Origin of the sequence: Pseudomonas sp. FP1762, assembly GCF_030687105.1 — a bacterium.
Lineage (GTDB): Bacteria > Pseudomonadota > Gammaproteobacteria > Pseudomonadales > Pseudomonadaceae > Aquipseudomonas > Aquipseudomonas siliginis.
The window spans coordinates 3,544,598-3,601,376 of record NZ_CP117458.1 but is presented as its reverse complement, the minus strand read 5'-3'; the positions used below and the strand labels follow the sequence as shown (position 1 = coordinate 3,601,376).

Genomic DNA, 56,779 nt, shown 5'->3' with positions numbered 1-56,779 from the left:
GCCGTGGTCGCGGATGAAGTGCGCAGTCTGGCCGCACGCACCAGCGCCTCGACCCAGGAAATTGCCGCAATGGTCGCGCGCATCCAGAGCAGCACGCGCGAGGCGGTCAACAGCATGGAGGCCGGTGTGGCGCAGGTCGACAAAGGCATGGCGGTAACAGCGGAGGTTGAGCGGGCAATTCGGGAAATCCTCGACGCCACGCTGAACACCACGCAACTGGTCAATGACATCACCCGCACGATTGGCGAACAGAGTATGGCCAGCAACGAAATCGCCCATCAGGTGGAAATGATTGCGGGAATGAGCGAGGGCAATAGCCGGGTGATCGGGCAGACGGCGACGACTACGGATGAATTAGCGAATCTGGCGGGACAGTTGGCGCAGTCGGTGGATCGGTTTCGGTTGTGATGTTGGGGTAGACCCGCGGGTTTTCCATTGCCTGAGCCAGCGCTTTCGCGAGCGGGCTCGCTCCCACAAGGTTCGCCAGTGTCGAGTCCTTTGTGGGAGCGAGCCTGCTCGCGAATAGGCCAGCTCTGACAGGATTGAATCAGGCCAATGGTCCCTTAATCAAAATCTGAACGCCTGCCGCCCAACCAACAACCATTTCCCACCCTGTTTCTGCCAGATCTGGAAATTCTCGATCTCGGTCGGAATCACCTCGGTCCCCTTCAACGCCTGTGCGGAGAAGTGGTGACGTACCAGCGCGGTATCACCCGACATCGTGATGGTCTGCTTCTGCATCTCCAGGGTCTTGAATGCGCTGCGGCCGGTTTCGATGTCGGCGATGAATTCCTGCTTGTCCTGAATCTTGCCGCTGGAGTGGCCGTAGGTCAGGTTCGGCGCGGTCAGAGCGTTCAACTCGGCGATGTCTTTGTGCAGCATCGCCTGGGTCAGGTGATCCACCGCTTGGGCCACTTCCTTTTCCGCCGGGGCAGGGGCGGCCATGGCGCAGGCGCTGAAGGCGCAGAACAAACCGATGAGGAGGCGGGATTGGGTCATGTTGTTTCCTTGTTGTTATTGGGTCGGAATGACTGGCTTAGTTTGTCAGTCATCGTACAACGTAGCAGGTTATTTTCTGCTTGAACAACGAGCCGTTCGCAATGATTTATCAAGTTGCGATGCGTATCGCGCAAAAAACTTTGCAGGCCAATGCCTGATCACGGTCATGTTTGGTGGCCCATGGCCGATAAGCCCCAGAGCGGAAAAAGACTTTCAAGTCGGGAACAGACGCGCGGGTTCGCCCTGACGTGATATTCTCCGCGCCAAATTTGCTTTGACTTAATTCGGTTGGCTGGCCTTTTCGGCGGGCCGACGGGATCCCTGTCGCTCAAGCAGCTGAAGCCAATAACGATAAGAAGTCAGTTCAGAAGGGACATTAACTGAGGTCGATGCCACATGTCGGCCTTGTGTGCCCACCCGTCAATATTGAAGTGTGCCGGATTGCGCGACGCCAGCCTGAGCGTCAACAAAGCGCAACGCAGACTGATAACAACGACGGGCGGAAGGCGTTTTATCATAGGTGCAACAGATGTTTAAGAAAGTGAACACAGCCTTGCTCGGTCTGGCTTTGGCGATGGGGATGTCGTCTGCCAATGCTGCCGAAGCCAAGAAAGTTGATGTCCTGCTGATCGGCGGCGGCATCATGAGCACCACCCTGGGTGTGTGGATCAATGAGCTGGAACCGACCTGGTCGATGGAAATGGTCGAGCGCCTCGATGGCGTCGCCCTGGAAAGCTCCAACGGCTGGAACAACGCCGGTACCGGTCACTCCGCCCTCGCCGAGCTGAACTACACCCCGGAAGACGACAAGGGCAACGTGACGATCCCGAAAGCCGTCGAGATCAACGAAGCGTTCCAGGTTTCCCGTCAGTTCTGGGCGTGGCAGGTTCAGCAGGGCGTGCTGAAGAACCCTCGCTCGTTCATCAACACCACTCCGCACATGAGCTTCGTGTGGGGCGATGACAACATCAAGTTCCTGAAAAAGCGCTACGAAGCCCTGCAGGCGAGCCCGCTGTTCGCTGGCATGCAGTATTCCGAAGATCCGGCTGTGATCAAGAAGTGGGTACCGCTGATGATGGAAGGGCGTGACCCGAACCAGAAAATCGCGGCCACCTGGAGCCCGCTGGGTACGGACATGAACTTCGGCGAAGTCACCCGCCAGTTCGCCGCTCACCTGCAAACCAAACCCAACTTCGATCTGAAACTGTCGAGCGAAGTTGAAGACATCACCAAGAACGCCGATGGCACCTGGCGTGTGAGCTACAAAAACCTCAAGGACGGTACCAAGACCGAAACCGACGCCAAGTTCGTGTTCATTGGCGCTGGCGGCGGTGCTCTGCACCTGCTGCAGAAGTCGGGCATTCCTGAAGCCAAGGAATACGCAGGCTTCCCGGTTGGCGGCTCGTTCCTGGTGACCGAGAACCCGACGATTGCCGAGCAGCATCTGGCCAAGGCCTACGGCAAGGCTTCGGTTGGCGCGCCACCGATGTCGGTTCCGCACCTGGACACCCGTGTTCTGGATGGCAAGCGCGTCATTCTGTTTGGCCCGTTCGCGACCTTCAGCACCAAGTTCCTCAAGGAAGGTTCGTACTTCGACCTGCTGACCAGCACCACCACCCACAACATCTGGCCAATGACCAAGGTCGGCATCAAGGAATACCCGCTGGTCGAGTACCTTGCCGGGCAGTTGATGCTGTCGGATGAAGACCGCCTGAACGCGCTGAAGGAATACTTCCCGAACGCCAAGGCCGAAGACTGGCGTCTGTGGCAAGCCGGCCAGCGCGTGCAAATCATCAAGCGTGATGAAGCCGCTGGCGGTGTGCTGAAACTGGGCACCGAGATCGTTGCTTCGCAAGACGGCTCGATCGCCGGCCTGCTGGGCGCATCGCCAGGCGCGTCGACTGCTGCACCGATCATGCTGAGCGTGCTGCAGAAAGTCTTCAAAGACAAAGTCGCAACCCCTGAGTGGCAGACCAAGCTGCACCAGATCGTGCCGAGCTACGGCACCCAGCTGAACAGCGATCCGGCCAAAGTGGCTGCTGAGTGGGCTTACACCGCGAAAATCCTCGAACTGCCGACGCCTCCAGCGATCGGTCAGGTAGCTGCTCCGGCGGCACCTGCGGCTGACAAAGCCGTAGCGCCGAAGGAAAACGCTGCACGTGACATGGCTCTGTAACCAGAACCCTGACACACAAAACCCACTGAACCGGCGACGGTCAGTGGGTTTTTTTATACGCCGGACCTGTAGGAGCTGACGAGTGCATTCGGTAGGGTCAGGCTTTCGCGTTCGCCAGGTAGGCCCCCAGGCGCCGACCCATTTCTTCGCCCAGTGCTTGCAACCCGCTCAGCGGCCGCACCATCACTTCAAACTCGACAATCTTGCCGTGTTCATCGAAGCGAATCATGTCGATGCCCTTGAGTTCCTTGCTGCCGACCCTGGCGCTGAATTCGAGAATCACGTTCAGGCCATCCGCCGTCGCCAACTCGCGGTGATAGGCGAAATCTTCGAAGACTTCAAACACGGTGTTGAGGATCATCGCCACCACCGGCGCGCCGGGGTAGGGCGTGTGGGCCATGGGCGAGCGGAACACAGCTTGCGGATCGAGCAGTTCAGGCAGGGCTTTGAGATTGCCGCTGCGGATCATCTCGTGCCAGCGCGCGAGGGATGCGGCGACGTTGGGCTGCAAGGCAAGGTCGGGCATGGTCACTCCGGTTTTTATTGTTGTCGGTCGGCAATGACTGTAGATCAACCGGGCCGAAAGTGAATCCCCAAGTCTCAGGCTGAATACCTGTTCATGCCCGAAGCGGATCAGATGTGCATCTGATCCGTATTTTTCTGTTTCATCTGCCTCTGTATTCAGTACAGCCACAGGCTCAGAATGCCCCGGCAGTGCGGCCAATCACCCTCCGACCTCATTCCGAAGCGTCCGGTGCACCGCACACCCGCATCAAGGAGCGCGACATGTACAAGATGGCAATTTTTCTCGGCGGTTTTCTGACCTTGACCATTCTGATCGGCGTGCTGGCGACGATCTCTCCAGTCTGATCCACGCGCATTTTTTCGAACTCCGCCGTTCTCCTGCTTTCAGTTGCAGAACAGGGCCAGCATGCGCCCGTTACTGAAGTTCGAGGAGTGAAACATGCGTACGACAACCTCGCAGGGACGTTGGGTTCCCATTGGTTTGATGGTCGCCGCGCTGACTGGTTGCGCGATGAGCAACACCGAGTCACCGGTGCAGACACCGGGTCAGGCCAAGGCCTCCGATACTGAAATGCTCGAAGTCGGCGCGCAGTGGTTGCAGGACAAACCGCCGATCCGCGCGTTGAACATGTACCTTGATGGCTTTCATTTTTACAACGGTCATCCCGGCGCGCAGATGGAAGCGCACCATTACTGCTCGGCGCTCAATGAGGAAGTGTTCCAGTGCGTGATCTACGACGGCAACACGGCTGAAGCTAAGTTGATGGGCGTGGAATACATCATCAGTCAGCGCCTGTTTACGCAATTGCCGGCAAAAGAAAAAGCCTTGTGGCACAGCCATGCTCACGAGGTGACTTCCGGCCAGTTGGTCGCGCCGGGCATCCCGCAAGTGGCGGAAAAGCGACTGATGGAAAAACTCGCCAATACTTACGGCAAGACTTGGCACACCTGGCACACCGATCAGGACAAGCAACTGCCGCTGGGCGTGCCGCAGTTGATGATGGGCTTTACCGCTGACGGTCAGGCCGATGCACAAATGGTCCGCCAGCGCGATCAGCACCTGGGCATCGACAGTGCCGAAAAGAAAAAGGCTCGTGCCGGGATCAAACCGGCGCCTGTCGCAACGGGGGCTGATGCGTGGCAGAAGGGCAACGCCGTGCAGCTCAACGACCCGACCGGGCATCAGCACATCACGCCGCGCTCGGCCACCTCTGGCGATGAAAATGCCCGGAGCGGCAGTCAGCCTTAGCTTTGGACAGTAGCTGGAAATGGTGTTGTCTGTACCGGCGTCATCGCGAGCAGGCTCACTCCTACATTTGAAATGCGTTCCCCCTGTAGGAGTGAGCCTGCTCGCGATGGCGTCCGTCTGATCGCTACATCCTTCAGCGATTCAACACATCCACAATCCACTGCAAATATTGCTCGCGCTCGGAAATCGAGTTATGCCCCGAGTCCGGCACCACCTTCAGCGTCGCCACGCCCGCGGGAAAACTCTCGAACAAGCGCTGCGTACTGCTGCGCCCAATCACTTCGTCATCACTGGCCGCCAAGAGCAACGTCGGTGCGCGAATATGCGCCGCGTATTTGCCTGATTCGAAACGATCCTTGAGCAACCACTTCACCGGCACCCACGGGTATTGCCGTTCGGCGATTTCCTCAAGGCTGTTGAACGGCGTCACCAGGATCAGATTCTGCACCGGCCGCTGACTGGCCAGGCGCACCGCCACCCCCGAACCGAGGCTGCGTCCGATGACTGCAATCTGCGGGTGACTGGCATAGACCTGATCGAACAGCGCCAGCGCATCTTCGGCAATCGCGGCTTCCGATGGCGAGCCGGTGCTGCCACCAAAGCCCCGGTAGTGCAGGAAATATAGCGCGTAGTCGGGAAACGCCTCGGCGAATTCCGGCAGATTTCGCGAGACGTCCTCGGCATTGCCGCCGAAATAGATCAGCGCCCGCGTTCCGCTGCGCTCTCGGTCAGTCACCCAGACCTCGGCATCCGGCATCGACAGTTTCAATCGCGAATCCGCTGCAACCACGGCGGCAGGCTGGGGAAACCAGATCAGCGAGCGCTGAAACACGAACAGCGCGGCGCACAGCACCAGGTAAACGGCAACGATGAAAACGACGAGTGACATCAGGGTTCGGGACATTCGGCTACTTTTAACGGGAAGAGAGGTTGGCTGTGGCAGTGTAGTTCAGCGCCTGCGCCTGACAGCCTGCGCACACACCATGCAACAGATCCGCGCAGCAGGAGGACACGCATGCGCCACACTGAGGGTTATTCCCGCCGCCGCTTGCTCACCCTGGCTGCCCAGGCTGCGGCGCTGCTCACCATTGATCGGGCGTTGGCCGGCAGCGTAGCGCCGACCGCCACTGCGCCGCCCACGGCAGGAGACCAGACCATGCAGACCCGCGCCATCCCTTCCAGCTCCGAGGCACTGCCCATGGTCGGGTTGGGCACCTATCGCGGTTTCGACGTCGCGCCGGGCGATCCGGTTTACCGGCAGTTGCCCGCCGTCCTCGAAGCGCTGTTCAGAAAGGGCGGCACGCTGATCGACAGCTCGCCCATGTACGGCCGCGCCGAGCAGACCACCGGTGAACTGCTGTCGATCCACGAACCACGTTCGCCGGCTTTTCTCGCCACCAAGGTGTGGACGCGCGGGCGCAAGGAGGGTATCGCGCAGATGGAGCAGTCCTTCAGTCTGCTGCAAACCGAACGCATCGACCTGATGCAGATTCACAATCTGCTCGACTGGCAAACCCACTTGCCGACCCTGCGCGAATGGCAGGAGCAGGGGCGGATTCGCTACATCGGCATCACCCATTACACCTCGTCGGCCTACGACGAGGTCGAGGCCGTGCTGAAAGCCGAAAAGCTGAATTTTCTGCAGATCAACTACGCCCTCGATGATCGCGCGGTCGAGAAACGCATCCTGCCGCTGTGCCGCGAGCGTGGGGTGGCAGTGATTTGTAATCGGCCGTTTGGCGGCGGTGATCTGCTCGCCCGGCTCAAAGGCAAGCCGCTGCCGGCCTGGGTCTCGGATGTACAGGTAAACAGTTGGCCGCAACTGGCACTGAAGTTTCTCCTGGCGCACCCGGCGGTGACCTGTGTGATTCCCGGGACCAGCAATCCGCGCTACATGGCTGACAACGCCGGAGCCGGTTTTGGGCCGATGTTGACCGATGCGCAACGGCATCAGTTGATTGCGTTGCTGGGCTGATCAGTCCTTAAACTTCGCAAAGCCCTCCCGGTTAATTGCAAATTGTTCTGAAAAACTGTCAAACCTGACAGTTGGCTGAGCTGTGCCCGATGCCAATCATGCAGTTCCAGCCAAACGGCAGAACAGTCATGAACTTGAAACCCCAGAGATTTCTTGGTTTGGCAGGCGTCTGCCTGATATTGACGTCCCTCGAGGTAATCGGCGAAACCGCAGAGTACGTGTGCATGGGCAGCCAGCGAGGCCAAATCGCAATCGTGCGGGCAAATTCTTTATTGGAGGCGAACCAGATAGCCAAGGCAGCGTGGGGGGCTGCCGGCTGCTATAAAAAGTGACTCAACTGCGATAGCGCAACGCCTCCAGCAACAACGCAAACGCCGGCGCTGCCTGGCGTCGGCTGGGTTGTACAGGTGATAACCGGAAAATGCCGGGCACCAGTCTCCCAGCACCTGGACCAGGCGACCGTCCGCCAGAAACGGCGCAACGACGTTTTCCGGGATGTAGCTCAAACCGAAACCGTCCAGCGCGGCGTCGAGCAATGGGTACACGCCATTCAGGGTGACCTGGCCGGAGACGCGCACTTTGAGGCTTTCACCATCCTTTTCGAACTCCCACGAATACAGTCCGCCATTGGTTGGCAGGCGCAGGTTGTTACAGGCGTGGTCGGTCAGGTCGCGCGGGGTTTGCGGCGCAGGGCGCCGGGCGAAGTAGGCGGGTGAGCCGACCACCGCCATGCGCATGTCCGGACCGATACGGGTGGCGATCATGCCTTGGGCGACGTCTTCGCCCAGGCGCACACCGGCATCGAAGCCTTGGCCGGCGATGTCGACGAAGCCATAGTCACAGCAAACCTCGACGGACACATCCGGGTACTGCGGCAGGAAATCCTGCAACACCGGACGCAGGATCCAGTTCAGCGAATGGTCGGTGGCGCTGATGCGGATCTTTCCCGCCGGGGTTTCGCGCAGGTTGCTCAGGGCGGCCAGTTCCACTTCGATTTCGTCGAAGCGCGGGCCGATGGTTTGCAGCAAGTGTTCGCCGGCCTCGGTCGGCGACACGCTGCGTGTGGTGCGGGTCAGCAGGCGCAGGCCGAGTCGCGCCTCGAGACTGCGAATGGTGTGGCTGAGCGCCGATTGCGACACGCCGAGTTTGGCTGCGGCCTTGGTGAAACTGCGTTCACGGGCGACGGCGAGAAAGGCGAGCAGGTCGGTGGCGTTTTCCCGGAGCATTGATGATCGTCCTGCATAAGTTTTTTCGGATTCTAGTCGATTATCCAAAGAGTGCGGATCGCTACAGTGCTTGCATCATTTATTGGAGGAAAAGCCATGAACCCGATTGCTGCTTCTGCACTGACGCTCTCGCTGCTGGCTGGCGAGGTGTATGCCACTGAAAATCCGCGTGTCACGGTCACACCGAATGGCTCGCAACCGTCGGCCAAAGGCCCGGCTGACTGGTTTACCGGCACGGTGCGGGTGGATGCGCCGTTCAAAGGTACCGACGAGGCGCGGGTCAGTGGTGCGACCGTAACGTTTGAGCCTGGCGCGCGAACGGCGTGGCATACCCATCCGCTGGGGCAGACACTGATCGTCACCTCGGGGGCAGGGTTCGTGCAGGAGTGGGGGCAGCCAGTGCGGGAAATCCGGCCGGGCGATACCGTGTGGATTGCTCCGGGCGCCAAGCATTGGCACGGGGCAGCGCCGACGACGGCGATGAGTCATATCGCGATTGCCGAAGTGCTGGATGGCAAGGTGGTGGACTGGATGGAGCAGGTCGGTGATGAGCAATATCCGAAGACCGAGTGAAACCGCGCCCCTCACCCCAGCCCTCTCCCGAGGGAGAGGGAGCCGATTGGGGGATGCTCGAGACGTTCGGCATTCTGCAAGCGTGGTGGTGAATCCACTCGACCCCTAGCACCCCATGCAGGTGCGCTAACAGCATGCGACTCACCCCAGGCGTCTCCCGGGGGAGTGGGAGCCGACCGAGGTGTCTTGCGATGTGCATCGACCTGAACTTGCCGTTGCGATTATGGATACACAGAAAGACTTTCACGTCGCTGCACATCCTGAATATACCCGGATCGGTCCCCTCTCCCTTTGGGAGAGAGCTAGGGTGAGGGGCTTTTCGCTTCAGATCATCTCCGGCAACGAATCAAGAATCTTGTCCAGCGTAATCGGATACTCCCGCACCCTCGCGCCGGTGGCGTTGTAGATTGCATTCGCCACCGCCGCGCTCACGCCGCAAATCCCCAATTCACCTACGCCCTTGGCCTTCATCGGCGACGAAATCGGGTCGGTTTCTTCGAGGAAAATCACTTCCTGATGCGGTATGTCGGCGTGCACCGGCACCTCATACCCGGCGAGGTCATGGTTGACGAAAAAGCCCAGACGCTTGTCCACCGCCAGCTCTTCCATCAATGCCGCGCCGACGCCCATGGTCATCGCGCCGATGACCTGACTGCGCGCCGACGTCGGGTTGAGGATCCGCCCCGCAGCGCACACCGCCAACATGCGCCGTACGCGAACTTCGCCAGTGGCAGCATCGACGGCGACTTCGACGAAATGCGCGCCGAAGGTCGATTGCTGATATTTCTCGGCCAGATCACCGAACTCGATGCTGTCCTCGCCGACCAGTGCGCCGCCTTCAGCCGCGTTGCGCAGCGGCAGGCTCTTGCTGCCGACGCGCACCTGGCCGTCGACAAATTCAGCCTGATCCGCCGCCAGTCCCAGCTTCTGCGCCACCGCTTCGCGCAATTTCACGCACGCAGCGTAGACCCCGGCGGTCGAGCAGTTGCCGCCGAACTGGCCACCGGAACCGGCCGACACCGGGAAGTCCGAATCGCCCAGACGCACGACAACATCATCGAGACCAACGCCCATCATCTCGGCAGCAGTCTGCGCGATGATCGTGTAGCTGCCGGTGCCGATATCGGTCATGTCGGTTTCGACAACGACCTTGCCATCACGCTCCAGGCGCACACGGGCGCCGGACTTGACCAGCAGGTTGTTGCGAAACGCTGCCGCCACGCCCATACCGATTAGCCAACGGCCTTCACGACGGGTACCCGGTTGCGCCTTGCGCTGATCCCAGCCGAATTTCTCCGCGCCGATCTGCAGGCATTTGACCAGTTGGCGTTGGGAGAACGGTCGCTCGGTTTTCACCGGGTCGACTTGAGTGTCGTTAGCGATGCGGAACAGCACCGGGTCCATCTTCAGTTGTTCGGCCATTTCATCCATGGCGATTTCCAGCACCATCAGCCCCGGCGCTTCACCCGGCGCGCGCATGGCGTTGCCTTCGGGCAGGTCGAGCGGGGCGAGGCGCATGCTCACGCGGCGGTTTTCTGCGGCGTACAACAATTGACTCGGCTGCGCGGCGAGTTCGACCTTGCCGTCAGCAAGGTTGCCTGACCAGCCTTCATGGGCAATGGCGGTCAGCTTGCCGTCCGCCGTGGCGCCCATGCGGATGCGTTGGATGGTTGCCGGGCGATGGGTGGTGTTGTTGGCCATTTGCGGGCGGGCAAGGGCGACTTTCACCGGCCGCCCCGCCATGCGCGCGCCGAGAGCGGCGAGGATCACGTCGGCGCGAATAAACAGCTTGCCGCCGAAACCACCGCCGATGTACGGCGAGACCAAACGCACTTTTTCCTTCGGCAGGCCGAGGGTTTTCGCAATGTCGCCGACACTCCAGGCGACCATCTGGTTCGAGGTCCACACGGTCAGCTGATCGCCTTTCCACGCGGCCAGTGTGGCGTGCGGTTCCATCATCGCGTGGGACTGGTCTGGCGTGGTGTAGGTCTGATCGAACTGCACCGGTGCGGCGGTGAAGGCCTTGTCGAAGTCGCCGTGATTGACGTCGGGCAGCTCGTCTTTCGGCTCGACGCCGAGGTCTTTGACGCTGGCCAGATCGAACTTGCCCTCGGTGGTTTCGTAATCGACCTTGACCAATTGCGCGGCGGCGCGGGCCTGTTCGAAGGTCTCGGCAACCACCAATGCAACGGCTTGCTGGTAATGCTGCACTTCGGGACCAGCGAGCAGATGCGCAGCGTTGTAATCACCCTTGTCGAGCTTGCCGGCATTCTCGGCAGTAACGATCGCGAGCACGCCGGGCGCCGCTTTGGCCTCGCCCAGATGAATGGCTTTGATCCGCCCTTTGGCGATCGCCGAATCGACCATGAAGCCGTAGGCCTGATTGGCCGCCGCTTCATGTTGTTCGTAGGCGTAAGTGGCCTGGCCGCTGGTTTTCAGCGGGCCTTCGACGCGCTCAGTGGGCTGGCCGACGACTTTCAGGCGGTCGATGGGATTGGTGGTGGCGGGCGTGTCGAATTTCATGCGGTTTCCCTCGCTTGCGCCAACACCGAGGCCAGCGTGCGCTCGACCAGTGTCAGTTTGAATTGGTTGTCATCGGTGGGCGTCGCGCCTTCAAGCAGGCGTTCGCTGATCGCTTTGGCGCCCTTGGGCAACAGCGCTTCAGCGGCTTCGACCCGCCACGGTTTCGGCGCGATACCGCCGACGGCCACGCGGCCGGTACCGTCCTTTTGCAGGATCAGACCGACCGAGACCAGGGCAAACGCATAAGACGAGCGATCCCGCACCTTGTGATAAATGTGCGTGCCGCCAACCGGCGCCGGCAGGGTCACGGCGGTAATGAATTCGCCGCGCGTGAGGCTGGTTTCGATGTGCGGGGTATTGCCCGGCAACTGGTGGAAATCGGCCATGGGAATGCTGCGCGTGCTGCCGTCAGGCTTGACCGTTTCGATCTGCGCATCGAGTGCGCGCATGGCGATGGCCATGTCGCTCGGGTGGGTGGCGATGCAAGCGTCGCTGACGCCGATGATCCCCAACTGCCGGGTGACCCCGCCGATCGCCGCGCAACCGCTGCCTGGATTGCGTTTGTTGCACGCCTGGTGGGTGTCGTAGAAGTACGGGCAGCGGGTGCGTTGCAGCAGGTTGCCGGCGGTGGTCGCCATGTTGCGCAGCTGCCCGGAAGCCCCGGCGAGCAGGGCGCGGGAGAGCAGAGCGTAGTCCTTGCGCACGCGCGCGTCGGCGGCCAGATCGGTGTTGCGCACCAGCGCGCCGATGCGCAGTCCGCCTTCGGGTGTTGCTTCGATCTGGTCCAGGCCGAGGTGGTTGATGTCGATCAGGTGTACCGGGGTTTCGATGTCGAGTTTCATCAGGTCGAGCAGGTTGGTGCCGCCGGCGATGAACTTGGCGCCTTCGACGTGCGCAGCCTGGGAAGCGGCTGCGGCAGGTGAGTCGGCGCGGCTGTAATTGAAGGCTCTCATGCCGGCACCTCCGCGACTTCAGTGATGGCTTCGATGATGTTCGAGTAAGCGCCACAGCGGCAGATATTGCCGCTCATGCGCTCCTGCAGTTCGGCGGCGATCAGCTTCGGCGGCTCGGTCAGGCTCGGGCTGACGTGGCTGGGAATGCCGTCGCGGATCTCTTTGAGCACCGCGACCGCCGAGCAGATCTGCCCCGGCGTGCAATAGCCACACTGGTAACCGTCGTGCTTGATGAACGCGGCCTGCATCGGGTGCAGCTTGTCCGGCATGCCGAGGCCTTCGATGGTGGTCACCTCACTGCCGTCGTGCATCACCGCCAGGGTCAGACAGGAGTTGATCCGCCGACCGTCGGCGATCACCGTGCAGGCGCCGCACTGGCCGTGGTCGCAGCCTTTCTTGGTGCCGGTCAGGTGCAGGTGTTCGCGCAGGGCGTCGAGCAGGGTGGTGCGGGTGTCGACTTCGAGGGTTTGCGGTTTACCGTTGACTCGCAGGGTAACTTGACTCATGGCCGGTTGCTCCAGACTGGCCGCGTAGGCCTTGAGGCTGATAAAGGGGGGCATAGCGAACGCCGTCGCGGTTACGGCGCCGAGGATCATGAAGTTGCGTCGGGAAATCGGCATGGTTCGATTCCTTGTCTCTCATCGGGCGGCAGGATTGCAAAAGGCCCAAACGGGCGCGCCGGCATGCATGCCAGTCTCGTAAAAGGAGTGACCGCAGCGGGAGGGAAAAGGTTTTGTCGGATTTGCGCTAAAGAGTTATGTGCTGAACTCATCAATTGGCCTGTGGGAGCGAGCCTGCTCGCGAAAGCGTCGGGTCAGACCCAGCCGCTGCTGGATGTGCCGACCTCTTCGCGAGCAGGCTCGCTCCCACAGTGGAGTTGTGTTTTGCAGTTATGGCCCACCCACCACCATCGAGGTAAACGGTGCGACATACGCCTGCAACGTCACCAGCCCGCCGACCAGAATCGCCAGCACGATCGAGTGGAAGAACACGTAACGCAGGATCTCGCCCTCATGCCCGTACCAACGGGTCGCGGTGGAGGCGACGACGATCGACTGCGCGTCGACCATTTTGCCCATCACCCCACCGGAACTGTTCGCTGCCGCCATCAGCACCGGACTGATACCCAGCTGTTCCGACGTTACCCGCTGCAATCCGCCAAACAGCACGTTTGACGCGGTATCGGAACCAGTCAGCGCCACCCCCAGCCAGCCGAGCAGCGTGCCGAACATCGGGTAGAAAATCCCCGTCGCCGCAAACGCCAGGCCCATGGTCGCATCCAGTCCCGAATAGCGGGTGAGGAAGCCCAGCGCGAGCATCGCCGCAATCGTGATCAGCGAAAACCGCACCACCCACAATGTGCGCAGGTACTGCTTGATCAATTGCGGGATCGAATAACCCATCAGCAAGCCGCCAACGATCGCCGCCAGCAAGATCCCGCTGCCGGTCGCGGTCAGCCAGGTGAACTTGTAAATCGCTTCCTCGGCTTTCGGCGCTGCGACAACCGGCGGTACTTTTTCTATTTGCAGATGCAGACCGGTGAAGGTCACCGCCGGGGCGAAGATCGGATTGGCCTCGCGTACCGGTTTGCCTTGCGGGTCGAGCTTGACCGACTGCGTGACCGGGTCGATCACCGGGCGCGTATCGAACATGTTCTTGAAACCCTGCGTGCCCCAGGCAAACACGAACACCGTGAGGATGATCCACGGCATCCACGCACGCATCACTGCCGGACGCGCCTGATCGCTGAACGCGGCGCTGGCGGTGACTGTTTCTTCGTCGACCTTGGAGTTGTCGACGCGACCGGACAACGCTGCCGAGGTGTGGATGGTCGCCGGTTTCCACACCTTGAGGAACAGCGTCAGACAGGCCATGGAAATCAGCGCAGCGATGACGTCCACCAGCATCGGCCCGTGGTAGTTCGACACGAGAAATTGCGGGATGGCGAAACTCACCCCGGCCACCAGAATCGCCGGCCACACCTCGAGCATCTTGCGCCACCCGGCAAACGCCCAGATCAACCAGAACGGCACCAGCACCGAGAAGAACGGCAACTGCCGCCCGACCATCATCGACAGCTCCATCTCGTCCAGCCCGGTGACTTTGGCCAAGGTGATGATCGGTGTGCCCAGCGCACCGAAAGCGACGGGTGCGGTATTGGCGATGAGCGCCAGACCCGATGCGGCCAATGGCGAAAAACCCAGGCCGATCAGAATCGCACCGGTCACCGCCACCGGTGTGCCAAAGCCTGCCGCGCCTTCGAAGAACGCACCGAAACAGAAGGCGATCAGCAGCAATTGCAGACGTCGATCATCGGTGATGCGCGCGAGGGAATCCTGCAACACTTTGAACGAACCGTTTTCGGTGGTCAGGCGATGCAGAAAGATGATGTTGAGGACGATCCAGCCGATCGGCAGCAAGCCATTCGCCGCGCCGAACAGCGCCGCCGAACCGGCCATGCCCGCTGGCATGTCGAAGGCGAAAATCGAGATCAGCAGGGCCGACGCCAGCGCCAACAGCGCCGCCAGATGCGCCTTGACGTGAAAGAACGCCAGCGCCGCGAGCATCACCACCACCGGCACTGCGGCCATCAGCGTGGAGAGCACCGGGTTGCCGAACGGGTCGTAGATTTGCTGCCAGACCATGGTCCACCTCTGCTTATTGTTATTGAGGGCGCAGATCCATTGCATGGGGGTTGGTTGCAAGCAGTATAGGTGGCATTCCGCCGCCGTTCGGGCATGGCGAACGGGCCGACCAACGGTCGATAGTGGCCACTGAATCAACGTGCTTTTGCCCGGTCGTATCTGCGGCTGCGCGCACTGCGTCCCGAAGACGCGGGCAGCGTGGCGATTTCCGTCGTCAAGACCTTGGGTTTTAGGGAAGTGTTGAATGAAGCAAGCGACAACGATGCTGCTCACTGTGACCGCCGCCGTATTGCTGAGCGGCTGTATTGCGGATTTTGATGATGACCACCGGCATGGCCGGCACTACGACCGCGACCACGGCCGCTATTACGACCATGATCGGCGTTGGGACGACCGCGATGACGACCGCCGCGATGGCCATCGTTATCACCGTGATCGCGATGATGACTGATTGAATGAAGAGGGCGTTCCCGTTAAAGGAACGCCCTCTGTGCATCAGCCTTCAGTTGAAAAAACGAGCGTTCGCCTGGACGCGGGATCGCGCAGGCACCGAGGCCTCGTGATCGAGCAGATGGGTGGCGAGTATGTCGCTCAGAAAACGGAACTGATCGTTGAGGCCGACCACTTCATTGCTGAAATGATTGCTGGCGGCGGGCATCAGCAGATCGTCGAAATCCTTGTTGAACACCAGCGTCTGCGCCTTGCGCGGCACGACGTGCTGTTGGTAGTAGTTGCTGCCGAACACCGGGAAACTCACGGAGAGGGTGACTTGGGTGTGGATCATGATGTGAACGCCTCGTTGTGTTTCGGATGAGTCAATCGTGCCTTTCATCATGGGAGGGCGGAAGGCAATCGTGGCGATGGTGGATATCGATGGTGGTGATGGTTGAGGTTTGCGGTGCTGCTGATGGCGCCTTCGCGAGCAGGCTCGCTCCCACAGGTGCAACACATTTCAAATGTGGGAGCGAGCCTGCTCGCGAAGAGGCCGGAACCTTCAGCATCGAAATCGACTGACCTGCCTATACTCAAACCTGCACCTCCCCAAGCCAAAGGACACCGCCACCGTGAACCCGCGCGCGCTGGTCGTTGCCGCACTGTTTCTGCTGGCCGGCTGCGCCACTTCGGCCCGGGCGCCGGTGAGCGCGCCGCAGGCGGTGGTGGTGTCGGCGCAAACCTGGCAGCAGATCGACCGCGAGATCCTCAGCGCATCGCAACAGGCCACCGAGCAGGTCAAGCTGTTCGCCCGTGGCTCGATGGAACATTGGCGCACTCGGGTCTATCAGCAAACTGAAGAAAATTTCATCCCTTGGTTCAGCAGCTACTGGACCCAGGAATGGCTGTCGATGAAGGTCAGTTGGTACACGATCAGCGCCGGCGGTGAGCAGGACGCTTCGGCGAAACGGCTGGCGGCGTATCTGCTTGAGCAATATCAGGAAAAAGTCCTCGCGCCGGTAGCAGTGGAGATCGATCCGGATGCGATTCTGGCGCAGGCCACGGCGTTCTATGCGCAGTTGATGGCGCAGCAGATGCCGCTCATCGCCCAGCGTCACGGTGTGCCGATTGCGCAGCTCAACGGACGCTTGCAGAAGATCCCGGCCATCGCCCTCGGCCCGCCGCCGGCGCGGGATGCTTCGCTGTTCAAAGTCATCAGCACCGAGCCGCTGAACACCCTCCCGGCGTACGCCGCACTGATCGACAAGATCCACACCGACGGCGGCGCCAAGGGCATTTCCTCCACCGACGCGGCGATGGCCCCGGTGGCCAAGCGCGCCAGCCAGCGCATCGAAGCAGAAATGGCCCCGCGCGGCGCCGCCAGTGCGGTGGCGGCAGCGGCGGGTAAACTCGCCGGGGCGATGATTTCGGTCGGCGTGGCCGGCATACGCGCAATCATCCAGGCCAACGACCGCCCCGACAGTGAAGCGCTGATTCGCAGCAGCCTGGGCAACACCTTCGACAAGGCCTGGCAGAAGCTGCTGCAAAATCCGACCACGGGCGTGATGGCCGGCACGTTGCACATGGCCGGGCAGGTCGAAGGCAATTTGGGCGTGAGTGAACCAACGCCTATCGGTGTGAGCGCTGTGCCATAGCGCCTGCACCTGGGAAGTTTTGTTGGCGGCGGTCGCGCCCGGATCAGAGCGGATGCTAGTCTTGCGCAACGCTGTTGTCAGGGAGCCCACATGGGCAATCACAAGATCGAGATTCGCCGCAGTAACGTCGAGAAAATCCTGCTGGCGGCGGAAAAGGTTTTCGCCGAAAAAGGCTTCGGCAGCACCGCCATGGCGGACATCGCTGCCGAAGTGCAGTTGCCGCGTTCCAATCTGCATTACTACTTCAGCACCAAGAGCGAGCTTTACAGCGCAGTGCTGTTCGATCTGCTGGAAGTGTGGAAGCAGGACGCGCTGTGCTTCGAGATGTTCGACGACCCGCGCGTGGTGCTGAGCAGTTACATCCGCGCCAAGATGAATCATTCGCGCAGCCGGCCCTATGGCTCGAAAGTCTGGGCCAACGAGATCATCCACGGCGCGCCGACCCTGGGCGAAGCGCTGGATGCGAGCCTGTATGACTGGGCGAAGATGAAGGAAGCGAAGATTCGCCAGTGGGTCGAGGACAAGCGGATCCTGCCGGTGGAGCCGTCGGGTTTGCTGTACATGATCTGGGCGTCGACCCAGCACTACGCCGACTTTGATCATCAGGTGAATATTCTCAATGATCACCAGCCGTTGTCGGATATGCAGTTCGAGCGTGCGGTGCAGACCGTGACAGGTGTGATTTTGCGCGGGATCGGGCTGGAGCCTTGAAGAGCACCATCAAGGGCTTACCCTCACCCCAGCCCTCTCCCAGAGGGAGAGGGGGCCGACCGAGGTGTATTGAGAGGTACATCGACCTGAAAGACCGTGTCGATTATGGATTCACAACAACTCTTTCAGGTCGGCGAAGTTTGTCAGCATCCCCCAATCAGTCCCCTCTCCCTTTGGGAGAGGGCTAGGGTGAGGGTTTTTTTCAGACTGCAACGTGATAGGGGTTGCGCGGATCATGATTCCAGTCCAGAAACGGCTTGCCCGTTTCCATCGGTACCATCTCGATGCAGTCGGCCACGGGGCAGGTGATCTGGCACAGATTGCAGCCCACACATTCCTCATCGATCACTTCATATTTATGCGTACCGTCGGCCTGTTTCAAACTGCCGATCGCCTGGTGTGACGTGTCTTCGCAAGCAATGTGGCAACGCCCGCAACCGATGCACGCCTCTTGGTCGATCTTCGCGATCACCTGGTAGTTGATATCGAGGTACTTCCAATCCGTGGTGTTGCCCACGGCGCGCCCGGAAAACTCGGCGATATTGGCGTAGCCCTGGCTGTCCATCCACCGCGACAAGCCGTCCTTCATCTCTTCGACAATGCGGAAACCATGCAGCATCGCCGCCGTGCACACCTGCACCGCGCCGCTGCCCAGCGCCATGAACTCCGCCGCGTCGCGCCAGCTGCCGATGCCGCCGATGCCGCAGATCGGCAAGCCCTGGGTCTGCGGATCACGGGCGATTTCCGCGACCATGTTCAGCGCAATCGGCTTGACCGCCGAACCGCAATAACCGCCGTGGGTGCTTTTGCTGCCGACGGTGGGCAGGGCGACCATATGGTCCAGGTCGACGCTGGTGATCGAGTTGATCGTGTTGATCAGCGACACCGCATCGGCGCCACCACGATGCGCCGCCCGGGCAGCGACGCGGATGTCGGTGATGTTCGGGGTGAGTTTGACGATCACCGGCAGCGAGCAGTACGTCTTGCACCAGCGTGTCACCTGCTCGACGTACTCCGGCACCTGGCCGACCGCCGCGCCCATGCCGCGTTCGGGCATGCCGTGGGGGCAGCCGAAATTCAGTTCGATGCCGTCGGCGCCGGTGGCTTCGACCAGCGGCAGGATGTGTTTCCACGACTCCTCGACACACGGCACCATCAGCGACACGATCAGCGCGCGATCCGGCCAATCCTTCTTCACCTGGGTGATTTCGCGCAGGTTGATTTCCAGTGAGCGGTCGGTGATCAGTTCAATGTTGTTGATGCCCAGCACTTCGCGATTGGCACCGTAATGCGCCGAATAACGCGAGGAAACGTTGACCGCCGCCGGATCCTCACCCAGGGTTTTCCAGACCACGCCACCCCAGCCCGCTTCGAAGGCGCGGACCACGTTGTAGGCCTTGTCGGTGGGCGGCGCGGAAGCCAGCCAGAACGGGTTGGGCGCTTTGATACCGGCGAAGACTATCGAGAGATCGGCCATTTACGCAGCCTCCACGTTGAGCATCAGTTGAGCGTTGATCGCCTCGGCGGCGCGTTTGCCGTGCTGCACTGCTTGCACGGTGAGGTCCTGATCGAGGCTGGTGCAGTCGCCGCCGGCATACACGCCGGGGATGCTGGTGCGCAGGTGTTCATCGACCGCGATGCGTTCGCCCTGACGCTTGAGTTCGCGCGCCAACGGATCGCTGAGAGCGCTGTCATCGAAGCTCTGGCCGATCGCTTTGAAGATCGCATCGGCAGCCAGCTCGAAGGTTTCTCCGGTGGTTTGCAGACGGCCTTCAACCAGATCGGTGCGGGCGAAACGCATGCCGCGCACGCGGCCCTGATCATCAAGCAACACTTGCTCCGGCTGCGCCCAGGTCAGCAATCGCACCTGATTGGCTTTGGCGATGTCCTGCTCATGGTGGGTGGCGCCCATGTCTGCCGCACCACGGCGATACACCAGATTGACGTCGCGCGCGCCGAGGCGGGCCATTTGCACGGCCATGTCGATCGCGGTGTTGCCAGCGCCGAGAACGATGCAGCGTTCAGCCAAGGGCAACTGCGTGAGGTCATCGGCCTGGCGCAGTTCGCGGATGTAATCGGTGGCGGCGAGCAGGCCCGGCGCGTCTTCGTGGGCCAGACCGAGTCGCTTGCTGGCATTCAGGCCGAGGCCGAGGAATACCGCGTCAAACTGCTGATGCAGTTCGCTCAGGGTCAGGTTTGCACCGAGTTTCTGGCCGTGGCGGATTTCTATCCCGCCAATCTGCAGGAGAAAGTCCAGCTCCTTCTGCGCGTAATCGTCGACCAGTTTGTACTTGGCGATGCCGTACTCGTTGAGCCCGCCGGCCTTTTCCCGTGCTTCGAAAATCACCACGTCATGCCCGTGCATTGCGCTGCGATGAGCGCAAGACAACCCGGCCGGCCCGGCGCCCACCACGGCGATCCGTTTGCCCGTGGCCGGGGCGCGCTGGAACGGGTGTTCGGCGAAATGCGCGTTGTCCACGGCATAGCGTTGCAGCAAACCAATCAGCACCGGCGCGCATTCCTGCGCGTTGTTGCGCACGCAGGCCTGCTGGCAGAGGATTTCCGTCGGACAGACCCGCGCGCAACTGCCGCCGAGGATGTTTGCCGACAGGATTTTCTGCGCCGCGCCTTGGACGTTGTCTTGATGGATGTTGCGGATGAACGACGGGATATCGATTTCGCTGGGGCATGCATTGACGCAAGGCGCGTCGTAGCAATACAGGCAGCGCGAGGCTTCCAGATGCGCCTGCCGGGCATTGAGCGGCGGCGCCAGATCAGTGAAATGGCCGGCGAGGGCGGCCGCGCTTTCGTGCGGGTGGGGAAGGTGGTTCAGGGTCTCGATCACGGTTCATGGCCTCATGGCTAATTGAGGTGCTGCCTCTGGTGGGCAGTGGTTGATCGTTCCCACGCTCTGCGTGGGAATGCCTCAAGGGACGCTCTGCGTTCCAATGGGACGCAGAGCGTCCCGGGCTGCATTCCCACGCAGAGCATGGCAACGATCACTAGGGGTCAGCGTTTAACGGCAGTCGGTTTATGCAACTCCGCCCGCTTGCTCAACAAATCAAACACCGCCGGATAGGCCGGCCGTTCGATGTAGCGTCCGGCGCCGCGTTCGGCGCGCAGGTCGCCGTCGGCCCAGACCACGCGGCCCTGGCTGACGGTGTGGCTCGGCACGCCGCGCACGGTCTTGCCTTCGAAGATGTTGAAGTCCACCTGCTGATGGTGGGTCTTGGCGGAAATGGTCCGTGTGCCTTGCGGATCCCACAGCACCAGATCGGCATCGGCGCCCACGCGGATCGCACCTTTGCGTGGATAGAGATTGAAAATCTTCGCGGTGTTGGTGGAGGTCAGCGCGACGAAATCCTGCATCGACAATCGTCCGGAGTTGACGCCTTCATCCCACAACACTGCCATGCGGTCTTCGATGCCGGCGGTGCCGTTGGGAATCTTGCTGAAGTCGTCGCGCCCGGCGGCTTTCTGCTCGGCGCAAAAGCAGCAGTGGTCGGTGGCGGTGGTGTGCAGATTGCCGTTCTGCAGCCCGTGCCACAGCGCCTCCTGATGGCCGCGCGGACGGAACGGCGGGCTCATCACGTAGCCGGCGGCGGTCTGCCAGTCCGGGTGTTGATAGACGCTGTCGTCGAGCAGCAAGTGCCCGGCCAGCACCTCGCCGTACACCGGCTGGCCCTTGCTGCGGGCATAGGTGATTTCGTCCAGAGCTTCCTTGGTGGAAACGTGCACCAGGTACAACGGCGTGCCGATGGTTTCGGCGATACGGATCGCCCGGCTCGCGGCTTCACCTTCGACCTGCGAAGGTCGCGACAGCGGATGCGCTTCCGGCCCGGTAATGCCCTGAGCCATCAGCTTGCGTTGCAGGTGATAGACCAGCTCGCCATTTTCCGCGTGCACGGTCGGCACCGCACCGAGTTCCAGGCAGCGCTCGAAACTCGCCACCAGAGTGTCGTCGGCGGCCATGATCGCGTTCTTGTAGGCCATGAAATGCTTGAAGCTGTTGATGCCGTGGTGGCTGACCAACTCGGCCATTTCCTCGCGCACCAGCTCGCTCCACCAAGTGATCGCGACGTGGAAGCCATAGTCCGACGCAGACTTTTGCGCCCAGCCCCGCCACTGATGAAACGCTTCCATCAGCGATTGCTGCGGATTGGGAATGACGAAGTCAATGATCGAGGTAGTGCCGCCGGCCAGACCGGCAGCGGTGCCGCTGTAGAAATCTTCGCTGGCAACGGTGCCCATGAACGGCAACTGCATGTGCGTATGCGGATCGATGCCGCCGGGCATCAGGTATTGGCCACTGCCGTCGAGCACTTCGGCGCCGGCGGGAATGTCGAGGTTTTCACCAATGGCTTTGATCACGCCGTCAGCGCAATAGACGTCGGCGCGGTAACTTTCATCATGGGTAACAACGGTGGCGCCACGGATCAACAGAGACATTCCGGATTCCTCGCAGGCATGACCGACTTGTGCCGGCTCTAAATGTTTTATTGAAGTACAGCGACGCAGTTCGTATTCCTGTCATCGCTGTCAGGAATAGAAACTAGTCGCGATTTCAAGAATGATCAAGAATATTTTTTATAAGCTTATAGCCGTTTCAAGTTATTGATAAATAAAGATAAAAATGAGAAATCACCAAAATGGGTAGGGCGCTCACCATTTTGACGCACTTGACAGGATGGAAATATGAGCAAGATTTCCTATGTGAAATCAGCCGCTTGAAGTTGTGCTGCGGTTGCGGGTTCACCGACAAAAATAAATGCAGTGCACCAGTTTGAGTCCTGACACTTCGGACAACTTGCCCGACGTTTAGCCTGAGCGTTCAGACAAGTTTTCCCGGACTCAGCGAATATTCAATTAAAACTGATGAATATCAGAAAGTTGCAAAGCGTCCAGTGCACCGCCCAAGCGTTCAGCGCCAGACCCGGCACGTTTATTGATGCCGCCGCTGACACCATGGCCGGTGCGTGAAAGTTGTCAGTTCCTCCGGCCATCGTCCGGCTGGCGCCGTATGCGCTCGCCGCCTGATGAGCAAAAAATAATCAGAAGAACAGTGGAGCGGCCATGCAACAGACCAGATCACAAGTGACCGAGCGCGACGGCTTGTTCGAGCTCGAAGCCGGCAACGACGTCCTCGACAGCCCCCGTTACAACCACGACATGGCACCGACCAAGGTGCGCGAACGCACCTGGAACAAATGGCACATCACCGCGCTGTGGGTCGGGATGTCGATTTGTGTACCGACCTACACCCTCGGCGGCGTGCTCACCGCTTATTTCGGCTTGAGCGTCGGCGAAGCGCTGTTGGCGATTCTGTTTGCCAACGTCATTGTGTTGATTCCGCTGACCCTCAACGCCTTCCCGGGCACCAAGTACGGCATTCCGTTTCCGGTGCTGCTGCGCTCGTCGTTCGGCATTCTCGGTTCCAATGTGCCGTGCCTGATCCGCGCGTTGGTGGCGTGTGGCTGGTTCGGCATCCAGACCATGTTCGGCGGACTGGCGATTCACCTGTTCCTCGGCTCGGTGTTCGAGGGCTGGAAATCCCTCGGCGGAACCGGCGAGGTGATCGGTTTCATGGTGTTCTGGGCGCTGAATCTGTGGGTGGTGATTCGCGGCGCCGAGTCGATCAAATGGCTGGAAACCTTGTCGGCGCCGTTGTTGGTGGCGGTGGGCATCGGCCTGCTGGTGTGGGCGATGCCCAATGTGTCGATGACTGAATTGCTGGCGATCCCGCCCAAGCGTCCGGAAGGCGCCAGCGTGGTCAGTTATTTCGCGGCAGGGCTGACGGCAATGGTCGGCTTCTGGGCCACGCTGTCGCTGAACATTCCCGACTTCAGTCGCTACGCCAAGAGCCAGAAGGATCAGATCCTCGGGCAGATTTTCGGTCTGCCGCTGACCATGTTCCTCTTCGCTGCGCTGGGCGTGGTGATGACCGCCGCATCGGTGAAACTGGTCGGCGTCACCGTGTCCGACCCGGTCACGCTGATAGGCCATATCCAGAGCCCGGTGTGGGTCGCTGTGGCCATGGCGCTGATCATCGTTGCCACACTGTCGACCAACACCGCCGCCAATATCGTCTCGCCGACCAATGACTTTCAGAACATCGCGCCGAAGGTGATCAACCGCACCAAAGCGGTGTTGCTCACCGGTCTGGTCGGGCTGGTGCTGATGGGCCATGAACTGCTGAAAAAGCTTGGCCTGATCGTTTCCGACATCAGCCTGGAAACCGTGTACTCAAACTGGCTGCTGGGCTACTCGAGCCTGCTCGGGCCGATCGCCGGGATCATGGTGGTGGATTATTTCCTGATCAAGAAACAGCGACTGGACCTCGCCGGGCTGTACCGCGATGACGTGTATCCGGCGTGGAACTGGGCCGGTTTTCTCGCCTTTGGCGTGCCGGTGGCGCTGACCTTGCTGTCGCTGGGCAGCGACGCGTTCAGCTGGTTCTACAGCTATGGCTGGTTCACCGGCTCGGCGTTGGGCGGGGTGATTTATTACGGGCTGTGCGTGATGCGGGCGCAGCCTTCTGCCGTGAAAACAGCGGTGTGAGCAAGGCCTTTTCGCGAGCAGGCTCGCTCCCACATTGGAAATGCATTCTCACTGTGGGAGCGAGCCTGCTCGCGAAGGCGATGCTCCATACACCGCCGAAACTGATCGTTCCCACGCTCTGCGTGGGAATGCAGCCCGGGACGCTCCGCGTCCCAACAGCGGACGCAGAGCGTCCATGGATGAATGCCCACGCAGAGCATGGGCACTATCGGCATCAGCATTGAGGAGATCCCCATGAACGCAGCCGTAGACGTTCTGCAATCCACCCATCAGCACATCAACCGTGATCGCCTCTGGGCCTCGCTCATGGAACTGGCGAAACTCGGCGCCACGGTCAAGGGCGGCGTCTGTCGCCTGGCCCTGACCGACCTCGACCGCCAGGCGCGCGACCTGTTCGTGCAGTGGTGCAAGGACGCCGGTTGCAACGTCACGGTCGATGCCGTCGGCAACATTTTCGCCCGGCGTGCCGGGCGCAACCCGAACCTGCCGCCGGTCATGACCGGCAGCCACATCGACACCCAGCCCACCGGCGGCAAGTTCGACGGCTGCTTCGGCGTGCTCGCCGGCGTCGAAGTGCTGCGCACCCTCAACGACCTCGGCGTGGAAACCGAAGCGCCGCTGGAAGTGGTGGTCTGGACCAACGAAGAGGGCTCACGCTTTGCCCCGTGCATGATGGGCTCAGGGGTCTTCGCCGAGAAATTCACCCTCGAGGAAACCCTCGCCAAGGTCGATGCCGACGGCGTCACCGTCGGCGAAGCACTGAATGCGATCGGCTACGCCGGTCCGCGCAAGGTTAGCGGGCACGCGGTTGGCGCGTATTTCGAAGCGCACATCGAACAAGGCCCGATTCTCGAGGACGAAGAGAAAACCATCGGCGTGGTACTCGGCGCGCTCGGGCAGAAGTGGTTCGACCTGAAATTGCGCGGCGTCGAAGCCCACGCCGGCCCGACGCCGATGCACCTGCGCAAGGACGCCTTGGTCGGTGCCTCGGTGATCGTCGGCGCCGTCAACCGCGCCGCCCTCGGCCATCAGCCCCACGCCTGTGGCACGGTCGGCTGCCTGCAAGCCTATCCCGGCTCGCGCAACGTGATTCCCGGCGAAGTGCGCATGACTCTGGATTTTCGCCACCTGGAGCCGGCGCGGCTGGATTCGATGATTGCCGAAGTGAAACAAGTGATCGAGGCGACCTGCGAAGAGCACGGCCTTACCTACGAACTGACCCCGACCGCCGACTTCCCGCCGCTGTACTTCGAAAAAGGCTGCGTGGAAGCGGTGCGCGGTGCTGCGAAAGGGCTGGGTCTGTCGCACATGGACATCGTCAGTGGTGCCGGGCATGACGCGATTTTCCTCGCCGAGCTCGGCCCGGCGGGAATGATTTTTGTGCCATGCGAGGGCGGGATCAGCCACAACGAAATCGAGAATGCCGCGCCGGATGATCTGGCAGCGGGGTGCGCGGTGTTGTTGCGGGCGATGCTCGCGGCGTCGGCGATGGTGGCGGCCAGCGAGCGTGCCGCCTAAGGTAAACACACCCAGTAAATCTGTGGGAGCGAGCGTGCTCGCGAATGCGCCGGGTCAGTCACCGAATGGTCTGTCTGACCCAGCGCTTTCGCGAGCAGGCTCGCTCCCACAGGGGTTTTTTGGCGATTTTGGGGTTGTGGCACGATCCCGAGCCGCCGCGGTCGTACTCTTCACCTAGCCGCATCACAGTGTGGAGATCCAATGAGCCAGGAAGTCCTGACCACCGAAACCAACCGTCGCCAGTTGCAGCAGATCATTGCCGGGCTGTCGGACGGGGTGATTCTGCTGGAACTCGACAAAAGCATTCTCTGGGCCAACGAAGCGGCGCTGACCATGCACGGTGTCAGCACCATCGGTGATCTGGGCAGTAACGCCGACGAGTACGCCAGACGCTTCACGCTGCGCTATCGCAATAATCATGTCTTGCCGCCGGACAACTACCCGATCAGCCGCGTCGCCCGCTGCGAGGCGTTCAATGATGTGCTGATCGAAGTTTCGTCCGTGGACGACCCGGAGCGGGTCTGGGTGCACAGTGTGCGCAGCATGGTCCTGACCGACCGCGTCGGCCAGCCCGAGTCGCTGGTGCTGATCATGAGCGACGTCACCGATTGGGCCAATGCTGAGCTGCGTTTCGAAAAAACCTTCAATGCCAACCCTGCACCGGCAGTGATCTGCCGACTCAGCGATTTGCGCTACATCAAGGTCAACCCGGGCTTTCTGGAAATGACCGGCTATACCCGCGATCAGGTGATCGGCACTTCGGCTTACGAAATCGATATCTTCGAGCAGGCGGATCAGCGCGATCTGGCTGTCCAGCGCTTGCGCGATGTCGCGACCATTCCGCAAATGCAGGCGGAGTTGCGCCTTCCCGACGGTGGCAGTAAACAGGTGATCGTTGCCGGTCAGCCGCTGCTGCTCAATGACGAGAATTGCATGCTGTTCTCCTTCGTCGACATGGAGCCTCGGCGCCGGGTCGAAGTGGCCTTGCGTCAGAGCGAGGAGCGCTTTGCCAAGGCTTTTCGTCTGACGCCGGTACCGATTTTGATCTGCACCGCTGACAAGCAGGAGGTCATCGACGTCAATCAGGCGTTCCTCGATACCCTGGCCTATGACAGCGATGACGTACTCGGCAAAACCGTGACGCAGCTGAGCTTCATCCACGATGACAGCGCGCGCACGCGCCTGCTGTCGGCGCTGGCGAAGAACGGTCGTGTGGATCGGGTCGACGTGCCCGTGCGCAAGAAGGACGAGGAGTTGCTGGAGTGTGCGGTCTCGGCTGACACCGTGAACATTCACGACACGTCCTGCTATCTGCTGGTGTTGATGGACATGACCGAGCGCAAGCGCACTGAGCTGGAACTGGTCGCGGCGATCGAAGAGGTGATGAAGGATGCGTCGTGGTTCAGCCGAACGCTGATCGAGAAGCTGGCCAACGTGAAGAAAATCAACTCGCCGCAGCTGCCCAGCGCCTCGTTCACCGACCTGACGGCCCGTGAGCGTGATGTGCTGGGTTTGATCTGTGAAGGTCTGGCGGACAAGGAGATCGCCGCGCGGTTGAAACTGGCGCCCAATACCGTGCGCAATCATGTGGCCACCGTGTACTCGAAAATCGATGTGCATAGCCGCAGCGAGGCGATCGTCTGGGCTCGCGAGCGTGGTTTGTTTTCGGGAGAGTGGGGCACCAAGGGGCAGCGCTGAGGGTGCAAATGCACTAGTTACAAGGGTGCAAATTCATGTATTGGCCAAGACGTTGTGTTCTTAGGCTGGTGGGGTGCGGTGTGGGCCATTTCGGGCCTGCGATCGTGCCCCTTTTGAAACAGTCATAGGAACAACGTCAATGATGAATCTTGCGCAGTTGCGCGCTCGGCTCGAGCACAGTTTTGCGCCGCTGGCTTGTGAGTGTTCGGTGGATGGTGATCATTCGCTGACGGTCAAGTTGTATCACCGGGATTCGGGGCAGGTGGATCTGGTGATCAGTGGGCTGGATCTGGCTTCGCTGCGTACGCCCGGGGCGGTTGAGGCGTTGGTGGGGGAGTTGCGGTATGAGCTTGAGAGCAATTCCTTGCGTTCTTCGCGGGATCCGGATTTGGCTTAAGCGCGCTTTGGTCTTGGCGGCCTTTGGGCCGGCCATGCTCTGGGGGGGGGGGTGGGTGTATATCCGTTTCTGCGGGTGCTGCTGGTTACGGTTCCGCCCTTACGGCGGGTCACTTTTGGCAAACGCCCCAAAAGTAACCAAAAGGTCTTCGCCCTGACGTTCGGCCCGCTCGCTGAGGCTCGGGGTTCCTTCGCTCCGGGATCGATCCTGGCGCAGCGGCTCCGGTTTGCTTCGCTGCACCTACACTCGCTGTGTACGACTGCGTCGTACGGTCGCTGCGCTCCCACGCCCGGATCAATCCCTCCACTCAGCCTGCCGACGGGCTCCAAGATCAAGATCAAAAGCGGTACTCGAGCTAACGCTCATCGTGTGTAGGAGCTGCCGAAGGCTGCGATCTTTTGATTTTGATTTTGATTTTCTGTGGGAGCGAGCCTGCTCGCGAAGGCGGCCTGACAGCCGACCTGGTTGTTACTGAACTCACTCGATCAAACCTGTGGGAGTGAGCCTGCTCGCGATGAGGCCCTCGCCGACAACCATCATCCCAATCCAGCCCTCTGCCGGAAAATCCCCGCAAAAACCGACAGCCCAAACCAGCCAATCACCCCAATCCACTGGCGCTAACAAGGCGCTCAGCTATAAAGAATGAGTGGTCAGGTCTTCCGCGGCCGGTTGGGTTGCGGGAGTTTGTCTCTCTTTACCGCGGGTCGTCCTATGAATAATCCTGGGAAACGCGTATTGCCGTTGGCTTTTCTTGCTGTGCTGTTGGCCGGTTGTGCCAGTCCTCCACCCCCTGCGCCTGTCGCGCCGCCGCCACCGCCGGAACGTCGGTGTGAGGTGCTGGAAAATACTGAGGTTGCCGGGGATGTGTATGTGGATGGGCAGGTGACGCGCCACATCACCACTACGCGTTGCATAACCCAATAAGATTCGCGATTCCTCGATTGCACGAAGCCTGGAACCCAGCAGTGACCCTGTGGGAGCGAGCCTGCTCGCGAATGCGTGGTATCAGTCAAAACATAGCTGACTGACACAACGCTTTCGCGAGCAGGCTCGCTCCCACACGGGTTAGCAATTTGCCCTGGATATCAGGACAGGAACCCGCCATCCACATTCAGCGCCACGCCAGTGGTGTAGCTCGACGCATCGCTGGCCAGGTACAGCACCGCGCCGGCCATTTCGCTTGGATCGGCTACGCGTTTGAGCGGGATCTGGGTCAGTGCCTGTTTCAGAATCGCATCGTTCTTGACCAGCGCCGAGGCGAATTTGGTGTCGGTCAGGCCGGGGAGCAGGGCGTTGCAGCGGATGCCGAATTGCGCGCATTCCTTGGCGAAGACTTTGGTCATGTTGATGACCGCCGCTTTGGTTACCGAATAGATGCCCTGGAAGATGCCCGGCGAGATGCCGTTGATCGACGCGACGTTGATGATGCTGCCGCCACCGTTTTCGCGCATGAGCTTGCCGGCTTCGACCGACATGAAGAAGTAGCCGCGAATGTTCACATCGACGGTCTTCTGGAACGCCCCCAGATCGGTGTCCAGCACGTTGCAGAATTGCGGGTTGGTCGCGGCGTTGTTGACCAGGATGTCGAGGCGGCCGAATTGTTCCTTGATCCCGGCGAAGACCTGGCTGATCTGCTCCATCTCACCGATGTGGCAGGCCACGGCTGTCGCCTTGCCGCCGGCGGCGATGATGGCGTCGGCGACGTGTTGGCAGCCATCGAGCTTGCGGCTCGAGACGATCACGTGGGCGCCTTGCTGGGCCAGCAGTTTGGCGATGGCTTCACCGATGCCACGGCTGGCGCCGGAGACGAAAGCGATTTTGCCGTCGAGGTCGAACAACTGAGTCTTGGACATGGGTTTCCCTTGTTGAAAGTCTTGTTATTGGCCCGGATCAGAGGCTGGATTTCTGAATGACCTGCAGGCTCATCTGCTCCAGCAGTTTGTTCATGTGAATGAACTGCGCGAAGCGTTTGTCCTGCGTCTGGCCATGGTAGAAGCGGTAGTAGATCTGCTGCACGATGCCGGCCAGGCGGAACAGGCCGTAGGTGTAGTAGAAGTCGAAATTGTCGATGCGGATGCCCGAGCGCTCGGCGTAGTAGTCGACGAATTCGCGGCGGGTCAGCATGCCCGGCGCGTGGCTTGGCTGGCGGCGCATCAGTTGCACCGGTGCCGGGTCGCCGGCTTCGATCCAGTAGGCGAGGGTGTTGCCCAGATCCATCAGCGGGTCGCCGAGGGTGGTCAGTTCCCAGTCGAGCACGCCGATAATTTGCATCGGATTGGCCGGGTCGAGAATGACGTTGTCGAAGCGGTAGTCGTTGTGGACGATGCTCGACGTCGGGTGGTCGGCCGGCATCTTGTCGTTGAGCCAGGCTTTGACCGCTTTCCAGTGCGGCGCGTCCGGGGTCAGGGCTTTTTCGTAACGCTCGCTCCAGCCCTTGATCTGCCGGGCGACGTAGCCTTCAGGCTTGCCCAGATCGCCGAGGCCGCAGGCGTTGTAATCGACCCGATGCAGTTCGACGAAACGGTCGATGAAGCTTTTGCACAGCGCTTCGGTTTTCGCCGAATCGAGGCCCAGCTCCGGCGGCAGTTCAGCGCGCAGGATGATGCCCTTGACCCGTTCCATCACATAGAACTCGGCGCCGATAACGGCTTCGTCGATGCAATGCACGTAGGCCTTCGGGCAATACGGAAAGCCGTCGCGCAGTTGGTTGAGAATGCGGAATTCACGGCCCATGTCGTGGGCGGATTTGGCCTTGTGGCCGAACGGCGGGCGGCGCAGAACGAACTCTTGCTCGGGGTATTCCAGCAGGTAGGTCAGGTTCGACGCGCCGCCAGGAAACTGGCTGATCTGCGGCATGCCGGTCAGGCCGGGAATGTGCGCCTTGAGGTACGGATCGATCAGGCTGGCATCGAGTTCTTCGCCCGCGCGGATCCGGGTGGACTGGTCAGTAAGCGCCATGCTTATCCCTTCTGCTTATTTTGGAGGCCAGACATCATTGGCTAATCTAATGGCGCGCTCGGGTGCTCACAAGCGCGGGTCGGTCTTATAGGTTCGCGTGTTGCTGGATAATCAACTTTGAGAATGGGGCAAAGATCGGCGCGGTTCGACGATGCCACGCGCGTTAATGCACGCGCTGGTTGTTCAACTTGGGCGGCAGGGCGACGGGAGTCAGCACCGGTTGCCCGGAGAAAAACGCCATCAGGTTTTTCCCCACCAGTTCAACGGTGCCTTGGGTGGCTTCGGGGGAAAGCCCAGCGACGTGGGGAGTCAGCACAACGTTGCTGAGGTGTTTCAGGGCATCAGGCACTTCCGGTTCGTGATCGAACACGTCCAGTGCAGCGCCGGCGATACGACGTTGCTCAAGTGCGGTGATCAGGTCTGCCGTTGCGATAACGCTGGCGCGGGCGATGTTGACGATAAAACCCTTGGGGCCGAGCGCATCGAGCACTGCTCGCGTCACCAGATGTTGCGTACCAATGCCGCCGGGCGTGGCAACGACCAGGAAGTCCGAGGCTCGCGCCAGATCGGTCGGTGTCGAGCAGAACGCATAAGCGACTTCGCTGCGCACCTGGCGGCTGTGGTAGCTGACCTGCATGTCGAACCCGAGCTCCGCACGTTTGGCAATCGCCATGCCCACTGCGCCCAGCCCGAGGATGCCCAGACGCTTGCCGGCCAGCGACGGGCGCATGATTTTCGGCCATTCACCGCGACGCACGGCTGCATCGCAGCGCGGGATATCGCGGACCAATGCCAGCAGCAACGCCATCGCATGATCGGCCACTGACGAGGCGTTGACTCCGGCGCCATTGGTGACGGTGATCCCACGGTCACTGGCCGCTTGCAGATCGACCTGTTCATAACCGGCGCCGATCACCGTGATGATTTTCAGGGCGGGCAGGGCGCTGATCTCTTGCGCAGTCAGGCCCAGTGGGCCGCGAGTGAGCACGGCATCAATGCGACTGCCATGGGTGGCGATGGCTTGCGCACGTTCGGCTGGCGTTGGTGCGAGGATCAGGTGGAATCCCTGATGCTCAAGAATCGGCAGATAGTCATTGATCGTTTCAACCAGTACCAGAACGGTTGCGGGCATTGCGCGGCTCCTGTGATTGGCGGCGGGTGGGTCGCGAAAGTCGACTCAGAGTGCTGAATCCGCAGCGGCTTGGCAATCGTTGCATTCGCGCAGTGGTGCTTTGATTCTGGACGGGTTCGTGGAACAAGCAAGCACGCAGGCATGGACGCTGCGAATCAGCTGACGTATTGCGCAATGCCGTTGCCAAACGACCAGTTCTCTTTCTTTACCTCCAGCAGATTGATGAACACATCCTCCAGGCGAATACCCAGTTGCGCATGCAGGCTCTCGGCAATGGTCTTGAACAGCAATTGTTTCTTTTCCACGCTGCGCCCTTCGCTGATGGTGATCTGGATGAACACCACGCCGTCGCTGCGCTCGATGCCGAGGTATTGCGGGTCGTACACGAAGTGCTGGCCGTCGTGCTCGTTGAGAATCTGGAAGTTGTCGTGCTCGGGCACATCGATACAGGTGCGCAGGGCGGCGTAGATCTGTTCGCCGATGCGCCTGGCGAAAGTGGGGTCTGGGTTTTGCTGGATGTCGACGCGGACCAGTGGCATGGGAGGCTCCTCGGGTTATGGCTTCTCTCACGCTAGATCAATGGCGGAGTTCTGGCAGGTAGTTGGTCTGGAATATTGCGGATCACTCGTATGAGGAGGCTTACGTGAATCGCGGATTTTGCCTACGGGGATGGCAGATGCGTCTGCTGGTCAGCGTGAATGGAACAGTTTGATGATAAGGGCATGACGATAGCCGTCGATGTGCATGCAAATGCTGACACCGATCCGCCAGCAGCCAAGGAGGGCAAATGTTCCATAACGATCGCGAAAATCTGGAGCTAGACAGGCTGGAAAACGAATCAAGGAAACTCGTGGCTGAATGGAAAAAGCTTCAGGCTGAAGAGAAAAAGTTATCAAGGGAGACGAAGCTCTATCCAATTGCAGTGTTTGGTGGAGTCTTGACTGCAATCACCGCAGTGGCAGGGTTTTTCTTCAAGTTGTGAGTCTTCATGCTTCACGACCGTCAGGCGCATTATTCAAAGGTTAATCAGTATGAGCACATATGACCGTAAGGCACGACTGGAGCAAATTGAGCGAGAGTTCGCAGAATATGACGAAGCGGTGCGCAATAGAGACAAGCGCGAAAATGGCAAGCTCTGGTTGCTTTTCGGCTTCGGGCTGTACTGCGTTTTATTGGGTTTCATGCTCGGCATATCGCTCTAGGCGCATTCGATGACGCATGGGTGGGTGCAAAACGTATCCGATTGCGGCATCCGACGTATCCATAAACGACCTTGTTTTTTCTATAAACGACCATCCTTGGATCTGCTCCGCACAACCATTCCTCAGCTAAGTCTTTGCTTGCATTGATTTATCACGGAGAATCGCGCCCCTGTTTCGGCCGGAGCATGTCTGTCGGTTTTTTCCGACGCGTCCTGACCGAGTGGCAAGTGACCGGAATGCGGAGATCCGACCGGATGAATGATCAGGCCAATAGCCTCGAAAAGCGCTTCGACGCAGCAGCACCCGCTGAACTTTCGAGCTGGAATCGCCAGGACACCACCTGGATGCTGGGACTGTTTGGGACGGCCATTGGCGCCGGCACCCTGTTTTTGCCGATCAACGCAGGATTGGGTGGCTTCTGGCCGCTGGTGATCCTCGCGCTTTTGGCATTCCCGATGACGTTTTACGCTCACCGTGGCCTGACCCGTTTTGTCCTGTCCGGTCGCGAAGGTGCTGATATTACCGAAGTGGTCGAGCAGCATTTCGGTATCAAGGCCGGTGCCTTGATCACGCTGCTGTACTTCTTTGCCATCTTCCCGATCCTGCTGATCTACAGCGTCGGCCTGACCAACACGGTCGCCAGTTTCCTCGAACACCAACTGCACATCACGCCGCCACCGCGCGCATTGCTGTCGTTCGTGCTGATTCTCGGCCTGCTGGCCGTGGTTCGTTGCGGTGAGCAGGCGATCGTCAAGGCCATGAGCCTGATGGTCTATCCGTTCATCGTTGCGCTGCTGTTCCTCGCCGTGTACCTGATTCCGCACTGGAACGGCGGCATCCTCGCCACCGCCTCGCAAGTGCCGGCGCCGTCAGCGCTGCTGCACACGCTGTGGCTGGCGATTACGGTGATGGTGTTCTCGTTCAACCATTCGCCGATCATCTCGGCGTTCGCGATGGACCAGAAGCGTCGTTACGGTGTGCACGCCGACGAGCGCAGCTCACAGATCCTCGCGCGCGCTCATGCATTGATGGTCATTTTGGTGCTGTTCTTCGTATTCAGTTGCGTGCTGACCCTGTCGCCAGAGCAACTGGCTGAGGCAAAAGAGCAGAATCTTTCGATCCTGTCGTACCTGGCCAACCACTTCAGCAACCCGACCATCGAGTTTGCGGCGCCGTTGATTGCGTTTGTGGCGATCTCCAAGTCGTTCCTCGGTCATTACATCGGGGCCAGCGAAGGCCTCAAGGGCCTGATCGTCAAGAGCGGCAGACGTCCGGGTGCCAAAACGCTGGATCGCATCGTGGCGGCGTTCATGCTGGTGATCTGCTGGATCGTCGCGACGCTTGATCCGAGCATCCTGGGCATGATCGAAACCGTCGGTGGGCCGGTGATTGCGGCGATTCTGTTCCTGATGCCGATGTACGCGATTCGCAAGGTGCCAGCGATGGCGCGCTATCGCGGTCAGGCGTCGAACGTGTTTGTTACCGCGGTGGGACTGGTGGCGATTTCGGCGCTGGTTTACAAGCTGGCTGTCTGACCTGTCACTGATGACTGATCGTTCCCACGCTCTGCGTGGGAATGCCTCTTGTGACGCTCTGCGTCACGCTTGGGGACGCAGAGCGTCCGGGGCTGCGTTCCAACGCGGAGCGTGGGAACGATCAGAATGCTTGCCCGGCAGGCATAAAAAAAACGCCGCTCATCTCACGATGGGCGGCGTTTTTTATGGCCTTGCAGCGTTAGGCTTGAACGACCGGGATCTTGGCGTTCGCAGCAGCTTCACGGAACTCGGCGATCTGGTCGAAGGACAGGTAGCGGTAGACATCGGCCGCCATGCTGTCGATCTTGCCAGCGTATTCCATGTACTCCTCGACGGTCGGCAGGCGACCCAGGATCGAAGCAACGGACGCCAGCTCGGCCGAGGCCAGGTAGACGTTCGCGCCGTCGCCCAGACGGTTCGGGAAGTTACGGGTCGACGTCGACACCACGGTGCTGTTCGGCTCAACGCGTGCCTGGTTACCCATGCACAGCGAGCAGCCTGGCATTTCCATGCGTGCGCCGGCCTTACCGTAGATGCCGTAGTAGCCTTCTTCGGTCAGTTGGTGAGCGTCCATTTTGGTCGGCGGCGACAGCCACAGACGGGTTGGCAGCTGACCCTTGACCTGATCCAGCAGCTTACCGGCAGCGCGGAAGTGACCGATGTTGGTCATGCACGAACCGATGAACACTTCGTCGATCTTCTCGCCAGCAACGCTGGACAGCAGACGGGCGTCGTCCGGATCGTTCGGCGCACACAGCACAGGCTCGTTGATGTCGGCCAGATCGATTTCGATGATTTCGGCGTATTCGGCGTCGGCATCGGCTTCCATCAGTTCCGGGTTGGCGATCCAGGCTTCCATCGCTTGGGCGCGACGTTCCAGAGTACGCGCATCGCCGTAGCCTTCGCCGATCATCCAGCGCAGCAGGGTGATGTTGGACTGCAGGTACTCGGTGATCGACTCTTTCGACAGCTTGATGGTGCAGCCGGCAGCCGAACGTTCGGCCGAGGCGTCGGACAGTTCGAACGCCTGCTCGAGGGTCAGACCTTCCAGACCTTCGATTTCCAGGATGCGGCCGGAGAAGGCGTTTTTCTTGCCTTTCTTCTCGACGGTCAGCAGACCGTTCTGGATAGCGAAGTACGGAATGGCATGAACCAGGTCACGCAGGGTGATGCCAGGTTTCATCTTGCCTTTGAAGCGCACCAGGATCGATTCCGGCATGTCCAGCGGCATGACGCCAGTGGCAGCGGCGAACGCGACCAGACCGGAACCGGCCGGGAACGAGATGCCCATCGGGAAACGGGTGTGCGAGTCACCACCGGTACCGACGGTGTCCGGCAGCAGCATGCGGTTCAGCCACGAGTGGATGATGCCGTCGCCCGGACGCAGGGAAACGCCGCCGCGGGTCATGATGAAGTCAGGCAGGGTGTGGTGGGTGGTTACGTCGATCGGCTTTGGATAAGCCGCGGTGTGGCAGAACGACTGCATCACCAGATCAGCGGAGAAGCCCAGGCACGCCAGGTCTTTCAGTTCGTCACGGGTCATTGGACCGGTGGTGTCCTGAGAACCCACGGTGGTCATCTTCGGTTCGCAGTAGGTGCCAGGACGCACGCCTTGGCCTTCTGCCAGACCGCAAGCCTTGCCGACCATTTTCTGCGCCAGGGTGAAACCCTTGGTGCTTTCAGCCGGAGCTTCCGGCTTCTTGAACAGGTCGAACGGCGGCAGACCCAATTCGGCGCGAGCCTTCTCGGTCAGGCCACGGCCGATGATCAGCGGGATACGACCGCCGGCACGGACTTCGTCCAGCAGCACCGGGGTTTTCATTTCGAAAGTGGTGATGACTTCGTCGGTACCGTGCTTGCAGACTTTGCCAGCGTGCGGGTACAGGTCGATCACGTCGCCCATGTTCATGTTCGACACGTCGAACTCGATCGGCAGGGCGCCGGCATCTTCCATGGTGTTGTAGAAGATCGGAGCGATCTTGCTGCCGAAGCAGAAACCGCCAGCGCGCTTGTTCGGCACGTACGGGATGTCGTCGCCGAAGAACCACAGCACCGAGTTGGTGGCCGATTTACGCGAGGAACCGGTACCGACCACGTCACCAACGTAGGCGATCGGGAAGCCCTGGCCGCGCATTTCTTCGATCTGCTTCATCGGGCCGGTCTTGCCTTGCTCGTCCGGAACGATGCCGTCACGGGCCATTTTCAGCATGGCCAGGGCGTGCAGCGGGATATCAGGACGCGACCAGGCGTCTGGCGCAGGGGAGAGGTCGTCGGTGTTGGTTTCGCCGGTGACCTTGAATACGCGCAGGCTGATCTTGTCGGCCAGCACCGGGCGCTTCTTGAACCACTCGCCGTCAGCCCAGGATTGCAGCACGGCCTTGGCGTGAACGTTGCCGTTCTTGGCTTTTTCGGCGACGTCGTGGAAGGCGTCGAACATCAGCAGGGTGTGCTTGAGTTCTTCGGCGGCGACTGGCGCCAGCTCGGCGTCGTCCAGCAGTTCGACGAGGGTGACAATGTTGTAGCCGCCCTGCATGGTGCCGAGCAGTTCTACAGCGCGTTTCTTGTCCAGCAGAGGGGAGGTGGCTTCGCCCTTGGCCAGGGCAGACAGGAAACCGGCCTTGACGTAGGCGGCTTCGTCCACTCCAGGCGGTACGCGATTGGTGATCAGGTCAACGAGGAAAGCTTCTTCGCCAGCCGGAGGGTTCTTCAGCAGCTCGATCAGGCCTGCTGTTTGTTCGGCGTTAAGCGGCTGGGGAACGATACCCAGGGCTGCACGCTCTTCGATATGTTTGCGGTAGGCTTCAAGCACAGTTATTACCCTCATCAGTGGTCCCAAATGGGTGTCCGGGACGCTCATCCCGAAATTGCCGTACTCATGCGCCTCACGACGTTGTGGGTCGTTTGGCCAGAATTACCGGCAATTCCTTACAGAAGCTGCTTTCAAAGTTTTACGCCTGCAGAACGGGGAGCTGATGAGGGTTGGCGTTGGGCTTTTCCCCGCTGGAAAAACCCTTCGCCAACACCGCTCTGAAGGAACGACTGTGCTCGTGACGCTTTGAAAACAGCTTCTAACGGACATTGGCGCCTTAAAAGGCTGGCTGATTCTACGGCAAAAAAAATTTAAAGGTAAGTCGCGCTCTATTGGACTTTCGTGGCAATCAGCGCGGTCGGAGCAAACCTGCGACGCTGGCGAGACCTTGCTGTTTGAGGGGTGATCAATGCCCGACAAAGGGCTAACATGCCGGCCTGTTCCGCGTTTCAGTGTTCTGCCCATTTATGCCCAATCAGACCATCAAGACCCCCTGCGTCGGCCTCTGCTCCACCGTTTACGGTGACCTGGTGTGCCGTGGCTGCAAGCGTTTCCATCACGAAGTGATCCATTGGAACGGATACAACGAGGAGGAAAAACGTGCGGTGTGGCTGCGTCTGGAGCAATTGCTGTCACAAGTGATGGCGAGCAAAGTCGAGATCTTCGATCCGGCGCGCCTGCGCGAGCAGCTCGAACAGCGCAAGATCCGCTTCGTACCGCATCAGTCGGAATATTGCTGGGCCTATCAGCTGATCGCCCGGGGGGCGCGGGTGATCATTAATCTCGAGGCGTACGGGATGGTGTTGCTGCCGGAATTCCGCGACTGGAACCTGCCGGAACTGCGTGATGCCATTGATCGGGAATTCTTCCTGCTGTCGGAAGCGCATTATCAGCGCTACATCGCCCCCGGCTTTCTCAAAGACGCCTTTGGCGCCTGAACAGCAAAAGATCGCAGCCTTCGGCAGCTCCTACATGGGAATGCGTTCTACCTGTAGGAGCTGCCGAAGGCTGCGATCTTTTGCTCTTAATGTTTCACGGCCAGTTCCACCAGATGATCCTCAACCTCCTGCGGCTTGAGCACCAGCACATCGCTTTCCAGGGTATCCAGCACCGCTTCCGCCGTATTGCCGATCAACGCGCCTGACAAACCACTGCGCGCTACCGTGCCAATTACCGTTACCGCCGCCTGCAGCTTGTGCGCCATGAACGGGATCAGCACATCTGCCGGGCCTTCCTCGATGTGCAGGTGCTCGTCATCGACATCGAACTCCGCCTGAAACGCCCGGCACTGCTCGCGGTATTTGGCTTCTATGGTCGATTTGAGCTGAAACGTCGGGTCTGCCGCCGAGAGCATCGGCGACGGATGCGCGGTGATCACATGCAGATGCGCCTTGGCCAGACTGGCGATGTCGTAGCCGTGATCAATGATGGTGCTGTGCAGATGCCGATGCTCACCATCGGCATTGCCGACATCGACGGCGGCGAGAATCACTTTGTCTTTCCACGAACCGGCGGTTTTGACCAGAAGCACCGGGGTAGGGCAGTGGCGCAGCAGCTTCCAGTCGGCCGGGGTCAGCAGGGCCTTTTTCAGCGAGCTGTCGGGGAAGTGCTGTTTGATCACCAGGCCGCAACCCTCGGCCTGCTGCACATCGATGATGGTTTCGTGCAGGCTCTCGTTCCACGCTTGTTCGGTGGTCACGCTGTACCCTTCGGCGAGCAATGCAGCCTTGAGCACGCTGAGCAGGCCGGCGTGGTCATGCTTCTTGTCACACACCAGCAGATGCAGATGGGCCTGGGTGACACCGGCGATCAGCTTGGCGCGTTTGAGCGCCAGGCTTTCTGCATGTTCAGGTTCGATGACCACCAGAATGCTGCGAATGGCTTGCATGAGCGGAGTCTCCAGCAAAGAAAAGGCACGGCGTTGCACAACTATAGTTGCTACCCGAACGTCTGCGACTTGATGCATATCAACAGCCCCCGCTGGTGGTCTGCGGACAGGCCGGTATAATCGGCGCCCTTCGCTCGAACACCTTTTACCGTGAGCCCCATGATCCTTCCCGAAATCCACGAATTCCTTGGCTGCCGCACCCCCGACGCCTGGGTCCAGGCGGCATTGGCCGACCAGGAAACCCTGCTGATCGACCACAAGAACTGCGAGTTCAAGGCTGCCAGCACGGCGCTGAGCCTGATTGCCAAGTACCACGCCCACGTCGACCTGATCAACATGATGTCGCGCCTGGCCCGGGAAGAACTGGTGCACCACGAGCAAGTCATGCGCATCATGAAGCGGCGCAAGATTGAGCTGCGTCAGCTGCACGCCGGCCGCTACGCCTCGGGCCTGCGCAAAGTGGTGCGCAGCCACGAACCGGTGAAACTGGTGGATACGCTGGTGGTTGGTGCCTTCATCGAAGCGCGCAGCTGTGAACGCTTCGAAGCACTGGTGCCGCATCTGGACGAAGAACTGGGCAAGTTCTATTTCGGTTTGCTGAAAAGCGAGGCGCGGCATTTTCAGGGTTATCTGAAACTGGCCTATCAGTATGGTGATGCCAAGGATGTCGCGCAGGTGATCGAGCGCGTCCGTGCAGCCGAGCAGGAACTGATCGAATCGCCGGACGAGGAATTCCGCTTCCACAGCGGTGTGCCGGTCGCCGCATGATCGGGTAGGAGCTGCCGCAGGCTGCGATCTTTTGATCTTGTTTTTACAAATCGAAAATCAAAAGATCGCAGCCTTCGGCAGCTCCTACAGAGGTCCGCAATTCAATCGGACATCATTGTCGGATTGTAAAAAAATCTTAAAAGTATGAAACATCACCGAAAACCGGCCCAAGTGGCCGGTTTTTGCTGTCTGCCGTGATCGCCTGTGCGATGAATGCCAGCATAATATCGGCCCTTCCACGTTTGGCTTGGCAACGGTTGTTATGGATAACCTGGGTTTCGGCAAAGTCCTGCTGGTCGAAGACGATGAGCGTCTCGCCGCACTGATCGCACACTTTCTTGAACAACACGGCTACGAGGTGCGCACGGTGCTTCGCGGTGATCTTGCCGTGGCCGCGTTTCTTGAATTCAAGCCGAAAGTAGTGGTGCTCGACCTGATGTTGCCGGGGCAGAGCGGTTTGCAGGTCTGTCGGGAAATTCGCAGTGTCTCGGACACGCCGATCGTGATCCTCACCGCCAAGGAAGACGATCTCGATCACATCCTCGGTCTGGAGTCCGGCGCTGACGATTACGTGATCAAACCGATCAAACCGCCGGTACTGCTCGCGCGGCTGCGTGCGCTGCAACGGCGGCAGACGCCGGACAGCAGCGTGGTGAGTTTCCTCGAGTTCGGGCAATTGAGCATCGACCGCAGTTGCCGTGAAGTGCGCTTGGCCGGTGAGCTGATCGAGCTGACCACCATGGAGTTCGAATTGCTCTGGTTGCTCGCCAGCGCGGCAGGCAAGATTCTTTCCCGCGATGACATTCTCAATCGCATGCGCGGCATCGCTTTCGACGGCCTCAACCGCAGCGTCGACGTCTACATCAGCAAATTGCGCAACAAGCTCAAGGACAATCCCCGCGAGCCGGTGTGCATCAAGACCGTGTGGGGCAAGGGCTATTTGTTCAATCCGTTCGCGTGGGAGTTGTAGATGCTGCGTTTGTTCCTCGGGCTGTTTCTGGTGATGACGGTAGGGCTGGTGCTGGCGTTGCAGACGGTCGAACACACCTTCAACGCCTTGCTCGACAGCCAGACGCAGGATTACAACCGTGAAGCCGTACGCGGTCAGGCGTGGTCGCTGGTCGATCATCTGCAAGGCCGCCAGGGCGCCGAGCGTGAACAGAAACTCGATTCATTGCGCGCGCATTACGGTCTGTCGCTGAGTCTGGTCGAGGCCGATCAACTGGCCCTGACACCGCAGGAAAAAGCCGAGCTCGCGCGGAACCTGTTGGTGATCCGCGACGATTACACGCAGTTCATCAGCAACATCGATGGCGGCTCGCAATTGCTCAGCATCAAGCTGCCGCCGGAGCCGAGCCTGATGCCGTTCTACATCACCGCGGCGTACATGATGCTCGCAGTGCTGATCGGCATCGTCCTGTTTTTCTGGGTGCGCCCGCACTGGCGCGATCTGGAAAAGCTGCGGCTGGCGGCCGAGCGTTTCGGCGACAACGATCTGTCGGTGCGCATCCAGTTGTCGCGGCGCTCAAACATCCGCGATCTGGCCGAGCACTTCAATCTGATGGCGGCGCGCATCGAGGGCTTGATCGCCAATCAGCGCGAGCTGACCAATGCGGTGTCGCACGAATTGCGCACACCGATCGCGCGGCTGTCGTTCGAACTCGATCAGCTCAAACAGCAACCCGACGCGAGCCAGAATCGCGAGCTGATCGCCGACATGTACGCCGACCTCGGTGAGCTGGAGGAGATGGTCTCGGAATTGCTGACCTACGCCAGCCTCGAGCACGGCGCGACAGTGATCAAACGGGAGAATATTCATGCGGCCGACTGGCTCGACAGCGTCGTCGGCAGTGTGGCGCTTGAGGCCGAAGCAGTGGGCGTGCAGCTGTCGATCACCGATTGCCAGGTCGACACTGTAAGCATCGAACCGCGCTTCATGGCGCGGGCGGTGATCAACCTTTTACGCAATGCCATTCGCTACGCCGAGCAGCGCGTCGAGGTGTCGCTGCTGCGCAACGGCAATGACTATGAAGTGCGGGTCAGCGATGACGGGCCGGGTGTGCCGCTGGAGGGACGGGAAAAAATCTTCGAACCGTTTTCCCGACTGGATGCCAGCCGTGATCGGCGCACCGGTGGTTTCGGACTGGGCCTGGCGCTGGTGCGGCGGGTGTCGCAGTCCCATGGCGGGCAGGTTGAGGTTGGCGAATCGGTGTGGGGCGGGGCGTTGTTCAGGATGACCTGGGCGCATCTGGATTGATTGATATTGCCTGACCCGGCCCCTTCGCGAGCAGGCTCGCTCCCACAGGTGATCGCAATCCAAATGTGGGAGCGAGCCTGCTCGCGAAGGGCGCGGTTTTCAGCGGGTCACACCCAGTCGCTCATGCCACTGGGCGATCGATTCTTCAGGATATTCATCAAACTGCTGATCCTTCGGCTTGGCCTCCACCTCGACCCACGGCGCTTTCGAGCCAAGCATCAGGTGCGTGTGTTCCGGCGGCACCGGCAGTGGCGTGTCGATCGCCGAGGCGAATGGGTGAATCAGCTCTGGCCACTCCGGGCTGAACAGCCACAGGCCGCTGCCGCACAGCGAACAGAAGTGGCGCTCGGCGCTGCTGCGATGGGCGCGCTTGTCGCCGTCAGCTTTCATCTTCGCGTGATAAATGCTGATGTTTTTGCGCCCGCGAACCTTGAGAGTGGTCGCGTCGCCGCCAAGGTTGATCGCATAACCGCCGCCGCCCTGGGTCTTGCGGCAGATTGAGCAGTAGCAGCGTTGATAGGGATAAGGATGGGCGCTGTCGAGGCTGAACGTGACTTCGCCGCAATGGCAGGAGCCTTCGAGGTGCATGGTGCTCTCCTGTGTCTGAATGGTCCGCTTCAGCCTAGAACATTCTGCTGGATGCTTGCCGGTGTGATGCGACCGGCGGGCGCAGCGTCTAGCCCCAGTGTCCCCGCGATCCCATGGGGCGAGACTTTCGGAACCCGGCATGCAAGCGCTGTTGAACGAGATCCTTGACGCCGTCCGGCCCCTGATCGGGCAGGGCAAAGTTGCTGACTATATTCCCGCCCTCGGCACGGTACCGGCCAACCAGCTGGGCATCGCCGTGTACAGTAACGATGGCGAAATGTATTGCGCCGGCGGCGCTGAAACGCCGTTCTCGGTGCAGAGTATTTCCAAGGTATTCAGCCTGGTGCAGGCCATCGATCATTCCGGCGAAGCGATCTGGGAGCGGCTTGGCCACGAGCCGTCCGGCCAGCCGTTCAACTCGCTGGTGCAACTGGAATTCGAGCGCGGCCGCCCGCGCAATCCGTTCATCAATGCCGGTGCGCTGGTGATCTGCGACATCAACCAGTCGCGCTTCGCCGCGCCGACACTGTCGATGCGCGACTTCGTCCGGCGTCTGTCGGGCAACCCGCAAATCATGATCGACGGCAAGGTCGCCGACTCCGAATACCAGCATCGCGCGCGCAATGCGGCGATGGCCTATCTGATGCAGTCGTTCGGCAACTTTCACAACGATGTCGAGGCGGTGTTGCGCAGCTATTTCAGCCACTGCGCACTGCGCATGAACTGCATCGATCTGGCCCGGGCGTTCTGCTTTCTGGCCAATGACGGGTTCTGCAAGCACAGCGGCGAGCAGATCCTGACGCGCCGCCAGACCCAGCAGGTCAATTCGATCATGGCCACCAGCGGTTTGTACGACGAGGCGGGCAATTTCGCCTATCGCGTCGGCTTGCCAGGCAAGAGCGGGGTCGGCGGCGGCATCGTTGCGGTGGTGCCGGGGCAGTTCAGCGTGTGCGTGTGGTCGCCGGAGTTGAACGCCGCCGGCAACTCGCTGGCGGGGATGGCAGCGCTGGAACTGCTGAGCTCGCGGATTGGCTGGTCGGTGTTCTGACCCACCTGAACACCACATGACCCTGTGGGAGCTGGCTTGCCAGCGATGAGGCCCTGTCAGTCACTATAAATTTGCCTGAACCACCGCTATCGCTGGCAAGCCAGCTCCCACAGGTTTCTTTAGTGTTTGAGGAGGTGTATTTCAGCCAGTAATCCGCTACATTTTCCGACCGCCCTCTGCATGGTGAATCCGCTTCATGTCTCTTGCGCTCGAACGTCTAGTCGCTGGCACGCCGATCCCTTTCGCTGGTAACCGCGTCACCGTGGTCAGCCCCGAACTGGCCGCGCGGTTTCAGCCCGGTGACCATTTGCTGGTCGAGCAGGTCAGTGGCGAGTTGTTGCTGATCCCCGTGGCCGATCAACAGGCCGCCTCGGTGGCAATCGAGCGTGCGGCTGCAGCATTCACCGCGTTGTCGGCGGTGTCCGATGAAGCCATCAGCCAATTCTTCGACCTGTTTGCCCAGCGCTTGGAAAACCCTGAATGCTGGTCGCAGATCGAAACCGCCAACCGCACCGACATCGAACGGGCCAAGGCGCGCGGTCGCTCGACCACACGCTTGCTCGCCGATGAACGCATGCGCCGCGACATGATCGCCGGGCTGCGCGCCTGGCGTGATGCGCCGCCCACGCGTGGCAAAGTGATCAGCAGTGTCGAGCACGACGGCTGGAAGGTTGAGCAAGTCGTCTCGCCGCTGGGCATCGTCGCGTTTGTCTTCGAAGGCCGTCCCAACGTATTTGCCGACGCCGCCGGCGTGTTGCGCACCGGCAATACGGCTGTGCTGCGCATCGGCAGCGATGCGTTGGGCACTGCGCAAGCTATCGTCACTCACGCCTTGAACCCGGCGCTGGCCGAAGCCGGTTTGCCGGTGGGGGCGGTGTCGTTGGTCGAAAGTGTCAATCACGCCGCCGGTTGGGCGATGTTTGCCGATCGGCGTCTGTCGCTGGCGGTGGCGCGCGGCTCGGGCCGTGCGGTCAGTCAGTTGGGCAGCATCGCCCAGCAGGCCGGCACTGCCGTCAGCCTGCACGGCACCGGCGGCGCGTGGCTGATCGCCGACCGTGACGCCGACGCCACACGCTTCGCGGCGGTGGTGCGCAACTCGCTGGACCGCAAGGTCTGCAATACCCTCAACGTCTGCCTGATTCAGCGCGAACGCGCCGATGAGCTGGTGCCGCTGTTCCTCGAAGCTTTGAAAGACGCCGGTACTGCGCGCGGCCAAGGCTGCAAATTGCACATCGTCGCGGGCAGTGAAAGTTGCCTGCCAAGCGAATGGCAGAACGCAACAGTCGAGGTTTATCGCGCCGAGGGTTACCGGACCGAAGCGCTGGCCGAATCCTTGCCCGAGTCGGACCTGGGCCGCGAGTGGGAATGGGAAGAAACCCCGGAAGTCAGCCTGATGATTGTCGACGATCTGGATCAGGCGATTGCGCTGTTCAACCGTTACAGCCCGCAATTCACCGTGTCGTTGATCAGTGAGGCGGCGGCGGTTCAGGAACGCTTCTACAACGCGGTGAATGCGCCGTTCGTAGGCAACGGCATCACCCGTTGGGTCGATGGCCAGTACGCGTTGAACAAGCCGGAGCTGGGCCTTTCGAACTGGGAGAGCGGGCGCCTGTTTGCGCGCAGCGCGATTCTTTCCGGTGACGGCGTGTTCACCGTGCGCAGCCGAATGACTCAGGTAGATCTCACGGTGAAACGCTGATCTGTTGATCGTTCCCACGCTCCGCGTGGGAATGCAGCCCGTGACGCTCCGCGTCACTGGACGCAGAGCGTCCCTAGAGGCATTCCCACGCAGAGCGTGGGAACGATCACGGTGGGGAGTCAGGCAGCGTGGCTGGCTTTCGCGCTGATCGCGCAAGTCTCAGGCCGCTCGGCCAGCGGCACAAAGGTACGACGATCAGAAGAGAGTGCGTCGATCGAACCGGTCTCGATGTCGTAAACCCAGCCATGCAGATTCAACCGGCCTTGCTCCTGGGCCAGGCGCACACTCGGGTGGGTCTGGATATTCGCCAGTTGCGCAATCACGTTCTCGCGCACCATCGAGCTCAATTTCGCCGTGTCGCTGCCATGCACGCGCGCTTCGTTCACTACCTTCGCCGATTCGGCATGCTGCAGCCAGCCATTGACAGCGGGCAGGTGATCCATGCATTTGCACTGGGCAATCGCTGTCATCGCGCCGCAATCCGAGTGGCCGCAAATCACGATATCGGTCACCCCCAGCACTGCCACCGCATATTCCACCGTCGCCGAGACCCCGCCCGGATGCGGGCTGTAGGAGGGCACGATATTGCCAGCATTGCGGATCACGAACAGCTCGCCGGGCTCTTGCTGGGTCAGCAGCTCAGGCACCACACGGCTGTCGGAACAGGTGATGAACAGCGTGCCGGGTTGCTGAGTCGTGGCCAGATGTTTGAACAGTTCGCTGCGTTGCGGGAAGGCTTCGTTCTGGAATTTCAGGAAGCCGTCGATCAGGGCTTTCATGGCATGTCCTCGTGGCAGAAATGAGATGGCCCGCACGCAGGGTGCGGGCCGGGCGTATCAGAACGGACGCAGCGGCAGGAACTTGCCGTCGAGGGTCACCACGGCGCGGGAGCCGCCTTCCCGGTCTTCGACTTTCTTGATGTCCAGTTTGAAGTTGATCGCACTGATGATGCCGTCACCGAACTGTTCGTGAACCAGGGCTTTCAGCGTGGTGCCGTAGATCTGGATCATTTCGTAAAAACGGTAGATGGTCGGATCGGTCGGCACGCCGCTGAGGCTGCCGCGCAAAGGAATGATCTGCAGAGCGGCGACGTCATCTGCGCTGAGGTCAAGCTTGTCGCCGACCACTTGAGCAGCGTTTTCCGGCAAAGGATGCTGGCCGAGCAGGGCGGCGGTAACGTAGGCCAGGCTGAGGCCGGTGCCGTCGGCGAGATCCTGCCACGACAGAGCTTTTTTCGCCTTGGCGTCGAGAACGCGGGTGGTCAGGGCCAGGCTGTTGTCGCTGTAGGCGTGGGACTGTTGCATGGTGTCACTCCTTTCAGGGGTTGGCTTGCTGTGTGGAAGCAATGTTGCGCCGGTCGATTCATAGCGTCCAAGACCGATATACAATGCTGCGCATAAGCCCTGCCTATAGATGGTGTTTCCATGCTTTTGCGACATTTGCGTTATCTGCTCGCCGTTGCCGATCACGGCGGCTTCACCCGCGCCGCCGAAGCGCTGCATGTATCGCAGCCGACGTTGTCGCAGCAGATCCGGCAGCTGGAAGAAACCCTCGGCGTCAGTCTGTTCGATCGCACCTCGCGCACGGTGAAACCGACCGATGCCGGCGCGGCATACATTGAATGCGCACGCCGCGTGCTGGTGGAGCTGGAGGCCGGACAGCGCGCCTTGCACGATGTGAAGGATTTGTCGCGCGGCACCTTGCGCCTGGCGATGACGCCGACGTTCATGGCGTATCTGGTCGGGCCGTTGGTGCGTGATTACAGGGCGCGGTTTCCCGGGATTCATCTGGAAATCTTCGAACTGTCGATGGACGACATCGAGGCAGGGCTGGCGGATGATTCGCTGGATGTCGCGATCGCGTTTACGCCGGTGCGCAATGCCGATATCGAATGCTTACCGGCGTTTACCGAGACGCTGGGGATCATGGTCGGGCCTGGGCATCCGCTCTATGGCAGCCCTTCGGTGTTGACGCCGGCGGAATTGGCATCACTGGATTTCGCCTTGCTGGCGCCGGGCTTCATTACGCGGTTGTCGGTGGATGAGTATTTCCGTGAGCACGGGATTACGCCGCAGGTGCGGATTGAAGTGAATTCGGTGAGTACGTTGCTGGAAGTGGTGCGGCATGCGCCGCTGGCGACCATGCTGCCCGAGGCGATTGCCAGCGAAGACCGCGCGTTGCGCCGCTTGCGTGTTGAAGGGGAGGCGCCGCAGCGGGGAGCGGCGTTGTTGCGGCGCAGGAATAATTATCACAGCGCGGCGGCGTTGGCGTTTGTGGAACTGGTGCTCGGCATGAAAAGCCCCTCACCCTAACCCTCTCCCAGCGGGAGAGGGGACTGACCGAGGTGTTTGGTCAAGTCACGCCGACCTGAACGAGCTTCGTTGACTCATAATCGCCACGGTCATTCAGGTCTACGGTTGAGCTGAGGCAACTCGGTCGGCTCCCTCTCCCTCGGGAGAGGGCTGGGGTGAGGGGCGACGGGGGCACTCACGCCGCATAACTCAAAAGAACAACAAAGGGCCTGCTCCCAATCGGAAGCAGGCCCTTAGTCAAATAATCTACAACTCAATAAAACCGATCAATCACCCGAACTTCATTTTTGTTCTGCATCGAATCCCACGCCTGTTTCAGCGTCTGCAGCACGTTCTCAATGAAGTCCTTGTCGGCCGCAGCCTTCTTGCCGACATAACCGTGGCCGCGGCGGTACATCTTCAGGCGGGCCAGCAGGTTCTGGTGATTGCGGTCGAATTCTTCTTCGCCAGCGTGGGGCGACAGGCAGTCAATGTGTACCTGCCCCGACTTGCTGATCCAGAGAATATGGCTGTCGTGGCTGTCTTTCTGCGCCGCGAACATACGCGCCAGTTCTTCGATGGTGGGTTGATTGTTCAGATTCATTGTTATGCCCCTTGACCAGTCTGGTGATCTTTCAAAGTTGATTCGCTAATACAGGTAGCCCATCGGTTAGTTGATCCCTGGCACCGAAACCAGGACGTCAGCGTTCGCCCGTGTGAAGTACGGGGTCGTGCATCTGTTGCATGTAGTCGTGTTGAATAACTGCTACGCAATAGCGTCACAACGAGGAGAAGCAGCGAAAACCGGGAGGCTCCTTGACGACAATCCAGTGTCGGCCACAAGCGTCTTGAGAATTTTCGCCAGCGCTTCTCGTCCTTGTACTGGACGTTCAGGCCAGGTCAGCTTCTTCAATCTGCCTTGTGGGCAGCGTGTATCCGGAAAAAACAACTCGGCGGTCAGACGAGTTTGCTCAAGCGTGTTACCAGTGTTCCCGATCGGGGAACGTCTTCATCATGCAAAAGCAAAACGACGCCGTCAACGGTTTTGTAGTGATTATTTTCAAGCACTACATATTGTCGGACAAAGCTGTTTTGGAATGAGAAAAGATCCGTTTCAACAACGTCGAGAAGGGAACGGCGAGGGATTCAGCGAGTCGTCGGACGCGCCGTGCGTTTGCGCGTACCGGCGGTTTTGCTGGCAGTCGACTTGCGCTTTTTTTTCCACGGCGCTGCGGCTTTGCCGGCAGGCGGCGGGCCGCTGATGGTCAGGCTGAGGGCGGAGCAGCGGGTGACCTGCTTGCTCATCCACGCGGCCTGTTTGGTCACGAATTCTTCCAGACTCATCTCGCCGCTCTGCACCATGTCCAGGGCCTGTTCCCAGATCGCCGTGGTGCCAGGGTCGGCGATCGCGCGAGGCACTGCGTCGATCAGGCTGAACGCGGCAGGTGTCGCCGCCAGCGCCTTGCCGTTCTTGACCAGATAACCGCGATCCAGCAGCCCTTGGATGATCGATGCACGGGTAGCTTCGGTGCCGATGCCGGTGGTGTCCTTGAGTTTCTGTTTGAGCAGCGGATCCTCGACCAGTTTGGCGACGTTTTTCATCGCCTTGATCAGATCGCCTTCGGTGTAGGGTTTTGGTGGCTGCGTCCACAGATGCTTGAGATTCACTTTCGACACAGCGCATTCGACGCCCTGGCTGAGGGTCGGCAAGGTTTGCGGTGCTGGTGCTTCGCGGCCCCTGGCCGGTGCCAGTGCTTCGGGCAATGCGCGCTTCCAGCCCGCTTCGATGATCTGCTTGCCCACCGCGCGCAGGGCCTGCCCGTTGCAATCGAAATCGGCCTGGGTGCGATCGTATTCGTGATTGGGCAGGAACTGCGCCAGGTAGCGCGCGCGAATCAGTGTGTACACCGCACGATGCTTGCCGCTCAGGCGTTCAAGATTCTTCGCGGCGATGGTGGGAATGATGCCGTGGTGAGCGCTGACCTTGGCGTCATTCCACGCCCGCGAGCGCCTTTGCGGTTCGAGATAACCCTGCAAGGCTTCAAGGCTCGGATCGGCCTGGCGCAACGCTGTGAGGATCGATGGCGCCTCACTGTGTTGGCTCAACGGCAGAAAGCCGCAATCACTGCGCGGATAGGTGATGACTTTGTAGGTTTCGTAAAGGGCCTGGGCGATGTCGAGGGTTTCCTGCGCGCCAAGGCCAAGCTTTTTCGAGCAGACTTCCTGCAAGGTGCCAAGATCGAAGGGCAGCGGCGCCACTTCGCGCATGCGCTCGGTCTTCAGCTTGATCACCCGTGCGCTGTCAGCACTGCTGATCGCCGCCGCCGCTTGTTGCGCCAACGGCTGATTAAGGCAGCGATCCTGATCATCACAAATGTCCGACGGCGCGCGCCATTGCGCGGTAAACGCCGTTCCGTTGTGCAGCAAATCCACGTCGATTGCCCAGAACGGTACGGGGACGAAATCGGCGATGCTGCGGTCGCGGTCGACCACCAGTCGCAGGGTGGGCGTTTGTACTCGTCCTACCGGCAACACGCCCTGATAACCCGACTGCCGGCCCAGCAAGGTGAACAGTCGACTCATGTTCATGCCGATCAACCAGTCCGCCCGCGAACGGCCCAGCGCCGAGTGATACAGGCTGAACGTCTCTGCGCCCGGTTTCAGCGCTGCCAGCGCCTTGCGAATCGATGCCTCGTCCAGTGCCGACAGCCACAAACGGCGGATCGGCCCGCGATAGCGGCAGTGCTCGACCAGTTCCCGGGCGATCATCTCGCCCTCACGGTCGGCGTCGGTGGCGATGATCAGTTCGCTGGCCTCGCCAAGCAGACGCTTCACCGCTTTGTACTGGCTGGCAGTGCGCGGCTTGACGGTCATTTTCCACTTGTCCGGGATGATCGGCAGATCGGCCAGCACCCAGCGTTTGTAGCGCGCGTCGTAGGCGTCCGGCGGCGCGGTTTCGAGCAAATGGCCGATGCACCAGGTCACTGTGACGTCCGTCCCCAACCAGCAGCCGTCGCCGCGACGCTTGGCGCCGAGCACCGCCGCAATATCTTTGGCCTGAGAGGGTTTTTCACAGAGGTACAGCCGCATAGCTACCATCGCTGGTTGGTGTGTGGAGAGGGCACAGGATGGCGGGAGTTCGCGGCGGGAGCAACTTTTATCTGTATGGATATACAGATAAAAGCGTTGCAGGAGGTTTAGCCGTTCGGCCGTAATCCAGTCGAGCTGCGCAACCATCAGCTATACCTGAACCGGTCTCTTCGCTGTGCTCAGGAGAACCTCATGAAAAGCCCCAGTCCCGTGATCAGCCTGGAACAACTTGCCGGCTGCCTGCTGGTGAAGTTCCACGGCATCCAGGTCGCCGCGTCCTCTCACGCGATGATCCTCAACGAAGCCAACTATCCGCCGGTGTACTACATCCCGCGCGAAGACATCGACGAAAAATACTTCGCCCGCACCGACCACACCAGCTATTGCCCGTACAAGGGCGACGCCAATTACTTCAGCCTGCAAGTGCCGGGGCATGAGGGCGCCAATGCGGTGTGGACTTACGAAAAACCCAAGATCTCGGTTGAACCGATCCGCAACTATGTGGCGTTTTATCCGGACCAGGTGAAATTCGAAGTGATCAAAGCGGACGCCTGAAGCAAAAAATGGCGAGAGAATCGCTTCCCTCGCCATTGTTGTCAGCGGGTTTTTCAGTTTTTATCGAGATCGATATTCTTCGTCTCACGCAGACAGATCATCCCCACCACCAGGCTCACCCCGGTGATCAGCACCGGATACCACAGCCCGTAGAAAATATCCCCGGTGTACACCACCAGCGCAAACGACACGGTGGGCAGGAAGCCGCCGAACCAGCCGTTGCCGATGTGATAGGGCAGCGACATCGAGGTGTAGCGAATGCGGGTCGGGAACAGTTCGACCATCAACGCGGCCAGCGGGCCGTAGCACATGGCCGAGATGATGATCAGCGCGACGATCAGGGCAACGATCATCGGTTTGTTGATCTGCTGCATATCGGCTTGTTGCGGGTAGCCGGCGAGGGTGATCGCGCCGCGCAGTGCCGCCTCATCGAAACCATCCAGCTTCACGTCGCCGACACTCACTTGCACGGCGCTGCCCGCAGGTGCAGCGACGCTGGAGTAGGGCAGGCCTTGCTTGACCAGGAAGGTCTTGACCTTGTCGCACGGGCTGTCGAATTTGGCCTTGCCCACCGGATCGAACTGGAAGGTGCAAGTGGCGGGATCGGCGAGGACGGTGATCGGTGCCTGACGGCTGGCCTGATCGATCGCCGGGTTGGCGTAGTGGGCCAGGGATTTGAAAATCGGGAAGTACAGCGCGGTCGCCAGCAACAGACCGAGCATCAGCACCGGTTTGCGCCCGACCTTGTCCGAGAGCCAGCCGAAAAAGATGAAGAATGGCGCGCCGATCACCACGCTGATGATCAACAGGCTGTTGGCCACCGCCGGGTCCATTTTCAGGAACTGGGTGAGGAAGAACAGCACATAGAACTGCGCGGCGTAGAAGGTCACTGCTTGCCCGGCATTGATGCTGAACAGGGCGATCAGCACGACTTTGAGGTTTTCCCATTTGCCGAAGGATTCGCGGATCGGCGCCTTCGAGGTTTTGCCTTCTTCCTTCATTTTCAGGTAGGCCGGCGACTCGTGCAGGCTCAGGCGAATCCAGGTGGAAATACCCAGCAGGACGATCGACAGCAGGAACGGAATGCGCCAGCCCCACACCTCAAACTGGTCGCCGGTGAAGTAGCGGCAACCGAGCACTACCAGCAGCGAGAGCAACAGGCCGAGGGTCGCGGTGGATTGAATCCAGCTGGTGTGAAAGCCGCGTTTGCCGATAGGCGCATGTTCGGCCACGTAGGTCGCCGCACCGCCGTATTCGCCACCGAGCGCCAGGCCCTGAAGCATGCGCAGCACCACCAGAATGATCGGCGCGGCGATGCCGATGCTGGCGTAGGTCGGCAGCAGGCCGACGCAGAACGTCGCCACGCCCATCAGAATGATCGTCGCCAGAAAGGTGTATTTGCGCCCGATCATGTCGCCCAGGCGGCCGAACACCAACGCGCCGAACGGCCGTACGATGAAGCCGGCGGCGAACGCCATGAGCGCGAAGATGAACGCCGTGGTGTCATTGACCCCGGCAAAAAACTGCTTGCTGATCACCGCCGCGAGGGCGCCGTAGAGGAAGAAGTCATACCACTCGAACACCGTCCCGAGTGATGAAGCGAAGATGACTTTCTGCGTGGCGTTGCTGGTCTCGGCGCTGCCCGCAGCGTCCAGCGGCTGAACGTGTTCTGACATATCGGTATCCCTCACAGTGATTGTTTTTGTTGTTCCACTGGTGTTGCGTGTCCGGTAATGCGCGATGCCTGAGTCTGGTGATGATTGCTGTGGGAGCGAGCCTGCTCGCGAAAGCTTTTTGTCAGTTAACTCCTAGGCTGAGTGAGCTACCGCATTCGCGAGCAGGCTCGCTCCCACAGGGGAGATATCTGCAGATCTGGACAAAATCAGTTGTGCCGCCTTCTCGGCAATCATCAGCGTAGGCGAACAGGTATTACCCGAGGTAATTCTCGGCATGATCGACGCATCGGCAACGCGCAGACCCGGCACACCATGCACGCGCAATTGCGCATCGACCACCGCGTCACCGTCATTGCCCATGCGGCAGGTGCCGACCGGATGGAAAATCGTCGTGCCGATCTTCGCCGCCGCTTCATGCAATTGTTCTTCGCTTTGCAAGCTGTCGCCGGGCAGGTATTCGACCGGTTTGAACGCTTGCAGGGCAGGGGCGCTGACGATGCGCCGGGTCAGGCGAATGGCATCGGCGGCGACGCGCAGATCTTCTGGATGGCTGAGGTAATTGGGCTGGATCAGCGGCGCTGCTTGCGGATCGGCCGAGCGAATCTCGATGCGTCCACGGCTCTGTGGGCGCAGGTCGCACACCGAGGCGGTGAACGCCGGGAAGCTGTGCAGCGGCTCGCCAAAGCGCTCCAGCGACAGCGGTTGCACGTGATATTGCAGGTTCGCCGAGGTTTGCTCGGGGCCAGAGCGGGCGAATGCGCCCAACTGACTCGGCGCCATCGACAACGGCCCGCTGCGGTCGTACAGATAACGCAGGCCCATGCCCATCTTGCCCCACACGCTGCCGGCGATCTGGTTCAGGGTGCGGGCGTTTTCCAGTTTGTAGATCAGGCGCAGTTGCAGGTGATCCTGCAGGTTGCCGCCGACGCCGGGCAGCTCATGAATCACGCCGATGCCCAAGCGTTCGAGCAGCGGCCGCGGACCGATCCCGGAGCGCTGCAGAATGCTCGGCGAGCCGACTGAACCGGCGCACAAAACAATCTCCTTGCGCGCCTTGAACTGTTTGATCTGACCTTCATGCTGCGCGCTGACTTTCGCCGCGCGGCCGTTCTCCAGCAACACACGATCAACCTCGACGCCGGTCAGCACGGTCAGGTTCGCCCGGCTGCGCAGCGGTTTCAAAAAGGCCTTGGCCGCGTTCCAGCGCACCCCGGCTTTCTGGTTGACCTGAAAGTAACCGCAGCCCTCGTTGTCGCCCTGGTTGAAGTCATTGATGCTGGCGATGCCGCTTTGCTCGGCGGCGCTGCGAAAGGCATCCAGAATCGGCCACGACAGGCGCTGCTGTTCGACCCGCCATTCACCCTGATCGCCATGAAATTCAGCGCCGCCGGCAAAGTGGTTTTCGCTCTGTTTGAACAGCGGCAGCACATCCTTCCAGGCCCAGCCCGGATTGCCTGCGGCCGCCCAGCCGTCATAGTCGCCGGCCTGGCCGCGCATGTAGATCATGCCGTTGATCGACGAACAGCCGCCCAGCACCTTGCCGCGCGGATAACTCAGCGCGCGGCCATTGAGGCCGGGTTGTTGTTCGGTTTTGAAGCACCAGTCGGTGCGCGGATTACCGATGCAGAACAGGTAACCCACAGGAATGTGAATCCAGGCGTAGTTGTCGCGTCCGCCGGCTTCGAGCAGCAACACCCGTTGCTGTGGATCCGCTGAGAGCCGGTTGGCCAGCAAGCAACCGGCGGGGCCGGCGCCGACCACGATGTAGTCGAATTCATCCAGGGACGTCTGCATGCCCTGACCTCGCTTTTTGTTTTTATTGTCGGACACTCTAGTTGTTAGCTTTCGTTAAAAGAATGTTAGTTTTTGCGCAGCCGCTGTGCGTTTTCAAACAGCGTGCAACGACGATAGCCGACAAGGACCCGCCATGTTCGACTGGAACGACCTGCGCTTTTTTCTCGAGCTGCAACGCAGCGGCCGCCTGCTCACTGCCGCGCGCCGGCTCAACACCACCCACGCGACAGTGGCGCGGCATATTGAATCGATCGAGAAAAGCCTCGGCACTGCGCTGTTCGTCCAGCACGCCCAGGGCTATGAAATGACCCCGGCGGGGGAGGCCTTGCTCAAGCACGCCGAGGCGATGGAAAACGTCGCGCTGCTGGCGCAGGAAGAAATCACCCAGTCCACCGCGCCGCTGGGCAAGATCCGCGTCGGCGTCACCGAAGGCCTCGGCATCAAGTTTCTCGCCAGTCGCATGATTGGCTTGTTCGAGCGTTATCCGGGATTGGAGGTGGAACTGGTCGCCGTGCCGCGCTTCGTCAGCATCCTCAACCGCGAAGCGGAGATCAGCATCCACCTCGAACGGCCATCCGCCGACATGCTGGTCACGCGCAAGCTCACTGACTATCGGCTCGCGCTTTACGCCAGCCAGGCTTACCTCGCCAAAGCACCGCCACTGCAAAGTCGCGAGGACCTGGGCCGACATGCGTGGATCGGTTACGTTGACGACCTGCTGTTCAGTCAGGAACTGATGTTCCTCAACAGCTTCTGCCGCAGCCCGCGCGTGGTCTTTCACAGCACCAGCGTCATCGCCCAGCAGGAAGCAGCGCGCTCGGGGTTGGGCATTGCCGTGCTGCCGTGTTACATGGCCGCGTCCGACCCGGATCTGGTGGCGCTGCTGCCGGATGAAAGCATCGAACGCAGCTACTGGATCAGCACGCGGCGGGAGTTGCACAAATCGGTGCGGCTGCGGGTGGTCTGGGATTATGTGGTGGGGTTGTGTGAGGCAGAGCAGGAGTTGTTGCTGGGAAGATCTCAGGTTGGCTCCTCTTTTGCTTGAAAGCGCCAAGGACTTTTAGCAATGGAGAGCAGCAATGAGGGAATGGCTTACCGTTCGCGACATCAATCCGGACACCATGAAGGCCATCAGTGACGGCGTCTTACAGCATGGCCGAGCCTTGTCCGAGGCTCGCGGCGGACAAGCTGAGGCCATCGCCTGTTCGCTGATGGAGAACGGGGCACTAATCGGCGGCGCTTCCGGTAGAACCGAATTCAGGCGTCTGTTTGTCAATTACCTGTGGATCAACGCGCAATGGCGTGGAACCAGGCTGGGTACTCAGGTGTTGCACAAGCTTGAGGCATTAGCGGTTGAAAGAGCATGCGTAGATGCGTTGATCGAAACACTGGATGACGACGTCGCCCGTTGGTACACCCGCTGCGGATACCGATTGATCGCGCACGTGCCTGAGTACTGCGGCCCGTGGAGTCGCCATACGCTGTTGAAAGTGCTTGTGACAACAGGTGCTCCCTCAGGGCTTAATTCGGCGTCCCATACGGAAGTTGGTAACTACTGAGGCGGGAGTTCGTCCATTGTGCTGCCGCGCTCATTATCGATGCACGGCTGCCAGTGCACTGATTCGCGACCGGTTCAAGACCAATCAATGACTCATTTCTCAAATCAAAACCTCAAA

General features: G+C 60.4%; 51 protein-coding genes and 1 pseudogene (2 of these 52 cut by a window edge). 26 read left to right on the top strand and 26 right to left on the bottom strand.

The genetic code is table 11. The features are described 5' to 3' along the window. Positions 1–408: the final stretch of a methyl-accepting chemotaxis protein gene (locus tag PSH90_RS27535; protein WP_370695144.1), read on the top strand. 456 nt of this gene lie to the left of the window's left edge; the window shows 408 of its 864 coding nt (coding positions 457–864); its start codon lies beyond the left edge, outside the window; the stop codon is at positions 406–408. Between the two features lie 159 nt (positions 409–567). Here the strand turns inward: PSH90_RS27535 and PSH90_RS15930 are convergent, their stop codons facing one another. After that, positions 568–999 carry a nuclear transport factor 2 family protein gene (locus PSH90_RS15930; protein WP_252878452.1) on the bottom strand — a complete coding sequence of 144 codons (432 nt, stop codon included), beginning with the start codon at positions 997–999 and terminating at the stop codon, positions 568–570. A 529-nt stretch (positions 1,000–1,528) separates the two neighbouring features. Here PSH90_RS15930 and mqo point away from each other — a divergent pair. Further along, the gene (gene mqo, locus PSH90_RS15925) at positions 1,529–3,175 is read left to right on the top strand and encodes a malate dehydrogenase (quinone) (protein ID WP_305380995.1); all 1,647 of its coding nucleotides are present in this window, start codon (positions 1,529–1,531) and stop codon (positions 3,173–3,175) included. A gap of 97 nt (positions 3,176–3,272) precedes the next feature. Here the strand turns inward: mqo and PSH90_RS15920 are convergent, their stop codons facing one another. After that, on the bottom strand, positions 3,273–3,701 hold the full coding sequence (locus PSH90_RS15920; RefSeq protein ID WP_095180270.1) for a nuclear transport factor 2 family protein: 429 nt from the start codon (positions 3,699–3,701) through the stop codon (positions 3,273–3,275). A 113-nt stretch (positions 3,702–3,814) separates the two neighbouring features. Here PSH90_RS15920 and PSH90_RS15915 point away from each other — a divergent pair, with 113 nt between their 5' ends. Further along, entirely contained in the window at positions 3,815–4,045 is a 231-nt protein-coding gene (locus tag PSH90_RS15915; RefSeq protein WP_256809309.1) for a hypothetical protein, read from the top strand. Positions 4,046–4,139: 94 nt separating this feature from the next. Continuing rightward, positions 4,140–4,949 carry an OBAP family protein gene (locus PSH90_RS15910; RefSeq protein WP_370695104.1) on the top strand — a complete coding sequence of 270 codons (810 nt, stop codon included), beginning with the start codon at positions 4,140–4,142 and terminating at the stop codon, positions 4,947–4,949. 133 nt (positions 4,950–5,082) lie between these two features. Here PSH90_RS15910 and PSH90_RS15905 read toward each other — a convergent pair whose 3' ends face one another. Then, positions 5,083–5,853: an alpha/beta hydrolase gene (locus PSH90_RS15905; protein WP_305380993.1), complete on the bottom strand. Its 771-nt coding sequence runs from the start codon at positions 5,851–5,853 to the stop codon at positions 5,083–5,085. Positions 5,854–5,964: 111 nt separating this feature from the next. Here PSH90_RS15905 and PSH90_RS15900 point away from each other — a divergent pair, with 111 nt between their 5' ends. After that, positions 5,965–6,924, top strand: coding sequence for an aldo/keto reductase (locus tag PSH90_RS15900; protein ID WP_305380991.1), 960 nt, complete (start codon positions 5,965–5,967; stop codon positions 6,922–6,924). Between the two features lie 333 nt (positions 6,925–7,257). Here PSH90_RS15900 and PSH90_RS15895 read toward each other — a convergent pair. Next, positions 7,258–8,150 (bottom strand): annotated as a pseudogene (locus PSH90_RS15895) (LysR family transcriptional regulator). A gap of 96 nt (positions 8,151–8,246) precedes the next feature. Between PSH90_RS15895 and PSH90_RS15890 the strand changes: the two are divergent. After that, positions 8,247–8,723: a cupin domain-containing protein gene (locus tag PSH90_RS15890; protein WP_056789169.1), complete on the top strand. Its 477-nt coding sequence runs from the start codon at positions 8,247–8,249 to the stop codon at positions 8,721–8,723. Positions 8,724–9,047: 324 nt separating this feature from the next. Here the strand turns inward: PSH90_RS15890 and paoC are convergent, their stop codons facing one another. The 4 genes from paoC to PSH90_RS15870 form a co-directional block, all read right to left on the bottom strand. Then, positions 9,048–11,246, bottom strand: a complete 2,199-nt coding sequence (gene paoC, locus PSH90_RS15885) for an aldehyde oxidoreductase molybdenum-binding subunit PaoC (protein WP_305380989.1) — start codon at positions 11,244–11,246, stop codon at positions 9,048–9,050. After that, a complete protein-coding gene (locus PSH90_RS15880) occupies positions 11,243–12,199 on the bottom strand; it encodes a xanthine dehydrogenase family protein subunit M (protein ID WP_305380987.1) in 957 nt (318 codons plus the stop codon). Before PSH90_RS15880 ends, paoC begins: the two co-directional genes overlap by 4 nt. Further along, positions 12,196–12,819, bottom strand: coding sequence for an aldehyde dehydrogenase iron-sulfur subunit PaoA (paoA, locus tag PSH90_RS15875; protein WP_150741064.1), 624 nt, complete (start codon positions 12,817–12,819; stop codon positions 12,196–12,198). The genes PSH90_RS15880 and paoA overlap by 4 nt, the downstream gene beginning before the upstream one ends. 270 nt (positions 12,820–13,089) lie before the next feature. Then, complete coding sequence (locus PSH90_RS15870; RefSeq protein ID WP_041480863.1) at positions 13,090–14,844, bottom strand: L-lactate permease; 1,755 nt, start codon at positions 14,842–14,844, stop codon at positions 13,090–13,092. 244 nt (positions 14,845–15,088) lie between these two features. Here PSH90_RS15870 and PSH90_RS15865 point away from each other — a divergent pair, with 244 nt between their 5' ends. Further along, the gene (locus PSH90_RS15865) at positions 15,089–15,295 is read left to right on the top strand and encodes a hypothetical protein (protein WP_041480862.1); all 207 of its coding nucleotides are present in this window, start codon (positions 15,089–15,091) and stop codon (positions 15,293–15,295) included. A 51-nt stretch (positions 15,296–15,346) separates the two neighbouring features. Here PSH90_RS15865 and PSH90_RS15860 read toward each other — a convergent pair whose 3' ends face one another. Then, the gene (locus PSH90_RS15860) at positions 15,347–15,628 is read right to left on the bottom strand and encodes a hypothetical protein (RefSeq protein ID WP_110601006.1); all 282 of its coding nucleotides are present in this window, start codon (positions 15,626–15,628) and stop codon (positions 15,347–15,349) included. A gap of 280 nt (positions 15,629–15,908) precedes the next feature. Between PSH90_RS15860 and PSH90_RS15855 the strand changes: the two genes are divergently transcribed. Together PSH90_RS15855 and PSH90_RS15850 are read left to right on the top strand one after the other, a co-directional pair. Further along, complete coding sequence (locus tag PSH90_RS15855; protein ID WP_305380985.1) at positions 15,909–16,931, top strand: hypothetical protein; 1,023 nt, start codon at positions 15,909–15,911, stop codon at positions 16,929–16,931. Between the two features lie 90 nt (positions 16,932–17,021). Continuing rightward, positions 17,022–17,642: a TetR/AcrR family transcriptional regulator gene (locus tag PSH90_RS15850; protein WP_024013291.1), complete on the top strand. Its 621-nt coding sequence runs from the start codon at positions 17,022–17,024 to the stop codon at positions 17,640–17,642. A 202-nt stretch (positions 17,643–17,844) separates the two neighbouring features. Here the strand turns inward: PSH90_RS15850 and preA are convergent, their stop codons facing one another. The 3 genes from preA to hydA form a co-directional block, all read right to left on the bottom strand. Continuing rightward, positions 17,845–19,119, bottom strand: coding sequence for an NAD-dependent dihydropyrimidine dehydrogenase subunit PreA (gene preA, locus PSH90_RS15845; RefSeq protein WP_076563397.1), 1,275 nt, complete (start codon positions 19,117–19,119; stop codon positions 17,845–17,847). Next, a complete protein-coding gene (locus tag PSH90_RS15840) occupies positions 19,120–20,487 on the bottom strand; it encodes an NAD(P)-dependent oxidoreductase (RefSeq protein WP_305380984.1) in 1,368 nt (455 codons plus the stop codon). It abuts the gene before it with no gap. 164 nt (positions 20,488–20,651) lie between these two features. Further along, positions 20,652–22,091, bottom strand: coding sequence for a dihydropyrimidinase (gene hydA, locus PSH90_RS15835; protein ID WP_305380983.1), 1,440 nt, complete (start codon positions 22,089–22,091; stop codon positions 20,652–20,654). Between the two features lie 624 nt (positions 22,092–22,715). Here hydA and PSH90_RS15830 point away from each other — a divergent pair. The 4 genes from PSH90_RS15830 (at position 22,716) to PSH90_RS15815 (ending at position 27,813) form a co-directional block, all read left to right on the top strand. Next, positions 22,716–24,200, top strand: coding sequence for an NCS1 family nucleobase:cation symporter-1 (locus PSH90_RS15830; RefSeq protein ID WP_305380982.1), 1,485 nt, complete (start codon positions 22,716–22,718; stop codon positions 24,198–24,200). Positions 24,201–24,434: 234 nt separating this feature from the next. Next, positions 24,435–25,718 (top strand): Zn-dependent hydrolase, encoded by a 1,284-nt coding sequence (locus tag PSH90_RS15825; RefSeq protein WP_256810051.1) that lies wholly within the window; start codon positions 24,435–24,437, stop codon positions 25,716–25,718. A 201-nt stretch (positions 25,719–25,919) separates the two neighbouring features. Then, positions 25,920–27,416: a helix-turn-helix transcriptional regulator gene (locus PSH90_RS15820; RefSeq protein ID WP_095180256.1), complete on the top strand. Its 1,497-nt coding sequence runs from the start codon at positions 25,920–25,922 to the stop codon at positions 27,414–27,416. Between the two features lie 139 nt (positions 27,417–27,555). Next, on the top strand, positions 27,556–27,813 hold the full coding sequence (locus tag PSH90_RS15815; RefSeq protein ID WP_123442222.1) for a DUF1652 domain-containing protein: 258 nt from the start codon (positions 27,556–27,558) through the stop codon (positions 27,811–27,813). Between the two features lie 1,085 nt (positions 27,814–28,898). Here the strand turns inward: PSH90_RS15815 and PSH90_RS15810 are convergent. From PSH90_RS15810 to PSH90_RS15795, 4 genes are all read right to left on the bottom strand, one after another. Further along, the gene (locus tag PSH90_RS15810; RefSeq protein WP_095120260.1) at positions 28,899–29,666 is read right to left on the bottom strand and encodes an SDR family oxidoreductase; all 768 of its coding nucleotides are present in this window, start codon (positions 29,664–29,666) and stop codon (positions 28,899–28,901) included. Between the two features lie 37 nt (positions 29,667–29,703). Then, positions 29,704–30,771 carry a phosphotransferase family protein gene (locus PSH90_RS15805; RefSeq protein ID WP_305380981.1) on the bottom strand — a complete coding sequence of 356 codons (1,068 nt, stop codon included), beginning with the start codon at positions 30,769–30,771 and terminating at the stop codon, positions 29,704–29,706. A gap of 163 nt (positions 30,772–30,934) precedes the next feature. Further along, positions 30,935–31,903, bottom strand: a complete 969-nt coding sequence (locus PSH90_RS15800; protein WP_305380979.1) for a 2-hydroxyacid dehydrogenase — start codon at positions 31,901–31,903, stop codon at positions 30,935–30,937. A gap of 155 nt (positions 31,904–32,058) precedes the next feature. After that, a complete protein-coding gene (locus PSH90_RS15795) occupies positions 32,059–32,442 on the bottom strand; it encodes a tautomerase family protein (RefSeq protein ID WP_252876491.1) in 384 nt (127 codons plus the stop codon). A gap of 248 nt (positions 32,443–32,690) precedes the next feature. On the opposite strand from PSH90_RS15795, the gene PSH90_RS15790 reads away from it, so the two are divergent. The 3 genes from PSH90_RS15790 to PSH90_RS15780 all read left to right on the top strand — a co-directional run bounded on the left by PSH90_RS15790 (position 32,691) and on the right by PSH90_RS15780 (position 34,640). Beyond that, entirely contained in the window at positions 32,691–32,885 is a 195-nt protein-coding gene (locus PSH90_RS15790; protein WP_056789207.1) for a hypothetical protein, read from the top strand. Positions 32,886–32,934: 49 nt separating this feature from the next. Continuing rightward, the gene (locus PSH90_RS15785) at positions 32,935–33,105 is read left to right on the top strand and encodes a hypothetical protein (RefSeq protein ID WP_163032915.1); all 171 of its coding nucleotides are present in this window, start codon (positions 32,935–32,937) and stop codon (positions 33,103–33,105) included. 254 nt (positions 33,106–33,359) lie between these two features. Then, on the top strand, positions 33,360–34,640 hold the full coding sequence (locus PSH90_RS15780) for a serine/threonine transporter (RefSeq protein WP_122881407.1): 1,281 nt from the start codon (positions 33,360–33,362) through the stop codon (positions 34,638–34,640). A 199-nt stretch (positions 34,641–34,839) separates the two neighbouring features. On the opposite strand, the gene acnB is transcribed toward PSH90_RS15780, so the two are convergent. Next, positions 34,840–37,449, bottom strand: coding sequence for a bifunctional aconitate hydratase 2/2-methylisocitrate dehydratase (gene acnB / locus PSH90_RS15775; protein WP_252878185.1), 2,610 nt, complete (start codon positions 37,447–37,449; stop codon positions 34,840–34,842). 467 nt (positions 37,450–37,916) lie between these two features. Here acnB and PSH90_RS15770 point away from each other — a divergent pair, with 467 nt between their 5' ends. Next, positions 37,917–38,387 carry a DUF1289 domain-containing protein gene (locus PSH90_RS15770; protein WP_024013275.1) on the top strand — a complete coding sequence of 157 codons (471 nt, stop codon included), beginning with the start codon at positions 37,917–37,919 and terminating at the stop codon, positions 38,385–38,387. Between the two features lie 86 nt (positions 38,388–38,473). Here the strand turns inward: PSH90_RS15770 and PSH90_RS15765 are convergent, their stop codons facing one another. After that, positions 38,474–39,337, bottom strand: coding sequence for a universal stress protein (locus PSH90_RS15765; protein ID WP_041480840.1), 864 nt, complete (start codon positions 39,335–39,337; stop codon positions 38,474–38,476). 159 nt (positions 39,338–39,496) lie between these two features. Between PSH90_RS15765 and PSH90_RS15760 the strand changes: the two genes are divergently transcribed. The 3 genes from PSH90_RS15760 to PSH90_RS15750 all read left to right on the top strand — a co-directional run bounded on the left by PSH90_RS15760 (position 39,497) and on the right by PSH90_RS15750 (position 42,362). Next, on the top strand, positions 39,497–40,105 hold the full coding sequence (locus PSH90_RS15760) for a tRNA-(ms[2]io[6]A)-hydroxylase (protein ID WP_041480839.1): 609 nt from the start codon (positions 39,497–39,499) through the stop codon (positions 40,103–40,105). A 262-nt stretch (positions 40,106–40,367) separates the two neighbouring features. After that, positions 40,368–41,075: a winged helix-turn-helix domain-containing protein gene (locus PSH90_RS15755; protein ID WP_041480838.1), complete on the top strand. Its 708-nt coding sequence runs from the start codon at positions 40,368–40,370 to the stop codon at positions 41,073–41,075. Next, positions 41,076–42,362, top strand: a complete 1,287-nt coding sequence (locus PSH90_RS15750; protein WP_252867791.1) for an ATP-binding protein — start codon at positions 41,076–41,078, stop codon at positions 42,360–42,362. A gap of 99 nt (positions 42,363–42,461) precedes the next feature. Here the strand turns inward: PSH90_RS15750 and PSH90_RS15745 are convergent, their stop codons facing one another. Further along, positions 42,462–42,950, bottom strand: a complete 489-nt coding sequence (locus PSH90_RS15745; RefSeq protein WP_137214906.1) for a GFA family protein — start codon at positions 42,948–42,950, stop codon at positions 42,462–42,464. A gap of 139 nt (positions 42,951–43,089) precedes the next feature. On the opposite strand from PSH90_RS15745, the gene glsB reads away from it, so the two are divergent. Beyond that, complete coding sequence (glsB, locus tag PSH90_RS15740) at positions 43,090–43,998, top strand: glutaminase B (RefSeq protein ID WP_305380977.1); 909 nt, start codon at positions 43,090–43,092, stop codon at positions 43,996–43,998. 196 nt (positions 43,999–44,194) lie between these two features. After that, on the top strand, positions 44,195–45,697 hold the full coding sequence (locus PSH90_RS15735; RefSeq protein WP_056789219.1) for an aldehyde dehydrogenase family protein: 1,503 nt from the start codon (positions 44,195–44,197) through the stop codon (positions 45,695–45,697). A gap of 119 nt (positions 45,698–45,816) precedes the next feature. Here the strand turns inward: PSH90_RS15735 and PSH90_RS15730 are convergent, their stop codons facing one another. Both PSH90_RS15730 and cynS read right to left on the bottom strand, forming a co-directional pair. Next, positions 45,817–46,476, bottom strand: a complete 660-nt coding sequence (locus PSH90_RS15730; RefSeq protein WP_056789222.1) for a carbonic anhydrase — start codon at positions 46,474–46,476, stop codon at positions 45,817–45,819. A gap of 57 nt (positions 46,477–46,533) precedes the next feature. Continuing rightward, on the bottom strand, positions 46,534–47,001 hold the full coding sequence (gene cynS, locus PSH90_RS15725; protein WP_056789225.1) for a cyanase: 468 nt from the start codon (positions 46,999–47,001) through the stop codon (positions 46,534–46,536). Between the two features lie 120 nt (positions 47,002–47,121). On the opposite strand from cynS, the gene cynR reads away from it, so the two are divergent. After that, positions 47,122–48,009 (top strand): transcriptional regulator CynR, encoded by an 888-nt coding sequence (gene cynR / locus PSH90_RS15720; RefSeq protein ID WP_252886372.1) that lies wholly within the window; start codon positions 47,122–47,124, stop codon positions 48,007–48,009. 253 nt (positions 48,010–48,262) lie between these two features. Here cynR and PSH90_RS15715 read toward each other — a convergent pair whose 3' ends face one another. After that, positions 48,263–48,592 carry a hypothetical protein gene (locus tag PSH90_RS15715; RefSeq protein WP_252886371.1) on the bottom strand — a complete coding sequence of 110 codons (330 nt, stop codon included), beginning with the start codon at positions 48,590–48,592 and terminating at the stop codon, positions 48,263–48,265. A 542-nt stretch (positions 48,593–49,134) separates the two neighbouring features. Continuing rightward, positions 49,135–51,078 carry a DNA topoisomerase III gene (locus tag PSH90_RS15710; RefSeq protein WP_305380975.1) on the bottom strand — a complete coding sequence of 648 codons (1,944 nt, stop codon included), beginning with the start codon at positions 51,076–51,078 and terminating at the stop codon, positions 49,135–49,137. A gap of 192 nt (positions 51,079–51,270) precedes the next feature. Between PSH90_RS15710 and PSH90_RS15705 the strand changes: the two genes are divergently transcribed. Next, the gene (locus PSH90_RS15705; RefSeq protein ID WP_056789235.1) at positions 51,271–51,633 is read left to right on the top strand and encodes a DUF427 domain-containing protein; all 363 of its coding nucleotides are present in this window, start codon (positions 51,271–51,273) and stop codon (positions 51,631–51,633) included. A gap of 53 nt (positions 51,634–51,686) precedes the next feature. Here PSH90_RS15705 and PSH90_RS15700 read toward each other — a convergent pair whose 3' ends face one another. Both PSH90_RS15700 and PSH90_RS15695 read right to left on the bottom strand, forming a co-directional pair. Then, positions 51,687–53,309, bottom strand: a complete 1,623-nt coding sequence (locus PSH90_RS15700) for an MFS transporter (protein WP_024013261.1) — start codon at positions 53,307–53,309, stop codon at positions 51,687–51,689. Between the two features lie 132 nt (positions 53,310–53,441). Then, positions 53,442–55,103, bottom strand: a complete 1,662-nt coding sequence (locus tag PSH90_RS15695; RefSeq protein ID WP_305380973.1) for a GMC family oxidoreductase — start codon at positions 55,101–55,103, stop codon at positions 53,442–53,444. A gap of 133 nt (positions 55,104–55,236) precedes the next feature. Here PSH90_RS15695 and PSH90_RS15690 point away from each other — a divergent pair, with 133 nt between their 5' ends. Both PSH90_RS15690 and PSH90_RS15685 read left to right on the top strand, forming a co-directional pair. Further along, positions 55,237–56,148 (top strand): LysR family transcriptional regulator, encoded by a 912-nt coding sequence (locus PSH90_RS15690; RefSeq protein WP_252882204.1) that lies wholly within the window; start codon positions 55,237–55,239, stop codon positions 56,146–56,148. A gap of 34 nt (positions 56,149–56,182) precedes the next feature. Beyond that, complete coding sequence (locus PSH90_RS15685) at positions 56,183–56,662, top strand: GNAT family N-acetyltransferase (protein WP_056789243.1); 480 nt, start codon at positions 56,183–56,185, stop codon at positions 56,660–56,662. A gap of 99 nt (positions 56,663–56,761) precedes the next feature. Here the strand turns inward: PSH90_RS15685 and PSH90_RS15680 are convergent, their stop codons facing one another. After that, positions 56,762–56,779 carry the 3' end of a DNA alkylation repair protein gene (locus PSH90_RS15680; RefSeq protein WP_305380971.1) on the bottom strand. The gene runs 1,086 nt beyond the window's last position, so the window shows 18 of its 1,104 coding nt (coding positions 1,087–1,104); its start codon lies off the right edge, out of view — the gene reads right to left on this strand; its stop codon occupies positions 56,762–56,764.

Excerpts from the sequence above, each read along its gene's own strand:
- hydA (WP_305380983.1), bottom strand. The coding sequence starts at position 22,091 with ATGTCTCTGTTGATCCGTGGCGCCACCGTTGTTACCCATGATGAAAGT.
- PSH90_RS15765 (WP_041480840.1), bottom strand. The coding sequence starts at position 39,337 with ATGCAAGCCATTCGCAGCATTCTGGTGGTCATCGAACCTGAACATGCA.
- preA (WP_076563397.1), bottom strand. The coding sequence starts at position 19,119 with ATGGCCGATCTCTCGATAGTCTTCGCCGGTATCAAAGCGCCCAACCCG.
- PSH90_RS15785 (WP_163032915.1), top strand. The coding sequence starts at position 32,935 with ATGAGCACATATGACCGTAAGGCACGACTGGAGCAAATTGAGCGAGAG.
- mqo (WP_305380995.1), top strand. The coding sequence starts at position 1,529 with ATGTTTAAGAAAGTGAACACAGCCTTGCTCGGTCTGGCTTTGGCGATG.
- PSH90_RS15760 (WP_041480839.1), top strand. The coding sequence starts at position 39,497 with ATGATCCTTCCCGAAATCCACGAATTCCTTGGCTGCCGCACCCCCGAC.
- PSH90_RS15780 (WP_122881407.1), top strand. The coding sequence starts at position 33,360 with ATGAATGATCAGGCCAATAGCCTCGAAAAGCGCTTCGACGCAGCAGCA.
- PSH90_RS15910 (WP_370695104.1), top strand. The coding sequence starts at position 4,140 with ATGCGTACGACAACCTCGCAGGGACGTTGGGTTCCCATTGGTTTGATG.
- PSH90_RS15685 (WP_056789243.1), top strand. The coding sequence starts at position 56,183 with ATGAGGGAATGGCTTACCGTTCGCGACATCAATCCGGACACCATGAAG.
- PSH90_RS15795 (WP_252876491.1), bottom strand. The coding sequence starts at position 32,442 with ATGCCACTGGTCCGCGTCGACATCCAGCAAAACCCAGACCCCACTTTC.
- PSH90_RS15850 (WP_024013291.1), top strand. The coding sequence starts at position 17,022 with ATGGGCAATCACAAGATCGAGATTCGCCGCAGTAACGTCGAGAAAATC.
- PSH90_RS15705 (WP_056789235.1), top strand. The coding sequence starts at position 51,271 with ATGAAAAGCCCCAGTCCCGTGATCAGCCTGGAACAACTTGCCGGCTGC.
- PSH90_RS15730 (WP_056789222.1), bottom strand. The coding sequence starts at position 46,476 with ATGAAAGCCCTGATCGACGGCTTCCTGAAATTCCAGAACGAAGCCTTC.
- PSH90_RS15715 (WP_252886371.1), bottom strand. The coding sequence starts at position 48,592 with ATGAATCTGAACAATCAACCCACCATCGAAGAACTGGCGCGTATGTTC.
- PSH90_RS15790 (WP_056789207.1), top strand. The coding sequence starts at position 32,691 with ATGTTCCATAACGATCGCGAAAATCTGGAGCTAGACAGGCTGGAAAAC.
- PSH90_RS15865 (WP_041480862.1), top strand. The coding sequence starts at position 15,089 with ATGAAGCAAGCGACAACGATGCTGCTCACTGTGACCGCCGCCGTATTG.
- paoC (WP_305380989.1), bottom strand. The coding sequence starts at position 11,246 with ATGAAATTCGACACGCCCGCCACCACCAATCCCATCGACCGCCTGAAA.
- PSH90_RS15700 (WP_024013261.1), bottom strand. The coding sequence starts at position 53,309 with ATGTCAGAACACGTTCAGCCGCTGGACGCTGCGGGCAGCGCCGAGACC.
- PSH90_RS15860 (WP_110601006.1), bottom strand. The coding sequence starts at position 15,628 with ATGATCCACACCCAAGTCACCCTCTCCGTGAGTTTCCCGGTGTTCGGC.
- cynR (WP_252886372.1), top strand. The coding sequence starts at position 47,122 with ATGCTTTTGCGACATTTGCGTTATCTGCTCGCCGTTGCCGATCACGGC.
- PSH90_RS15710 (WP_305380975.1), bottom strand. The coding sequence starts at position 51,078 with ATGCGGCTGTACCTCTGTGAAAAACCCTCTCAGGCCAAAGATATTGCG.
- PSH90_RS15930 (WP_252878452.1), bottom strand. The coding sequence starts at position 999 with ATGACCCAATCCCGCCTCCTCATCGGTTTGTTCTGCGCCTTCAGCGCC.
- PSH90_RS15690 (WP_252882204.1), top strand. The coding sequence starts at position 55,237 with ATGTTCGACTGGAACGACCTGCGCTTTTTTCTCGAGCTGCAACGCAGC.
- PSH90_RS15770 (WP_024013275.1), top strand. The coding sequence starts at position 37,917 with ATGCCCAATCAGACCATCAAGACCCCCTGCGTCGGCCTCTGCTCCACC.
- PSH90_RS15825 (WP_256810051.1), top strand. The coding sequence starts at position 24,435 with ATGAACGCAGCCGTAGACGTTCTGCAATCCACCCATCAGCACATCAAC.
- PSH90_RS15755 (WP_041480838.1), top strand. The coding sequence starts at position 40,368 with ATGGATAACCTGGGTTTCGGCAAAGTCCTGCTGGTCGAAGACGATGAG.
- PSH90_RS15905 (WP_305380993.1), bottom strand. The coding sequence starts at position 5,853 with ATGTCCCGAACCCTGATGTCACTCGTCGTTTTCATCGTTGCCGTTTAC.
- PSH90_RS15805 (WP_305380981.1), bottom strand. The coding sequence starts at position 30,771 with ATGGCGCTTACTGACCAGTCCACCCGGATCCGCGCGGGCGAAGAACTC.
- PSH90_RS15695 (WP_305380973.1), bottom strand. The coding sequence starts at position 55,103 with ATGCAGACGTCCCTGGATGAATTCGACTACATCGTGGTCGGCGCCGGC.
- paoA (WP_150741064.1), bottom strand. The coding sequence starts at position 12,819 with ATGCCGATTTCCCGACGCAACTTCATGATCCTCGGCGCCGTAACCGCG.
- PSH90_RS15830 (WP_305380982.1), top strand. The coding sequence starts at position 22,716 with ATGCAACAGACCAGATCACAAGTGACCGAGCGCGACGGCTTGTTCGAG.
- PSH90_RS15735 (WP_056789219.1), top strand. The coding sequence starts at position 44,195 with ATGTCTCTTGCGCTCGAACGTCTAGTCGCTGGCACGCCGATCCCTTTC.
- PSH90_RS15745 (WP_137214906.1), bottom strand. The coding sequence starts at position 42,950 with ATGCACCTCGAAGGCTCCTGCCATTGCGGCGAAGTCACGTTCAGCCTC.
- PSH90_RS15880 (WP_305380987.1), bottom strand. The coding sequence starts at position 12,199 with ATGAGAGCCTTCAATTACAGCCGCGCCGACTCACCTGCCGCAGCCGCT.
- PSH90_RS15870 (WP_041480863.1), bottom strand. The coding sequence starts at position 14,844 with ATGGTCTGGCAGCAAATCTACGACCCGTTCGGCAACCCGGTGCTCTCC.
- PSH90_RS15920 (WP_095180270.1), bottom strand. The coding sequence starts at position 3,701 with ATGCCCGACCTTGCCTTGCAGCCCAACGTCGCCGCATCCCTCGCGCGC.
- glsB (WP_305380977.1), top strand. The coding sequence starts at position 43,090 with ATGCAAGCGCTGTTGAACGAGATCCTTGACGCCGTCCGGCCCCTGATC.
- PSH90_RS15900 (WP_305380991.1), top strand. The coding sequence starts at position 5,965 with ATGCGCCACACTGAGGGTTATTCCCGCCGCCGCTTGCTCACCCTGGCT.
- PSH90_RS15750 (WP_252867791.1), top strand. The coding sequence starts at position 41,076 with ATGCTGCGTTTGTTCCTCGGGCTGTTTCTGGTGATGACGGTAGGGCTG.
- PSH90_RS15800 (WP_305380979.1), bottom strand. The coding sequence starts at position 31,903 with ATGCCCGCAACCGTTCTGGTACTGGTTGAAACGATCAATGACTATCTG.
- PSH90_RS15810 (WP_095120260.1), bottom strand. The coding sequence starts at position 29,666 with ATGTCCAAGACTCAGTTGTTCGACCTCGACGGCAAAATCGCTTTCGTC.
- PSH90_RS15820 (WP_095180256.1), top strand. The coding sequence starts at position 25,920 with ATGAGCCAGGAAGTCCTGACCACCGAAACCAACCGTCGCCAGTTGCAG.
- cynS (WP_056789225.1), bottom strand. The coding sequence starts at position 47,001 with ATGCAACAGTCCCACGCCTACAGCGACAACAGCCTGGCCCTGACCACC.
- PSH90_RS15890 (WP_056789169.1), top strand. The coding sequence starts at position 8,247 with ATGAACCCGATTGCTGCTTCTGCACTGACGCTCTCGCTGCTGGCTGGC.
- PSH90_RS15815 (WP_123442222.1), top strand. The coding sequence starts at position 27,556 with ATGATGAATCTTGCGCAGTTGCGCGCTCGGCTCGAGCACAGTTTTGCG.